We start from the raw sequence: 57,671 nt of genomic DNA, 5'->3' as shown, positions 1-57,671 counted from the left end.
TTGGGTTTACGAAGAAGAATTAAGTTGTAGAGACGGTTTTAGATGGAGTCCTGACGGTGAAAACATCGCGTATTGGCAATCTGACACGAAAGAAGTTGGTACGTTTTATATGATTAACAACTTAGATTCAATTTACTCAAAACCAATTCCTTTACCTTATCCTAAAGTAGGAACAGAGCTTTCTGCAGTTAAAGTTGGTGTCGTACCTTCAAAAGGAGGAGAGACAAAATGGTTCGATATTCCTGGAGATCCAAAAAACAATTATTTGGCACGTATGGATTTTATTCCTAATTCTCAGGAAGTGATGGTTCAACAACTTAATCGTCGTCAAAACACAAATAAAATTTGGATAGGAGACATTAATTCAATGGCTCTTGATAATATTCTAGTTGAAACAGATGATGCTTTTTTAGATGTTCATGATGATATTCGTTGGTTAGAAAATGAAAAATATTTTACATGGTCTAGCGAGCGCGATGGTTGGTTCCATTTATTTAAAGTGTCTAGAGATGGTAAAGCGGTAACACCTATTACAAAAGGAGAGTTTGATGTGGTTCATATTAACTGTATCGATCCTAAAGGTGGTTATGTATATTATATTGCTTCGCCAGATAATTTTACACAACGTTACTTATATAGAAGCCGTATTGATGGAAAAGGAGATGCCGAGCGCATTACACCTGTTTCTAACTCGGGACAAAATAGCTATCAAATTTCTGCAGATGCTAAATGGGGAATTCAAACGTCTCAGAATGCAACAACACCTACACGATATGACCTTGTAAGTCTTCCAAAGCACAAACAAATACGCGTTTTAGAAGATAATCATATCTTACAAAAGCAATATGACGATTTAGGCCTTAATCCGAAAGAATTTGTAAAAGTTGATATTGGAGAAGACGTTTTAGACGCGTGGATGATTAAACCAATTGATTTCGATCCGAATAAAAAATATCCATTATTATTTTATGTATATGGAGAACCAGCAGGTTCTACTGTGCAAGATAGTTGGGGAGGTGGTAGTTTATGGGACCAATATATGGCGCAACAAGGCTATATTGTTATGAGTGTAGATAATAGAGGTACAAAAACACCAAGAGGAAATAAATGGCGTAAATCTATTTATGGACAAATTGGTATACTCGCTGTTGAAGATCAAAGTAAAGCCGCTTTAAAAATTATAGATACATACAAATTTATCGACTCGGAGCGTGTTGGTATCTGGGGATGGAGTGGCGGAGGCCAAATGACATTAGGTTGTATGTTTAAGCATCCAGAAATTTATAAATCAGGTTTAGCTGTATCTTTTGTGTCAGATCAAAGATTGTACGATGCAACGTATCAAGAACGTTACATGGGACTTTTAGAAGATAATGCCAAAGGATATCACGATGGTTCTCCTATTAATTTCGCACAGAACCTAGAAGGTAATTTAATGATTATTCATGGAACGGCAGATGATAATGTACATTATCAGAGTTATGAAATGCTTGTAGATAGACTTATAAAACATAACAAAATGTTTAATATGATGTCTTATCCAATGCGTGCACATGCTATTTACGAGAGAGAAAATACATCTTATCATTTAAGAGAAACGATGGAAGTGTATTGGAAAAAGAACCTACCAGCAGGAGGTAAATAAAAAAGTAAAAAATTAAATATGTTTCCAAAGGAAGAATATATAAAACGAAGAGAACAACTAAGAAAATTGATGACCAATGGTTTGATTGTTTTTTTAGGGAATGAAGAAAGTAGTATTAATTTTAAAGATAATTGGTACCAATTTAGACAAGATAGTACGTTTTCGTATTTCTTTGGTTTAAACGAGCCAGACTTGAAAGCTACTATCGATTTAGATACTAATGAAGATATCGTATTTGGAGATAATCTTTCTATAGATGATATTGTATTTACCGGTCCAGTAGAATCTATTGAAGAACAGGTTCAAAAAGTGGGGGTAAGTAATGTAAAGCCTGCAGCGGCAATTAGTGCTTATGTGCAAGATGCTATAGCGAAAGGGAAACAGGTTCATTTTATTGCGGCTTATCGTCCAGAACATCTTTTGGAATTGTCTAATATTCTTAATATACAACCTTCAGAAGTCAAAGGAAAAGAATCTCTAGAGCTTATAAAATCTATTGTAAAATTAAGATCTATTAAGTCTGAGTTAGAGATTGAAGACATTGAAAAAGCAGTAAACACTACGGTGGAAATGCATTATAAAGCAATGGAAATGGCTGAAGAAGGTCTTAAAGAATCCGATCTTTATGGTGCTGTTAAAGAAATTGCTTTAGCAAATGGTAACAACACTTCTTTTCCAACAATCATGACTATTAACGGTCAGATACTACATAACCACTATCGCGGGAATACGCTTAAAAAAGGGGATATGGTATTATGTGATTGTGGTGCAGAAAATTATTCTAACTACGCAGGGGATTTAACACGTACGTTTCCTGTAGATACAAAATTCACAAAAGAACAAAAAGAAATATACGATATTGTATACGATTCTTATAGTACGGCAGCAGACCTTTTAAAACCAGGACAGTTATTTTTAGATGTTCATTTAGCAGCGTGTAAAAAAATTGTCGAAGGCTTACAAGGCTTAGGTATTATGAAAGGTGATGCCGACAAGGCTGTAAAAGCTGGAGCGCACACGATGTTTTTTCAATGTGGTTTAGGTCATATGATGGGGCTAGATGTGCATGACATGGAAAACTTAGGCGAGCAATATGTAGGCTATACTGAAGAGATGAAAAAGAGTACGGAATTCGGATTTAAATCACTTCGTTTAGGGCGTGCTTTAGAAGAAGGTATGGTACTTACTGTAGAACCGGGTATTTACTTTATTCCAGAACTTATGGCGCTCAGAAAAAAGGAAAATAAATACTTTGAGTTTATTAATTACGACAAGTTAGAAACTTATAAGAATTTTGGAGGAATCCGTATCGAAGACGATTTTTTAATTACTAAAAATGGTTCTCGAAAATTAGGAAACAGACTACCGTCTACCTCAGATGAAATAGAGGCATTTAGAAACAATAAGACCAGACTTTAAAACAGATATAGAAAAATTTAAATTTATAGAAATGAAAAGAAGACATTTTATTAGAAATACAGCTTTAGCAAGTTTATTAATGCAATTACCTACCTCTGCAATGAGTTTAGGTTTTGGAGATGGTAAACGATTAAGAACTGCTCACGTTGGAGTTGGTGGAATGGGAGGTGCAGATTTAGAAGCGATATCATCTCACGAATTAGTAGATGTGGTTGCCTTGTGTGACGTAGATACAAATGCTTTAGATGCTGCTAAAAAACTTCATCCTAATGCTAAGTTATATTCTGATTATAGAGTGCTTCTTAAAGAAATGGGTGACGATGTAGATGCTGTTATTGTTTCTACTCCGGATCATACTCATGCTCCAGTTTCTATGATGGCTATGGAAATGGGGAAACCTGTTTATTGTCAAAAACCATTAACGCATCATGTGTCTGAAGCTAGAGCGATGCAAAAATTAGCAGAAGATAAAAACTTAGTGACTCAAATGGGGATCCAAGTGCATTCTTTTTACGACTATAAATTAGCGACTTTATTAATTCAAGCTGGAATAATAGGAAAGGTTAAAACAGTACATGCTTGGTCTCCAAAAAACTGGGGTTACGATGGTCCTGAACCAAAAGGAAGTGATCCAGTGCCAAAAAATTTAGATTGGAACTTATGGTTAGGTACTGCTGCTAAAAGACCTTATAAAGATGGGTATTACCATCCTGGAGACTGGAGAAAACTTTTAGATTACGGTTGCGGAACTTTAGGAGATATGGGAGTTCATATTTTCGATACACCTTATAACGCATTACAATTAAAAGTGCCTACTACAATTGTGAATAATTGTAGAAAACCTAACGGATATGGTTTCCCTGAAAAGAATACTGTAACGTATATGTTCCCTGGTACCAAGTATACAGATAAAACATTAAAGTGGGTATGGTATGATGGTGAAGGAGCTCCAGCAGCTCACGAAGATTTAAAATTACCAAACGGCGATAAATTACCAAGTCAAGGGGCCATGTTTATTGGTGAGAAAGGGAGATTGTTATTACCTCACTTTATGAAATTACCTCAATTAATTGTCGATGGTAAATACGAAGATTTAGATATGTCTTTAGTTCCTGATCAAGGACCTCCTGTAAGAGATTATGGTGCTGAAGGTAAAAAACATTATCATCAATTTGTGGATGCATGTTTAGGAACAGACGAGTGTAGTGCTCCTTTTTCTTACTCTTCAAATCTAACTGAAACTATTCTATTAGGAGTTATCGCTAGTAGATTCCCTAACAAAACATTGCATTGGGACGATGCTACCGCACAATTTAGTGAAGCAGAAGCGAATGTCTTTCTTGGTGGTGAGTATAGAGATTTTTAATCCGCAGTATTAATAGCTTAGCATAATAATTTAAAAACTTTCAAGAATCGTATTTCTTGAAAGTTTTTTTAAAGTAAAAAACATGGTCTTAGATTGTTAGTAACATATAAGGCCTTAAATAGTTTAAAAAACCATAATGAAAAAAATACTTTTTTTATCCTTAACTCTTACTATCGCAATGAGCTCTTATGGGCAATCGAATTCTAAAATATATAAAGATGCTTCGGTATCTATAGAAAAAAGAATTGATGCGTTATTACCGCTAATGTCGTTGGAAGAGAAAGTAGCACAGATGCGAATCTTTCACGCTAATATTGGTATTGGAGCGGATAAAGATGGTCATTTAAAACTTTCAGATAATGTTGTCGAAAAATTAAAATTAGGAATAGCTGGTATTAAAAATCCTGGTGAAAGTCTTAGTCCGCTTGAATCAGCAAAACTAAACAACGAACTTCAAAAATATATTATTGAACATAACCGTTGGGGAATTCCTGCACTTTTTGTTACAGAATCTTATAATGGTGTAGATGCCGAAGGAAATACCGTTTTTGGTAGACCTATAACTTCTGCAGCCTCGTTCGATCCTAGTTTGGTAAATCGTTTATGGGACGTGGTTGGACGAGAAGCACGTTTAAGAGGGATGCATATGTGTCATTCTCCTGAAGCAGATATTGTTCGCGATCCACGTTTTGGAAGAATGAGTGAAGCTTTTGGTGAAGATACGTACTTAACAACGCAAATGGTTACTAGCGCTATAAAAGGTGTGCAAGGTAATTATGATGGGCTTGGTAATGGAACACATATCGGAGCAGTAGTAAAACATTTTGCTGGCTACGGTCAAGTTTTAGGAGGTACTAATTTTGCAGCTGTCGAAATTTCTCCAAGAACACTTATCGATGAGATTTATCCGCCTTTCGAGGCTGCTGTAAAAGAAGCAAGAACCTTAGGTGTTATGGCGTCACATGCCGATATTAACGGAGTGGCAAGTCATGGTAATCCCGCTCTTATAAATGGAGTTTTAAAGAATCAATGGGGTTTTAATGGTTATGTGGTATCAGACGCAAACGATATTGCGCGTTTGTATTCATTTATGAAAGTTGCAGAATCTAAAGAAGCTGCCGCAATAATGGGACTTACTGCCGGTATGGATGTCGATTTGTATTCTGAAGATGCATACGGACTTTTACCAGAAATAGTGAAAACACATCCAGAGATTGTGCCCATGATCGATGAAGCTACGCGACGTGTGTTACGTACTAAATTTATCTTAGGACTTTTTGATAATCCTTATATTGATATCGATACTGTCGAAAAAAGTGTAAGAAGTAAATCGTCTTTAGCATTGGCTCAAGAAGCCGACTTAGGGTCGATAATTTTATTAAAAAACGAAAATAATACACTTCCTTTAGCTAAAGGAAGCAAGAAAAAAATAGCGCTTTTAGGACCAAGAGTTACTGAGAAAACAAAGGCGGCTTTCGAATCTATTTCTGGAAACAAAAATACATTTGTTGCAGAAACAGGTTTTAAATTAACGAATGAAAAAAGAGGAATTCCATCACTGAGTACAGATAATGAAGCTGGAATTGACAAATTAATAGAAATTGCAAATACATCGGATGTTGTTGTGCTTTTCTTAGGTGGAGATGGTTTTACCTCTAAAGAAGCCTTCTTTGGTAGTGCTTTAGGAGATAGAGCAACAATAGACCCAGTTGGTCCTCAGGATGAGTTAATGACAAAAATTAAAGCCTTAGGAAAACCAACAATAGTGGTTTTGCAACACAGAAGAACGTTATCTATTAACACCATTTCGGAACAAGCAGATGCGATTTTAGACGGTTGGGATTTAAGTGAGTTTGGCGATAATTCTATGGCAAAAGTAATTTTTGGCGAAGTGTCTCCTTCAGGAAAATCTCCAGTAACCATCCCGAGATCTATCGGTCAATTACCATTTCACTATAGCGGTAAAGAAATAAACAATAAAAAAGAATATTTATTTATGGAGAAAGGGCCGTTATATCCATTCGGATATGGTTTAAGCTATTCATCATTTAAGTATGCTAATTTAAAATTATCTAATCCTACAATGTCATCAAAAACGAATATTGATGTTAGTGTAGAGGTTACTAATACAGGTACTTTAAAAGCAAAAGAAGTTGTTCAGTTGTACATTAAAGATCAAGTTGGTTCTGTATTAAGACCTGATAAAGAATTAAAAGGTTTCGATAAAATTGAATTAAACCCAGGAGAAACGAAAACAGTTACATTTTCTATTACTCCTAAAATGTTAGAATTTACTGGAATTTCAATGGATAAGATTTTAGAATCTGGAAATTATACAGTCATGATAGGGACATCGTCTAACGAAGGTCTTAAAGGTGAATTCAGACTTAATAAATAAGATTAAAATACGAACAAACGACTTGCCAAATTATGGTAAGAACTTTAAAAAATATTAACGCTCTAAAACCCCGTAAAAAAGCATGTCTAATGTAGCAGAAACAGTAACCAATAAAAATTCAAATAAAATTGCCATTGCAATTATTGCAGCACTTTTTTTCATTTTTGGGTTTGTAACTTGGATTAACGGTGCACTTATCCCGTTCATGAAAACGATTAACGAACTTACAGATGCTCAGTCTTATTTAGTAGCATCGGCATCGTATATTTCATTTGTAGTAATGGCGCTTCCTGCGTCTTATATTCTAGATAAAATAGGATATAAAAAAGGTATGTCTTTAGGTTTATTTGTTATGGCTATTGGAGCCTTAATTTTTATTCCTGCAGCAGAAGCAAGAACATACTGGTTGTTTTTAACAGGTATATTTGTTCAGGGTATGGGAATGACGTTATTACAAACAGCTTCTAATCCTTATATCACCATTCTTGGTCCAATAGATAGTGCGGCTAAACGTATTGCTATTATGGGAATCGCAAATAAAGTTGCAGGTGCTTTAGGATCTATAATTTTTGGAGCCATTTTACTTTCCGGAATTGATGAAGTAAAAGATAAATTAGCTACAGTTTCTTTAATTGAAAAGGATCAATTGCTAAATACTATGGCAGACAGTGTGGTGACACCATATATTGTTATGGCCATCGTGTTAGCTGTATTGGGAGTTTTAATTAGAAAGGCACCACTTCCAGATATTGAAGTGCCAGAAGATGATGCAACTGTAGATGTTAAAGATCAAAAAACAAGTGTGTTTCAATTTCCTCATTTATGGCTAGGGGTAATTACATTATTCTTTTATGTAGGTGCAGAAGTTATCGCAGGAGATACTATTATTTCTTACGGGATTTCATTAGGATTTTCTTCGGAGGAAGCAAAATCTTTTACAGCATATACGTTATTAGCAATGGTGTTAACGTATGCTTTAGGTGTGGTCTTAATACCTAAATATTTAAAACAGAAAACAGCATTAATTATTAGTGCTGTATTAGGAATCGTTTTTAGCTGTTGTATACTTTCAACTTCGGGATTAGTGTCTGTCTTATTTGTTGCAGCATTAGGAATCTCGAATGCTTTAGTATGGCCTGCAGTTTGGCCATTAACATTAGAGGGCTTAGGTAAATTTACTAAAACGGCTTCAGCTTTACTTGTTATGGCGATATCTGGGGGGGCAATTATTCCGCCTTTATACGGTAAGCTGGTAGATATTAATAAAGCAGATTTAATATTGAATGGTATGGGCGAATCGGAAGCATTATCTCAAGCCGCTACGAGTAGTTATTGGATTTTAATTCCATGTTATGCCTTTATTTTGTTTTTTGCATTATGGGGACATAAATACAAAAGTTGGACTAGAAAAAGTTAATATTTTTATCATTTCTAGTTAAACTAAGAAAGAGAATTTTACTGTTATTTCACATTTAATTCATTTTAAATGATGGATTCATCAACAGAAATAAAACAACCTATTACACCAAATGAAAATTAGATTATTATCTAATAGTAAAAATTAAATAAAATATTATGCTAAACAGTAAGATTGACAAAGCAACAGGTTTTGAAAAAAGATTTGAAAATATTGGAACTGTAGTTTATGAAAATTCTACTTCAGGTTCTAAGGCTGTTGCTAAGGAAATTGCCGATTTAATTAAGGTTAAACAATCTCAGAAACAGCCATGTATTTTAGGCCTTGCTACAGGGTCTTCTCCAAAAGGTTTGTATTCAGAATTAGTTAGATTACACAAAGAGGAAGGATTAAGTTTTAAAAATGTAATTTCTTTTAACCTTGATGAATATTATCCAATGCAACCAGATTCTGTAAATAGCTACGTGCGATTTATGAATGAATTGTTGTTTAATCATGTCGATATTTTACCTGAGAATTGTCACGTACCAGACGGGACATTATCTAAAAAAGAAATCGCTAATTACTGTACTGCTTACGAAGCAAAAATTGAAGCATTAGGTGGTATCGATTTGCAAATTTTAGGTATTGGAGGAAATGGTCATATTGGTTTTAACGAATCCGGATCATTACAAAACTCGAAAACGCGATTAGTTGCTTTAGATCATATTACAAGAGTTGCTGCAAGTAGTGATTTCTTAGGATTAAACAACACACCAAGAACCGCAATTACCTTAGGTGTAAAAGTGATTATGGAAGCCCAACGCGTTATTTTAATGGCTTGGGGAGAAGGTAAATCTAATATTATAAAGCAGTCTGTAGAAGGTCAGGTTACAAACTTAGTGCCTGCGTCTTTTTTACAAGAACATGGTAATGTCACTTTTGTTTTAGATAAAGAAGCATCGTCTAAATTAACGCGTGTTAATACACCTTGGTTAGTCGAAAAAATTGAGTGGACAGATAAATTAATAAGAAAGGCTGTTTTAGGTTTAGCTCAACATTTAAAGAAACCAATTTTAATGCTTACAGATGCTGATTATATTGAAAACGGTATGAGTGATTTGTTAGCAGATTCTGGACCAGCATACGATATTAATATTAAAATATTCAACAGGCTACAGAATACAATTACAGGTTGGCCGGGAGGAAAACCAAATGCAGACGATTCTAAACGTCCTGAACGTGCAGAACCTTCAAAAAAACGTGTGCTTATTTTTAGTCCGCATCCTGATGATGATGTGATTAGTATGGGAGGCACATTTAAGCGTTTACAAGAGCAAGGTCATGACGTTCATATTGGATATCAAACTTCTGGAAATATTGCAGTTTCAGATGCTGAAGCCTTACGATTTGCGGCATTCGTTTGCGATTATAACGACAAATTTGGAATTAAAAATGTAGAGGCTGAAAATATATTTAAGAAAGCTCTAGATTTTCTTCATAACAAAAAAGGAAGTGAAATAGATATCTCTGAAGTGAGACATATTAAAGGCTTAATAAGAAAAGGAGAGGCGCAAGCAGCATCTCATTTTATAGGTCTTGAAGATACTCATATTCATTTTATGGAATTACCATTTTATGAAACAGGTGCCATAGAAAAAATGCCTTTAGGAGACGAGGATATTAAGATAACAATGGATCTTATCGATAAGATCAAGCCACATCAGATTTATGCTGCAGGAGATTTAGCAGATCCACATGGTACGCATAAAGTATGTTTAGATGCTATTTTTAGAGCAGTAAAAGAACTGAAATCTAAAAAGTATATGGAAGACTGTTGGGTATGGTTATACCGCGGTGCATGGCAAGAATGGGGTGTCGATGAAATCGAGATGGCAGTACCAATGAGTCCTGACCAAGTTCTAGATAAACGACATGGTATTTTTAAACACCAATCGCAAAAAGATGGCGTTGTGTTTTTAGGAACAGATAGCAGAGAGTTTTGGCAACGTGCAGAGGATAGAAACAAAGAAACTGCCGAGGTTTATCATCAGTTAGGATTGGCGCATTATGCGGCAATGGAAGCTTTTGTAAGATGGCATTTTTAAAATAATTTAAATTTAAAAAAGGGTAATTAAATCATATTTAATTACCCTTTTTTTATATAGTGAAAATTGAATTTTAGCGATATGTTTAAAAATTATTTTAACTATGATGAGTTATTAAACCTATGGATATTGGTATTGCTCCTAAATATAAAATTCTGAAGTTTGCTTTATATCCTTTAAAACAAACGTGCTGTTTAAAACACCTATGTTTTCAATTTTAGATAGTTTGTATTTTACAAAATTGTGATAATCTTCTAATCCTTTCGTGTTTATTTTTAATATAAAATCAACTTCACCGGCCATGTGGTAGCATTCCTGCACCTCTTCAAGATTTTGAATTTGTTCTTCAAAATTTTCAATAAAGGCTTCATTATGATAGCGCATCGACACTTGACAAATTGTGGTAACAGACCTGTCGATTAGTTTTTTGTCTAAAATTGCGACATACTTTTTTATAAAACCTTGCTTCTCTAAGCGTCGTATGCGTTCGTATACAGGAGAGGCGGTAATGTTTAATTTATTCGCTATTTCTTTCGCTGTTTTTTTAGAATCCTTTTGTAAAATTCTTAAAATAGTGGTGTCAATCTCATCTAATGGTTCCATGATTTAAACTAAAAATTACTGTTATTTTATTTTTTAACGGTCTGTAAAAGTAAAATTAGTTTAATTTGTTCTTTTGGTAGTAATTATTACTTAATATTTATGATTATTTCTTTAAAAACATCACAAATTATAACTTTGTAAGTAAATTGAGCTTACGCTTATGAATATTTATGATATGGATACAGTTGTTTTAGTTATTGGTGCAAACGGTCAATTAGGTTCTGTTTTGGTGCAAACTTTACAAGAAAAATTTGGGATCGATAATGTTATTGCTTCAGATTTAAGAACAAAAGATGGATACACTGGTATCTTTGAAATTATCGATGCTACTAATCTTGAACGTATTCAAGACGTTGTTACGACATATAAAGTGACTCAGATTTATCACTTAGCGGCAATACTGTCTGCAAAAGGAGAAGAAAACCCATTGCAAACATGGGATATAAATATGAAAACAATGTTTAATGTTTTCGAAGTTGCTAGATTAAATAATATTGAAAAAGTATTTTACCCTAGTTCTATTGCTGTGTTTGGAGATGGTGCCGATAAAGAGTCTACACCAAACGATGCGTATTTAGATCCTGCTACGGTTTACGGTATAAGTAAAGCTTCAGGAGAAAACTGGGCACAATATTATTTCTTAAGATATGGTTTAGATGTGCGTTCTATTCGTTATCCTGGGGTTATTGGGTATCAGTCATTACCAGGAGGAGGAACTACAGATTACGCCGTAGATATTTATCATAAAGCAGTTTTAGGAGAAACTTACGATTGTTTTTTAAAGGAAGATAGTACGTTGCCTATGATTTTTATGGAAGATGTTATTCGTGCTACTATAGAGCTAATGGATGCGCCTAAAGAAGCCATAAAAACAAGAACGTCTTATAATATTGCGGGTGTTAGTTTTTCTCCATCAGAAGTTACAGCAGAAATTTTGAAAACGTATCCAGATTTTAAAGTAAATTACACACCAGATTTCAGACAAAAGATTGCTGATAAATGGCCAAAATCTATCGACGATTCATTTGCTAAAACAGAGTGGGGATGGAAACCAAAATACGATTTAGAAGCGATGACTAAAACCATGATTCAAGAATTAAAGATATATTATAGCCAAGTAGAAGCATAATCATTACAAAAACAAAAACTATGTATTCAAATATAAAACAAGATTTACAAACGGAATTACAAACTTTAAAAGAAGAAGGTTTATATAAAAGTGAGCGTATAATTACGACACCACAACGTGCGGAGATTTCGACAACAGAGGTTAGTAATGTTATCAATTTTTGTGCAAACAATTATTTAGGATTATCATCGCATCCAGATGTTTTAGAGGCCAGTAAAAAAACAATAGATTCTCATGGTTTTGGAATGTCTTCAGTACGTTTTATTTGTGGAACTCAGGATATTCATAAAGTATTAGAAGAAAAAACGGCTAGCTTTTTGGGGATGGAAGACTGTATATTATATGCAGCTGCCTTCGATGCTAACGGTGGGATTTTCGAGCCTCTTTTAACTGCAGAAGATGCTATTATTTCAGATGCTTTAAATCATGCTTCAATTATTGATGGGATTCGTTTATGTAAAGCTAAACGCTTTAGATATGCGCATAACGAAATGCAAGATTTAGAAAAACAATTACAAGATGCAGAAGGATCTAGACGTAAATTAATTGTAACAGATGGTTCTTTTTCTATGGATGGAACGATTGCTCAATTAGATAAAATTTGTGATTTAGCCGATAAGTATGATGCATTAGTCATGATAGATGAATGTCACTCTACAGGTTTTTTAGGTAAAACAGGACGTGGTACTCACGAATATCATAATGTTATGGATCGTGTAGATATTATTACAGGAACATATGGGAAAGCTTTAGGTGGCGCTTCAGGTGGATTTACAGCAGCAAGAAAAGAAATTGTAGATATTTTACGTCAGAAGTCAAGACCTTACTTGTTTTCAAATACTGTTGCACCTTCTATTGTTGGCGCTTCAATTAAAGTATTAGATATTTTAACAACATCGACAGAATTAAGAGATACGTTAGAAGAAAATACATTGTATTTCAGAAAAAAAATGACTGAAGCAGGATTTAATATTCTGCCAGGCGATCACCCTATTGTCCCTGTTATGTTGGAAGAAGCACCATTGGCTCAAGAATTCGCAGCAAAACTTTTAGACGAAGGTATTTATGTAATTGGATTCTTTTACCCTGTAGTACCTAAAGGAAAAGCAAGAATTCGTGTGCAATTATCTGCGGGACATAAACGTCACCATTTAGATAAAGCGATCGAAGCCTTTATTAAAGTTGGAAAATCTTTAAATGTGATTTCTTAATTTTAAAATATAAAGCAATCTAATTTCTATTTATAAACGTCCCTTTTTCGAGGTTCTTTAATTAGAAAACAAAGATTCAAATTCATTTTAAAACCCTTCTATACTTTAGAAAATGTATTAATTTTTTAAATATATAGGAGGGTTTTGTATGTTATGTTGTTAAAATCTTAAAATGAAGTTCGTTAATACTCAATACCTTAAAATTCTGTATTTTTATAGCTTGATTAAAAATAAATAAAACATACAAAACATGAAGAACATTGGACTTTTAATTATTGCTTTTATTCTGTCTTTGCCCTCTGCAATGGCGAATGAAGGGATGTGGTTTTTAATGCATATTGAGCGCTTAAATTATCGCGATATGCAAAAAATGGGATTGCAGCTAACACCTGAAGAAATTTACAGTATTAACAATCAGAGTTTAAAAGATGCTATCGTGCAGTTTAATGGTGGTTGTACAGCAAGTATTGTGTCGGATAGCGGATTGGTTTTAACAAATCACCACTGTGGTTATAGTGCTATTGCAGAATTATCGACAGCAGAACAGAATCATTTAAAAAATGGATTTTGGGCAGATTCTCAAGAAGCAGAATTGAAACCAGAAAGCTTGTATGTACGCTTTTTTGTAAGAATGGACGATGTCTCTAAACGTATTTTATCATTGGTTAATGATACGATGAGCGAAAAAGAACGTGAGGCTATTATTAACAAAGAGATTGCTAAAATTGAAGCAGAGAATAATGAAGGTGGTAAATACACCGTTTCTGTGCGTCCGTTTTACCAAGGTAACGAATATTACTACTTTGTTTACGAAGATTATAACGATGTGCGTTTAGTAGGAACGCCTCCAGAAAGTGTTGGTAAATTTGGTGGAGATACAGATAACTGGGAATGGCCAAGACATACTGGCGATTTTTCTTTATTTAGAGTTTATGCAAATGAAGCGGGAGAACCTGCAGAATATTCAAAAGCCAATGTGCCTTTAAAAGCAAAATATCATTTACCTGTAAATATCGATGGTGTAAAAGAAAATGATTTTGCAATGATTTTAGGATATCCTGGTCGTACCAACCGTTGGATGCCAGCTTCGGGAGTAGAGCAAAATGTAAAATATGCGTATCCTGCTTGGGTTGAAAGCTCTAAATTAAGCATGGATGTGTTTAAAAAATACATGGATCAAAGTGAAGAGGTTAATCTAATTTATGCGTCCAAATATGCTGGAATTGCGAACTACTGGAAGAACAGACAAGGGATGATTGATGCCTTAACAGCACACGGAACTGTTGAAACCAAACGTAAAACAGAGAAGAAATTCGCAAAGTGGGCCAATAAGAAAAAAAATAGAGATACTTACGGCGATGTTATTGAAAATATAAATAATTACTACGACTTAACGAATGAAAAATCAAAACAAGGTAATTACTTATTCGGTATGTTGCGTTCAAGTAAATTATCGAGTTTGCCTTATAGTTTAGGAAAAGGATTAGAGTATTACGCGAGTCAGAATGAAGCGAAGCAAGCCGAATTATTACCTAAACTAGAAGAATCTATTGCTGGTGGTTATAAAGATTTCTACTTGCCTTTAGAAAAAGAAGTATATGCTAAGCAATTGGGTTTATATGCTTCGAAATCTAATTATCCGCTTCCTGAAATTGTTTCAGAAATAGGAAAACAAAATAATAACGATTTTACTGCTTATATCGATGCTAGTTTTGAGACTAGTATTTTTACTTCAAAAGAAAAAGTAGAAGCATTCCTTAAAAATCCAGATATTACGGTGTTAAATAACGACCCTTTATACATTTTATCTGGTCAGTTATTAGAGAAGTACAGAGAGAATCCAGAGAGCTTAGTGCAACCTGAAAACGATTTTCAAGCGTCGTATAGATTATTGGTAGCAGGTTTGCGTGAGTCTGGTTTAAGTGAAATACAATATCCAGATGCCAATTCTACACTACGTTTAAGTTACGGAAAAGTGAGAGCTTTACCAGCAGATTCTAGAAACGATGCTAACGAAAATAATTATACGACGTTTAAGGGTATGATTAATAAATACAAGCCTAACGACCCTGAATTCGATTTAGAGCAAAGTATGTTGGATATCTACGAAAAGAAGGATTACGGACGTTATGCGAATGAATATGGCCAACTTCCTGTAAACTTTTTAACCGATAATGATATTACAGGAGGAAATTCAGGATCTCCAGTTATAAACGGAAAAGGAGAATTAATTGGTTTAGCATTCGATGGAAATATTGAAGCTATGGCGGGAGATGTTATTTTCGATTCAGACTTACAACGTACCATTAATGTGGATATTAGATATGTACTTTGGTTGATCGATAAATACTCTAATGCAAAACATATTGTAGATGAGTTAACTATTATTGATAACTAATTTATCTTTAAATCTTATTAGATATATAAAAAGCGACCTGAATTTCAGGTCGCTTTTTTTTGTTAAAAAGTCTCATGTCTCGAAATCGTGACGTATTAAATCTTGGTGTAATATATATATGCTTGATTCTAGATATACTCCAAAGAGTTTTTTTGTAATTTAAAATTGGACCTCAACGATTTATACTCATGATTATTTAGCGAATTTATTTAAATGTTCCTTAGTTTTTTTAATCATGTCTTTGGCCATTTCTCCTTTAACAACAAGTGATGCTTCTTCCCTATAATATTTACTTTGTTCGTCACGAACAGCAGAGAACCAATTAAATGAACCTTCAATAATTATATCGTTGTTAATAATTATTGTTTTATTATGAATACCATTTATAAGTTTTAATTGAGCTCCACTTTGTGTAATTAGTTCTCGACCTTTTTTTGAGTTTGGTTTTAATAGATTATTCTTCATGTCGAGTGTCGAATCGGTATAAACAGAAAGTTTAACTCCTCGGTTAATAGCACTTTTTAGTTTACTTTCTATGGCATTTATTTTAGTTGTATTTAATGTGTTTTTATCTCCATTTTTAGAAAAGATTATCGTCTCACATTCTATGGCATTCGAAGATATAAAAGGCGAAATAATGATTAACTCCGTTTCTGCTATGTCAAAAGCTCTTTCTAGAATGTCAATATGTTTTTTAAGTGTATGTATTCGTGTCACACCATTTGGAGTTTCACTATTCTCTGCTTCAAAAATAAATTTATTTGATAACTCACAATCAGGATCTTCCTGAAGCCATTTCTTTAAATTCCCTAAAGGTGTGTTTTTAGTTGCATCGAATGTATTTAAATTCCCAAAAACAAGAAAACTCGATTTTGCTCTGGATACAGCTACATTAAGCATATTGATGTTATCTGCGTATAAGGTGCTATTGCCAGGAGATAGAACAGAAGAAAAAATCACGATATCAATTTCAGAGCCTTGTAAAGCATGTACAGTCCCTGAGGTTATCTTGCTATATGCGGCTTTATTAATTTTATTTAATTCGTTTTTTATTAACGAAGCCTGGGACTTGTATGGTGTTACTATGGCTAGAATCTTATGAATAGCTTTACCATTGTATGCTTTTATTAATTCTTCTCTTTTACTTTCTATCCATTTAGAAATAATTTTGGCATCTTGAATATTACGTCTGCTATTTCCAATTTTACTGCTTTCACTATCAATATGCATGAAACCTTTCAAGGGAAGTCCCGTGTTTACCTTTCTGTGGTTTCCTTTTGTTAAGATTAGCTTATTTTGATAGACATAATCGTCTGAAAAAGATATTATTTTATCCGGACAGCGTCTGTGCTCTTTTAGAAGTGTACCTCCAATAGCTTCATCTTTAATAAAACAAGATTGTTGTGCGATTTGCATAAGATTACCTGAAGCGCATAAGAGTCCCGACTTTTTAAGCGTATTAAAATCATTATTGGAAAAATCAGCTTTAAGAATTGTATTCATTTTAAGATTTATAATATCAAGTTTTTCTTCTACAGACCATACGGGCTCAATTTGAAAAACATCTCCAACAACAATTGCTTTCTTCGCTAACGAAAAAGTTGGTAGGGAAACACCTGGAGCAACTTGACCGGCTTCGTCTACAATAAGTAAATCATATAAATCGAAATATGCTTTTGCTCCATCAGCTTTATCAAAAAATGTACTGTATTTTGGAATAGAATGGAAGGTTGAAATAAAAATAGGAGTTATGGCTGCATAGCGTTGTAATTTTTCTCGATAACTTTTTTTACCACGTTCCTTATCTACCTTTTGCTTCCTCTTTTCGAGTTTTATTAAGTATTCAGCTTCTCTAAAATGTATGGCATACCAAAAGGCTTCATAGCGATATGAAATGTCCATTTTAACCTGCATATCTTCAAGAGGAGATAAGCCGACGTATTCTTTGCCAGTTGATGCTTCTAAACTTTCAATAGTACTTCCGTAATTGGAATTAAATTTAGCAATACACGCTTTGTAATTCGACGTATAATCTTCAATGTTTTGAAGTAATTCTTTTAAGGAGTGTAATTCATTTTTAAGTTGAGTTCGCGTTTTTGTTTTTGCGATGAGGAGTTCGTTCAGTATATGAACTAAAGCATTATAATTACTGTAATCTGTTGCGCTATCTAAATTTAAATTGAGCAATGTTCTTTCAAATAAAGATGCTCTTCTTGCTTTGTGTTTTGGGAGAAAATGGAATAATCTCTGTAAAAATGGTTGTTTTTTGTTAGCAGAATTTAATTGTTTTTCGGAAGTAGATATGTGGTTGATTTTCTTCTCACTATCAATTATTTTACTGTTATACGTTTTTATATCTTCTTTTAAATGATCTAAACTTGAATAACCTTTATTTTTTAATAGCAGTACTGTGTTTTCATACCTTTCGGCAATATCGATATGCTCCGAAATAGCACTAACCTTTGAGTTTACTATAGTATAGAGTGCTTTTTTACAATCCTCGACATTCGTTTTGTTTTCAATATTCTGCTTAAATTCTCGTAAAAAGAAATCTTGTTTATTTTTTAAATTTGAATTTTCATAATCTTCAAAAAATCCGTTGCCATATTCGGAGGTACATGTCTGATATTTTTTAGTTTCACTAGAGGATAGGTATAGTCCGAGCGAGGTTAAATCAGGCAACCATCGCTTAGTTAAATTATCGTCTGAGTCGAGTGCAAAACTATCAAGAATGTTGGTTATGGCCTGATTATTTGTTGAACATGCAATAATAAGTTCGGGCTCTTGTTTATAAATAACGGTAGAAACAACACTATTAGCTATTACAGACTGTAAGAACGTAGTTTTACCTGTCCCAGGAGGGCCATTAACGGCCAAAATATTATTTTTTTCGAGAAGATTAAAAGACATAATACTTTCTCTTTGTGAAACAGATAACGGAAACTCACTACTCATCTGTCCCAAATGCATTTTGTTTCGAATAACAGCAGATTTATTGGGAATAGAAATATGTTTTATTTTATCTTGAGACAAAATAGTGTTTAATAACTTGTTGTTGGGAGGTGTTTTTTCTAATCTATTATATAGTAATCGAATATTTGTTGTTAAGCCACGTAATTCACCTAATTGGATAAATAAGTATCTGTTGTCTTTAATATTATATGTCTCAAAATTTTTAGCTGTAACCATAGAAAAAAAGGATTCACAAAGACCCCAATAAGATGCCCAAGAGTCATTCTTAAATTCAATTTTTTGTAAAGCGCTGTCAACCTCTTTAATCGTTGAAATCTGATAGGTATCATTAGAATTAGGACCTAAATATTCTCTTATAAAAAAGGGTTTAGATATGTTTTTGCCTGATTCTTGAGGAGCAAGTGTTCCATCCTTATACATAATAGCAGGTATCCAAAAGGGATAATATATGTCTTCTTTTACTTTCTTAGATTTTCCATGTTCAAATTTGGTTTGTAGGGAGCAGGGGCAAATGTCTACATTTATAAACTTGGTGTCTTTTTTTGCTTGCGAAATGTTCCATAAATAGTTTAGATGTTTTTCTGGGACTTTATCAATATAATAGGTGTCAATTGGAAGAGGAGAGGTTGTAATATCAATTCTTTTTCTGTCTGTATCTATTAATGTTTTCTTCCAGTAACTTAGCCAAGATTTTATATCCGAATTTTTAACCACTTTTTTTATAAGATTAATTACAGTACCAATATACTAATAGTTAATTTGTAGGATTTAGCATTATTGTAAATAATAAAAAAAATAGATTAATTAGATTATTTCTCAAAACTAAAAAATCCCCGTAATATTTATATTACGAGGATTTTTCTTTTAAATCTCAAATGAGATGGAGGACTTATTTCTAAATAAACCCAATTGTTTTTATATAAAAAGTAACTGTGTCAAAATGTATATAGGTAATAAAACAATCAATGAAAATTTAAACATATAACCGAAGAAACTTGGCATTTTAATACCGTGATCTTCAGCAATAGATTTTACCATAAAGTTTGGCCCATTTCCAATATATGTTAATGCACCAAAGAACACCGCACTAGTTGCAATGGCTTTTAAAATGTGCTCTGCCACGTTAGCTACGACCGCTACATTGTCTGCAATTGGAATACTAGACGCTACACTATGAAAAGCTACTGCAGTTGGTGTATTATCTAAGAATGCACTAAGAAATCCTGTTGAATAATAAAACTGCCATGCTTCTGTAAGTCCCATTCCTGGAGCATGTTGTTTTAAATAGATTAAGGTTGGTGTCATGGTTATAAATATACCAATGAATACAACGGCAACCTCAATAATAGGTCCCCATGAAAATTTGTTTTTTTCACGTGTCGTATTGGGTGTCGTAAAATAAGCGATTGCTGTTAAGGCTACAAGAATTATTTCTCGTAAATGCTTAAGCCAAAATGGAGCATCTTCTTTAGCCATATCAGGAATAACGTCGTGGTTTATAAAAGCAACAGATAATATTACACCTAATAAATAAATGAAATTCATGGCACCTGTAAGACGTATTGGTTCAATCTCTCTAGCATCTGCTTCTAAGTTTTCTTTAGGCTCTTTTTTGTAATATTTAGAGTCTACTATATAGTAAATAATAAGTAGTAATGCTCCTGTAAAGGCCCATTCTGGAATAAGGTTAAAAAACCATGTAAAACTTGCACCTCTTAAGTATAACATAAGCAATGGTGGGTCTCCAAGCGGTGTTAAAAGTCCACCACAATTGGCTACAGCGGCAATAAAGAATAAAATAGTATGTATGGTATATTTTCTTTCTTGGTTAATAGAAATTACTGGTCGTATAAGTAGCATGGCCGCACCTGTTGTTCCCATAAATGAAGCCAAAAGGTAACCCAAACCTAAAAATAACGTATTTACCCAAGGCTTTGCTTTTATATCTCCACTAAGATGTACGCCTCCAGTAATTACAAATAAGGACGTTAATAAGACAATAAAAGGGATGTAATCTCCTAAAATTTGATGTTCCAAATGTTGGGTGAGTCCCATGCTTACCAAATAATAAATTGTAGGAATACTTAAAACAGCCGAAACTAATAGTTTGTTCCGATTATTTTCCCACCACTCTTCTGCAATTAGAGGTCCTACGGCTATGGCCAATAAAATAATAAAGAAAGGTATTGATGGCCAAAGGGGGATTTGTTGTGCTAAGTCCGTACTAGCATGTATTAACAACATAATTTAAATTTTAGGGGTGTATTTTATTAGCACTAATTTATGAAAAATATCAACTATAGCGCATCTAAATTGTGTTGTTTAATGTTTAATTTTTTTGTAGATATATAGAAATAATATTAATATTTATGAGCTTTGTTATGAAATAAAATATAAATTATAATTATGATCTATCTTTTTAAGAATATTCGCGTATTTACGCGTATCACATATATTAAGGTTTTATTGAAGATATTCGATATATAATGCAAAATTGAGAATTAAAAAAAATCTATTTTGTACCGTGTTTTTATCTACACAGACGATTTGTTTTTATTTTTTTTGGAAGAAATATTTCAAATAAAATGTAGTATTAATAGAAGCTTTGTTAATTTTTAAATTCAAAAGAGAAATTTTAATATATATTTTCGGGTGCGGACACGAATTTTTTATGGTAAAGAAGCAAATGTTGCGATAAGTATTAAAATTTTTTGCTAAAAATTAAACAATTTTTATACAAGATTAAAACTAAACTGCTGTCCTGTGCGTTTTTGAGAAAGCATGGCGATACTAGAATGCTTTAATTGTAAAACTCTAGGATAGCCACCTGTCACTTGGCAATCTTTCATTAATACAATAAGTTTTCCCGAAGGCGTTAATTGTACTGTTCCAGGTAAAACAGGTGAGGTAATTATAGCTTTTAAAGCGTTCTCCAAAGGCTCTTCTAACAGATAGGCCATTCGGTTATTGGTATTTGAAATAGTAAAGGCAGATGAAACTAATTTTTGTTGCTGTAGCTCTGAAAGTAAATCGAATTCTGGGCCTTTAAAAACAGTGAGTTCCGATTGATCGAAATACTCTAAATTTACTTTTAGTATAGCGTTTAGATTTAAAGCGCTATTGTTATGCGTTTGAATGGGTAATTCGTCGTTTTTCTGCAAGCAGTAGCTTTTTGTTATGCGCGAATACATACTACGGCTGTTCATGGCTAAATCGCTCTTAATTCCGCCTTTTACCGCTAAATATGTTCGGAACCCTTTTTTTACTGCTCCAAAGCTTAATTTATCATGTGTTTTTATCTGTAATGCTTTATATGTAGGAACGGCTTTATTGTTTATTTTGGGTTGCATATCTGCTCCCGAAATACAAATTAATGTGTCGCATTGAAATTGTAACGACATTCCAATCATGGTCATTTCAATAACAGCATCATTTTCATGATTCCCAAGAAGCGTATTCGCTGTTTTCAAGGCGTATTCATCCATTGCTCCAGAATAAGGGACTCCATAATCCTGAAAACCATACCGACCTAAATCTTGAATGCTAGCGTATAAACCTGGTTTTAAAACTTTAATCATGGCGATCCTCACTTTCTATTTGGTAACTGTCTGTATCAACTAATAGTTTAATGTCTTTAAACTCTTTTAGGCTCACTGGGTAAAATTGAATATAATCACTGGGTTTTGCAAAGCAGGGTGTTTTAGTATTCGGATTGAAAAAGTTGACAGGTGTTTTTCCTATAATGCTCCATCCGCCAGGGCTATCACTAGGATAAATGCCGGTTTGGTGGCCGCCAATAGCAACAGATCCTTTTTCTATACGTGGTCTTGGTGTCGATTTTCTTGGCGTTATTAAGGCGTCGTCCAAACCACCTAAATATAGAAATCCAGGTAGAAAACCAATAAAGTAAACGGTATATATTACTTCAGAGTGTCTCTTAATAATATCTGCTTTCGGCATGTTTTTAGAAGCCGACATGGTTTCTAAATCTAAGCCAAATGCATCATCATAACACACGGGGATTTTCCAAAGTTTCGATTTTTTATAAGATGATATCGTTTTAGAACTATAAATGTTTTTTAATAAGTCGACTTCCTTTTCAAATAATATCACTGAATTATAAACGACTAAAATCGACTGATATGCCGAACGTATTTCACGGATATGTTCAATTTCTGAACTTTTTATTTTGTTCTTAAATTGGGTTAAGTCTTCTAAAATAGGTGCCGATATGTGATTGGGCCATTCAATTAAAATAGCATGCTCTCCAAAGGGTTTATACGAGGGGTCTAGATTCATTTTATTAACGAATTTGAATGCCCTTAGACGCTAGACGATTTGATAATTCAGAAATTAACAAATAGGCTTCAGGATTATCACCATGAATACAAAATGTTTCTGCTTTTATGGTCACTAATTCTCCTGTTATCGTTTTTACGTTTTCATTCGAAACCATATTATAAACATGCTCAAACATCGTATTCGAATCATGAATCATCGCATGTGATTCTGTTCTGGAAACTAAAGTTAAATCAGCATTATAATTTCTATCGGCAAAAGCTTCGTATATAATCGGAATTTGATGTTCAAGAGCTAGTTTAGCGATAACCGAGTTGTAAGGGACGTATAATTTTACGCGTAGCATTAAACATTTTAAGACTTCAATAATCACACTTGCAATTTTTTCATCTACAGCAGCCAAATTGTACAGAGCACCGTGTGGTTTAATATGGTGGAGGTGCAAGTGCTCGGCATCTAAAACATGAATTAAATCTTTTAGTTGTTTTTTAATAGAGATATATAAGGCTATGCTAGAGATATCCATAGGGTGTCTTCCAAAATTTTCTTTATCAGGAAAGGAGGGATGTGCACCTATTTTTACACCGTGTTTTTTTGCTAATAACGATACAGATTTCATCGTTTCAACATCGCCTGCATGTCCGCCACAAGCAATATTGCACGAAGAGATAAGAGGCATAAGATCAGACTCGTTACCAATGCCTTCGCCTACATCGGCGTTAATATCTATGTGAGTTTGCATGTTTAAAGTAGGTTTAGTTGGAACACCTTGTTTAAGGTCGCTATCGATAACAAGATACTGATAATTAAAATAATACCACCGAAAATATTTTGCTTCATACTGTTTTTATGAATTCCTAAAACCGATTTTTTGTTCATAATCCAAATTAAAAAACCAGCAATAACAGGTAGTAAAATACCGTTTGTGACTTGTGCAAATTTGATAATTTCGATGGGTTTAATTCCTAATGAAGAACATAGAACTCCTAAAATGATAATGCTTCCCCAGACACTTTTAAATTTAAAAGTATGCATGTCGTCTTTCCATCCCAAACACCCACTCATTACAAATGCGGCCGCTAATGGTGCAGTGATTGCACTTGTAATGCCCGCTGCAAATAAACCAATTGCCAGAAAATATTTTGCAAAACTTCCAAACAAAGGTTCTAGCCCTTTTGCTAAATCTACAGCATTGTGTACTTCTGAAGTCTGTATAGATGCGGCAGAAATCATGATACACATAGAGACCATACCTCCTAGAATAACAGCTATAATCGTATCTTTTCTAGCGTATTTTAAATCGGTTGGTGTTTTCCATTTTTCTTTCACTAAAGAGGCATGTAAAAATAAATTATAAGGGACAACCGTGGTTCCTATTAAAGCGATTACGGTTAGTAAATTTTCTTTTGATAGTTGCGGGGTAAAAGCCCCTTTAAAAATATCTGAAAGATTTGGTTTGGTTATAATAGCTGTAAATAGAAAGGCTAAACTCATTAAGGTTACTAATGCAACCAATACACGTTCTAGGATTTTATAATTTCCGGTATACAATAACGAGAAAGCAATCGCTCCAATTAGTACGCTAAATATATTTAAAGAAAACCCGGAAATATTTAAATTATATTCTCCTACAATAGCTTCTAAGCCTAAAACACCACCACTAATATTTCCAGCTTCGTAAGCGGCGTTTCCAATAACGATGGCAGAGAGTATTAAGGTTAAGGCTAAAACTTTTAAAACAGGATGTTTAATTTCTGTTCTAATAATTTCTGATAAGCCTTTTTGAGAAATAATACCCAATCTTGCCGACATTTCTTGTAAAACTACGGTCGCGATTATAGACAACACCATAGCCCAAAGTAAAGAAAACCCAAAGGCTACTCCGGATAAGGTACAAACGGTTACTGTTCCTGGGCCTATAAAAGCAGCTGCTACTAATGGTCCTGGACCAATATTTTTAAACCAATTTTTCAAATGTTATAATGCGATTAAACGTCTTTTTTTTTGTTGATTTTTAAATACTATATTCAACTTATAAATTTAAAAATTCAGAAGCTTTTCAGAAATCGTTTTCACTAAGGATGCTTTGTTTTTTTAAGTTGAATGACAACTAACCATTATAATGACTAAAAGAGCAAGGTGAAATTTCTCATAGGTCCTTATGTGATGGTTTAGTGTTCTAAAGTATAAAAAGGAGTTTTAAAGCAACAGTAGATATTTAGTTATTTTTTATTTCTAAAGTAAAAGGAAATATTGAATGTCATTTTTTGTAAAACGTCAATATTAGTTCTTGTTTTTAAGAATTTAATTGATGATTAGAATGCTTGTCTGTTATTAACAGTCGTGTTTTATTCTAATTTAATAGTAAAGAAAATAACAGAATTTAATTTCTGAGATCAATAAGCGATGCACTTTCTTTTAGTGTTAAGTTTTTACGCAAAAGCGTATCTATGGGGATTTTAAAATAATCTGAGACTGTAATTAAAAAATCTAAAGTAGGAGCAGAACGCCCTTCTTCGTAGGAGCTAATGCGAGACCTTGTAACATGTAAATCTTCAGCAAGAACTTCTTGAGTCAGTTTTTTTAAATGTCTAAGATGTTTTAGATTTTTAGCAATCATAGTCATAGCACGTTCAATAGCGTTTTTAGTATTTGTTTAGACGTTAAAATTTGTGTTTGCTACAAATACGAGCAATACTTGATTGCAAATGTAACTAATTTTGTGGTATGAATAAAAATATACTACATCTAGATTTGGATACCTTTTTTGTGTCTTGTGAGCGCTTAATAGATAGTCGTTTGCAGAAACGTCCATTGCTTGTTGGGGGGACGGGAGATCGCGGTGTAGTGGCAGCGTGTAGTTACGAAACGCGTCGGTTTGGAGTGCATTCGGGTATGTCTATGAAAGTAGCACGGCGCTTATGTCCTGAAGCTGTAGTAATTCGTGGCAATGCATCTATTTATTCTAAATACTCACATCAGGTTACCGATATTGTTAAGGAGCATGTGCCCATTTTTGAAAAAGCAAGTATCGACGAATTTTATGCCGATTTAACAGGTATGGATACGTTTTTTGGGTGCTATAAATATGCTTCAGAATTACGAGCTAAGATTATAAAAGAATCTGGATTACCGATTTCGTTTGGACTGTCTGCTAATAAAATTGTGTCTAAAGTCGCAACAGGAGAAGCAAAGCCTAACAATCAGTTACAAATTGATCACGGTTACGAAAAATCGTTTTTAGCACCTTTGTCTATTCGAAAAATTCCATCGGTAGGCGATAAAACCTATCAGACTTTACGCAATTTAGGCATCGATAAAATTAGCGTCATTCAGAATATGCCTGTCGAAATGCTAACGAGCGTATTAGGCGCTAACGGCAGAACCATTTGGAAACGTGCTTTGGGCATAGATAATCCGCCACTTATTCCGTTTCACGAGCGTAAATCCATTTCTATAGAACGCACGTTTACAAAAGACACCATAGATATGGAGATGCTAAGGACCACCATTTTTGCGATGGCAGAAAGTTTAGCTTATCAGTTAAGGCGTGGTAATAAACTCTCGGCTTGTATAAGTGTTAAGATTAGATACTCCGATTTTAATACCTATTCTAAGCAAATTAAGATTCCATATTCTAGTGCAGATCATGTTATAATTCCTCAAGTTTTAGAGCTTTTTGAAACCTTGTATCAAAGACGCTTGTTAATCCGGTTGGTTGGTGTTAAGCTGAGTCATTTGGTGACAGGGAATTATCAAATTAATTTGTTTGATGATACCGAACAAATGCTAAACCTGTACAATGCGCTGGACAAGATTCGTAATCGTTTTGGAGAGCTTAGTGTGCAGAAAGCATCTTCTATGGGCGCCAAAACCATAGGCCGATTCGATAACCCATTTAACGGCGAGCCACCTGTAATTTTAGCACATAGAAAACAGTAATGTATTTAAATTGTCATACCTATTATTCATTAAGATTCGGAACATTTTCCGAAGTAGAATTACTTGCCTTAGCAAAAGAGCATGGTGTGGAATGTCTTGTGTTAACCGATATAAATAACACCTCTGCTTGTCTTAATTTTATTCGGAAGGCTTCAACGTTTAATATTAAACCAGTCGTTGGGATTGATTTTAGAAATGGAGCACATCAACAATTTGTTGGAATTGCTAAGAATAATGCGGGTTTTTTAGAACTAAATAGTTATTTGTCGGATTTTAGTCACTCCAAGAAAGCCATACCCAATGAAGCTTTAGAATTTAAAAACGCATTTATTATTTATCCGTTTGAAGCAGTCTTAGAACAAAATAAAACAACATTTAAAACCAATGAGTATATTGGTGTCTCTGCTGATGAACTTCGGAAATTACCGTTTTCAAAATATATAGTTTTCAAAGATAAATTAGTCATTCAGCAACAGGTAACGGTGCGTAATAAACGTGATTTTAATGCGCACAGATTGTTGCGAGCGATTGATAATAATATGCTACTCAGTAAACTTCAAAAAACGGAAGAATGTAGAGAACAGGATAAAATGCTGCCGGTTGAGGTGCTCGAGGATGATTTTAAACAATTCCCCTTTATCATCGAAAATACCAAGAAATTATTAGCGCAATGTGAGATTCAATTTAACTTTGGTGAACATCGCATATCTCAAAATCAGCAAACGTACTTAGCGTCTAAAGATGCGGACTACCAGTATTTAGAGCAACTTTGTAAAGATCATATTTCAAAACGCTATAGTCATATTTCCGAAAAAGTAAAAGAGCGTCTTCGAATAGAATTAAAAACCATCCGAGAGCTAGACTTTGTATCGTACTTTTTAATTAATTACGACATTATAACGTATTCAAAAAGTCAGGGATATATTCATGTAGGCCGAGGAAGTGGAGCGAATAGTATCGTGGCATATATTATCGGAATTACCGATGTAGACCCCATCGAGCTAGATTTGTATTTCGAGCGTTTTATTAATCCTTTTCGGGCATCACCGCCAGATTTCGATATCGATTTTTCGTGGAAAGACCGAGAAGATATCACGCAATATATTTTTAAACGATTTAAAAATGTAGCCTTATTAGCGACCTATAATACGTTTAAATATCGTGCTGTAGTGCGAGAGTTAGGAAAAGTATTTGGCTTACCAAAAGAAGAAATAGATAAACTCGCAGGAGGTAAAAGCCATGCGTTGGAGGGAGACGAAATGGCTGCTTTGGTACTAAAATACGGTGCGCTTATAGAAGGGTTTCCTAATCATTTAAGTGTGCATTCTTGCGGTATTCTTATTTTAGAACAGCCTATTCATTATTATTCGGCAACCGATTTACCGCCAAAAGGATTTCCAACGGTACAATTCGATATGATTATTGCTGAAGATACAGGCATTTTTAAATTCGATATTTTAGGGCAACGGGGTTTGGCAAAGATTAAAGAGGCTATCGAAATTATTGCGTATAACAGACCCGAAGTGCCCCCAATAGACATCACTCAGGTAGAATGCTTTAAAAGAGACCCGAAGATTAATACACTTCTTAAAAGTGGAAAAGCAATAGGGGCGTATTATGTCGAATCTCCAGCCATGCGTGGCTTGATGCAGAAATTACAAACGCAAGATTATATCGGACTCGTTGCTGCAAGTTCTATTATTAGACCCGGAGTATCTGGTTCTGGGATGAAAACGGAGTTTATAAGACGCCAACGAAAACCAGAAACAAGGCGAGAAGGGAATGCGAAGTTATTAGAGATTATGCCCGAAACTTATGGGATAATGGTCTATCAGGAAGATGTACTTAAGGTTGCTAATCAGTTTGCAGGTTTAACTTTAGGGGAAGCCGATGTCTTGCGGCGGGGAATGAGTGGGAAGTTTCGCTCGCGAACAGAATTTGTAGCTGTAGAAGAAAAGTTTATTGCCAATTGTAAAGCACGCGGTTATCCGGATGCTTTAACGTTAGAGGTTTGGAATCAGATTAAAAGTTTTGCGGGCTATGCGTTTGCAAAAGGGCATTCTGCATCGTATGCCGTCGAGAGTTATCAGAGTTTGTACTTAAAATGCTATTACCCGCTAGAGTTTATGGTGGCGGTATTAAATAATGGTGGCGGATTTTACAGTGCAGAACATTATATACACGAGGCTAAAATGTGTGGGGGAGATGTGCAACCACCGTGTATTAATAAAAGTGATCATCCTAATGTTATTAACGGCACTACTATTTATTTAGGATTCGGATACCTTAGAAGTTTAGAGCATCTCGTTATAAAACGCCTGCTTACAGAGCGTCAGTTTAATGGCGTATTTCAATCTCTAGACGATTTTATCGATCGTGTCCTTATTAGTATAGAACAACTAACTATTTTAATTCGAATAGATGCTTTTCGGTTTACAGGACAACCTAAAACGGAATTATTATGGCAAGCTATTTTTAAGTGTCAAGCGAACAAATCAAAATCGATACAATCAAAACTGTTTAAACCGGCTCAGAAACATTTTAATTTACCGAGTTTAAATACCTCGTTTGTAGAAGATGCTTACGACCAAATGGAATTGTTAAGCTTTCCGTTATGTTCCTATTTTAAATTGATAAACGAGAATTTACAACCTCATATTAAAGCAAAGGATATGAATAAGCATGTTAATCAGAACGTATTATTATACGGTATTTTGGTGAATACCCGATTTCATAACACTTCGCAAGGGAAGCGTATTCGGTTTTGTACGTTTACAGATCAAGAGGGGCATTATTTCGATACGGTACATTTTTCTAAAGTGGTTGATCAATATCCGGTTCATGGAATAGGTGTATATGCGTGTTATGGTAAAGTGACATCCGATTTCGATTTTTGTAGTATAGATATTCTTTGGAGTAGGAAATTGTCTGTTATTCCCGATCCTAGAGGAGATTAATAGTTTTAGTCGATCGAGCTTCTGCTTTTATATGCGTCTTAATATAAAATTAAAGTTCTAGTAAGTGTAATCTCTTTTTAGTAATTTAATAGTTTGTATAGCATTGCTTACCAGAGCAAATACAAACAAACTAATTAAAAAGAAATAGTATGGAGTGGTTTAAAAAAATAAAACACATTACGCATTTAATGAAGCAAGTCGACTTTAACGAATTGAGTCAGATTTCAGAAAAAATAGATTTACCAAAAATCATGAAATCTGTTGGCGAGTTGGACGATGATCAGCTAAAAGGATTAACTAAGCTACTTACAGAAAAGGCTAAAAAAGGACAACATAAATTACCGCCTATCGATGGTGATTTTTATGAATATGATTTAAAACTCACTTTTGAAGAACGGGCCATTCAAATGAAAGTTCGGAACTTCATGGAAACAGAAGTAGAACCTATTGCAAACGAGTGTTGGAAACGCGCAGAGTTTCCGATGGAAATTATACCAAAATTAGCCAAACTTAATATTAGTGGTGTGGCTTACGAAGGGTATGGTTGTCCAAATTTATCTTTTGTTATGGAAGGTGTTATTGCAGAAGAAATTGCTCGTGTAGATGTGTCAATTTCTACCTTTTTCGGAGTTCATAGTGGCTTAGCAATGGGGTCTATTTATCTCTGTGGTAGTGACGAGCAAAAGCAAGAGTGGTTGCCAAAAATGCAAGAAATGAAAACTATTGGTGCTTTCGCATTAACAGAACCTAATGTTGGAAGTGGTGTCGCTGGAGGTATGGAAACCACTTGTAAAAAGGTTGGAGACGCGTGGATTTTAAACGGACAAAAAAAATGGATTGGGAATGCAACATTTGCCGATGTTATTATAATTTGGGCAAGAGATGTCGATAGTAATCAGGTTAAAGGTTTCCTAGTAAGAAAAGGAAACCCGGGCTATGTTGCAGAAAAAATAGAAGATAAAATGGCATTAAGAACGGTTCAAAATGCCTTAATTACAATTACAGATTGCATAGTCCCAGAGTCGGATCGATTACAAAAAGCCAATTCGTTTAGAGATACGGCTAAAGTTTTACGCATGACGCGGGCAGGAGTGGCTTGGCAAGCTTTAGGTTGTGGTAGAGGTGCTTACGAGAGTGCGTTAAAGTATACTAAAAAACGTGAGCAATTTGGAAAACCCATTGCGAAATTTCAGCTGATTCAAAATCATTTAGTAGAAATGCTAGCAAACCTAACGGCAATGAAAGCTATGGTATATCGTTTGTCAGAATTGCAAGACCAAGGCTTATTAACCGATGAGCAAGCGTCTCTAGCAAAAGTATTTTGTTCTATGCGAACGAGAGATGTGGTAAGTCGTGCGCGTGAAGTTATGGGAGGGAATGGCATATTGCTAGAATATGATGTGGCTCGCTTTGTCGCAGATGCCGAAGCTATATATTCTTACGAAGGGACTAAGGAGATAAACACATTAATTGTTGGAAGAGCTATAACAGGATATAGCGCTTTTGCGTAGTGTGTTCAGCACTGGAAAATTATAATCTACTTGTTATCATTCACCTATTAAAGAAGAGCACATGGGTAAGGTGTTAATCAAAAACATATTATCGTAAGGCGTTTTTGCTAACATATGATTTTATAAAATAACGTAAAAACATATTCGGTTTTTGCAGTATCACTATTCTTTGGAGTCAAAAACTGTCTGTAATTCCAGATCCTCGAGGAACCTAATTTTGGGCGCTTTTATATTACGAAGTTTAGTGTATGTGTTTATTTATGAAGGTGATATGGTGTTTTTTGTTTGATGTGAGATTATCACTGCTTAAAAGTGTATAAATATATAATGTATCTAAAATTCAAATAATCAAGAGGTTGAAAATTAAGGACTTAATTGTTTAGAAATTCATGTTCTGATTATAAGAATTAAATTGCGTTATGAACGTAAGTTCATTATATTTGTATTGAATTTATAATAAGGCTTTAAAAAATAGGACAGTCTATTGCATTGATGATGGCTTGTTCATATCTCTTAAAAAATAGGTTTTAATGGCATAAATGTTAAGTGATCGAAATCTGAATGAGGAGATTACCTGCCTTATAAAACAGATGGATTAATATCATAAAATAAATAGGTATGCCAAATTTTAATCATACGGGTCCAGAAGGATTAGGACCTAAAACAGGAATGAAGTTGGGAACATGTAAGATGTCAGCTTCAGATGCAAATACGTTTACAGATAAAAGGCCTTTTTGTAACGGGCGCCGAAAAAAAACAAATGAAGATAAAATAGAACGCTTAAATTTAAAACAAATGAGAAAAATAGCCATTCCAATAACAAGAGAAAATCAAATTGAAAATCATTTTGGACGTAGTAAGTATTACGAAATCTATTTGTGTTCTAGTAACGATGAAATTTTAGATGTTCAATTGTTAGAGACCAATCATAAACGCGCGTGTAAATCAAATATTTTTAATGAACTAGCAAATTCAGGAGTAAGCTATTTGTTGTCGGGGAGTATGGGTGATAATGCGTATCATAAATTAAACGACGCAGGAATTAGTGTGGTTCGTGGTTGTTCTGGTAATTCTTCAGATGTTATTTTAAAATTTATGGCAAACGAAATTTTAGATAATGATGAAGGCTGTTCTGCTCATAATACAAAACACAATCATAATCACTCTTGTCATAATTAATACAATGTAATTAAGCTTAGGTGGTAATGCTTAGAAACAACACCTAAGCGATGAGTTCTTGAATATATAAAGTGAAAAAATTAATGTATACTAAGACTACGAGTATTATACAAGGAGAATGCGTTAAACTGCCTACTAAATATGGTCACTTTATGCTGGTTCCTTTCCAAGAGAAAAAAACAGGTGAAGAACATATTGTATTGATCAAGGGAGCTGTCGAAACAGAGCATGCACCTCTGGTTAGAATACATTCAGCTTGTGCCACAGGTGATTTATTTGGATCTTTAAAATGTGATTGTGGTGAGCAATTAGCTCAATCTATGAGAATGATTGAAAGTAAAGGGAGCGGAGTAATCGTGTATTTACAGCAAGAGGGCAGAGGTATTGGCCTTATGAATAAGATAAAAACTTATAAATTACAAGAAGAAGGTTTCGATACGATTGAAGCAAATGTGAAATTAGGTTTTGCTCCAGATGAAAGAGATTATTATGTTGCCGCAGAAATTCTGAATATGCTTGGCATAACGGCATTAAAATTAGTGACGAATAATCCTGATAAAATTACGGGATTGGAATCTTATGGCATTCAAGTGGTAGAACGTGTGCCTATAATAATACATTCCAATCCATTTAATAAACACTACCTAGACACTAAGGAACACCATATGGGACATTTGCTTAGTGAAGAAAAACCTGTAAATCTTTGCCATGATCACTGATGTATTTGAACTGAGACCGCGTTATGGTGAAGTTGATCAAATGGGATATGTATATCATGCAAATTATGTGACCTATTGCCACCAAGCGCGAAATGAATTATTACGGAAATTAGGAGTGGATGAGATTGAACTTGAAAACAATCAAATTATACTGCCTGTGATTTCGTTCGAAATAAATTACATGAAACCTGCCCATTTTGATGAACTCATATCAATAAAAACGATAATAAAAGAGCTTCCTAAAGTTAGATTTGCTTTCGAATTTGAGGTGAGTAATGCACAAAATATCATGTTATGTAAAGCAAAATCTACAGTTGTTTTTGTTAATAATCAATCCCGTTTGCCAAAGGCGATTCCTGACGATGTTAAAAAAATACTTGAAGCTAAATTTAAAACGCAAATAGATACTGAAATACATCTTGTTAATCCACGAACATGAAAAGGGTAGGCTTAGTTTAAGTGATTACCATGGGGTCGGATAATTAATTGAATTAATAATGGTAAATTTTGCAAAATCAAAAGAATGTATTATTAATCTTTAGTTTATGCTATATCAAGATCTATTTGTTCTTTTCTGGCAACAAGTAAAAGAGAGTGCCCAAGAAAGTCGCTTTGCCAAATTAACTATAGCAAAGACCATTGAAAAATCTAATTTGAAAAATGTATTTGTTAGACTAGTATATTTTGATGATGATTTTAAAGTCTTTTAAGCGTTTTAAATTTGTCTTAAGATATACTTTTTTAAGCAACGTTAATTGATCTCTTTTATTTTTCAAATAAATGGATTAAGCTATTTTATAAATGATTTTCTATCGCTTTCATTTATAAAAAGTATAAACGCTTTTAAAGCCAATCTAACAAAGAAAGTTCAAATTCCCTGTTCTCATTAAATGTAATGTTATGCCTGTTTATTTGGTGTGTAGAGGAGGTCTATATAGTGCTCGCGGATAATCCGACATCCGTATGCCTTCTTTTTGCAGTTCGGTTAGTGCATTTTTTGCAATCCATTTTGCAGATTTACTATCGTATTTCAAGATATCGTTAGCGACTTGTATTGCTTTTTTGTTGAGGTCTATATTTCGTTTTCCAATGTTCCGTAAGGCCCAATTAACGGCTTTCTTTACATATAATCTGTCGTCGTTTGCTTCGCGTTTTAATATTGGAAAGAAGTGTTCGAATAATTCGTTGTCCGAAGTTTTATCTGCCATGCAATAAGAGGCTATAATTGTAAACCCAGCTCTCTTTTCGAATTCAGGCGCTCTTTCTGTCCATTCTAATATTTTGGTAGTTGCAAAACGGCTTTTAGAAAAAAGTCCCATACTAAAGCTGTCACAAATCTCCCAGTTTTCAAAGCTTTTAACCCATTTTTCCATTAAAGGTTCGGTTATATCTTTTGGATTGAAAATTTTACTACATAAAATGCGACCTTCGTAAATGCCACTGTCAAATAGTTGAAGCGCAAGCTTATTATCTTGTCCGATGTTTTTAGCAATCCCTTTTAAATCTTTATGATAAATGCCTAAAGAGTTATTTGATTTTATACCAAATTTTTTCTCTTTAAAAATGACCTTTTCTTCATCTTTTAAGTCATATAGCGCATCAATAATTTCTGAATAAGTCACCTTTTAAAGTCTTTAAGCGTTTTAAATTTGTCTTAAGATATACTTTTTTAAGCAACGTTAATTGATCTCTATTTATTTTTCCGATAAATGGATTAAGCTATTTTTTAATGATTTTTTATCGCTTTCATTTATAAAAAGTATAAACGCTTTTAAAGCCAATCTAACAAAGAATGTTCGTCTTGTTGCTGTTGCTCACGGAATTTTTTCTCGTACTCATCGCGTTGTATTTTGTAATCATCTTTAAGCTTACGATACGTGTTTATTGGCCAATTTTTAAATGTCGTTTTCTCAAGATCACACGCGATTGAAATATGGAATAAATGATGCGTAGATTCATGAACAAATAGAGAGAACGGAATCTCGTTATCTTCGTTTAAAAACGTAGACGAAAGTTTCGCATCTTGTGTGTCATCATCTAAATTAAATTCTAAACTCCCTTCAAAAAGAGTTTGGTTTTTATCGGTTATATGTGTCTCTTCTAATTTTGTTTTTTTAGCATCTACAGAAGGTTTTATATGTTTGCATAGTTTACCAACCTTAAAATTAATTTGGACAGATTCCTCTGCATCGGTATATATTTGATAGCTTAAAAAAACTTTTTTAGGTGTGTAACCTGTAGGTATTTTAATTTTATGCATGGTTAAAATGTCGGGTCTAGAGTCGCTATCAACTCTATGGCTCAAATCATTTTTTTGCTGTTCAATAATTGGTCTGCAATGTTTTAAAGAAAGGGTAATGTGCTTTTGTGCAGGAAGTAGATATTTCATGTGAGTAGAATTCATAGGTTCTCCTAGATGTTCAGGAATTAATAAATCTAATTTTCCTTTTTTTAGGTTCTCATATATTCTATTCACTTTTGTACCGTCTTTAAAAGTAGATTTCAGAGAAGATTTTAATGAGGAAGAACTAAGGGTGTCGGAGTGTTGGGGATTAGAATCTCTCATAATATTTATGTTTAAATAGTTTGGTGAATTATCTACTCCTAAATTTAATTATAAATTTCCATATAGTGTTTGTAAATCAGGCATTTAACTTTATTTTTAGTATTATTTTTTTTTGTTGACATAAAACATGAATCAGCCTGTGAAAATCTATTTCTGGTTAAATTTCAAAACAGGTATTATGCTAGTGAAACCGGTTAATTTTTAAAGCATACCAGTTAATGTATTGTATTCTTAATATCTAATTTTAAATGATGGAATATAAAGAATATGATGTTTTTGTAATTGGTAGCGGAGTTGCAGGTCGCTATGTCGCTAGAACTTGTGCGAGCGCGGGTTTAAGCGTTGCTATCGCAGATAATCGTGAATTTGGTGGGACTTGTGCAAATAGAGGTTGTGATCCTAAAAAAATCATATTAGGACCTACAGAGGTCTTCGACCTTGCCGATAACTTAAGCCAAAAAGGAATCTCATCCTTACCTGAATTAAATTGGGAGGCTAATCAGAAATTTAAAAAGAAGTTTACGGACAAAATACCAGCTGGGACCGAGAATCAATTAAAAGAATTAGGGGTTACTTTATATCACCAATCGCCTAAATTCTTAGATAAGCATACGCTTTCTGTAGAAGGGAAGACTATTACTGCGAAAAACATAGTAATTGCAACAGGGCAAATTCCTCGGACATTAACTATGGAAGGTGCTCATTTTCTTAAAACAAGTGCAGATTTCCTCAAACTATCTAAACTTCCTAAAAGCATGGTGTTCATAGGAGCAGGATATATCGGTCTAGAATTTGCACACATGGCTACAAGATACGGTTGCCAAGTAACACTTATCGAACAAGGTCCGAGTGCATTAAATGCTTTCGATTCGGATCTCGTATCCGAACTTATTTCTGTTTCTGAAAAATTAGGTATTCGATTTATTTTTAATGCTGAAATTTCAAGTATAGAAAAGCTAAATAAAAATTGCCGTGTAAATTATAAACATGAAGGGAAAAATGAATCTATAAAAGCACGTATGGTGCTTAATACAGCCGGAAGAGTTCCTGCTATTACAGAGCTGTCTTTAGAAAAAGGAGGAGTCTCATTTTCTAAAAAAGGAGTTGAGGTTAATAAATTTTTACAAAACACCACTAATAATAAGGTGTATGCTTGTGGCGATGTTTCCGACCATAGTGTGCCATTAACACCACTGTCTGGAATAGAAGCAAAAATAGTTGCAGAAAATATTATTCATGGCAATAAAACAGAAATTAACGTTCCGAATGTGCCTTCTACGGTATTCACTTTGCCAAATTTAGCCTCAGTAGGCCTATCTGAAGATGAAGCTAAAAAAAGATATAATAATGTTATTGTAAAGCATGAGTTTGTTTCTGATTGGTTTAATGTAAAACGGAGTAACGAAAAAGCTTACGGATATAAAATCTTGATTAACGAGCGTACAGATGAAATTGTAGGAGCTCACATTTTAGGACCATATGCCTCCGAAACTATTAATCTGTTTACCATGGCAATAAATTTAAAACTGACTACCGAAGCTGTGAAAAATATGATTTTTACTTACCCGTCTTGGGCGAACGATATTAAATCCATGCTTTAAAATAGTCTTCTTTTTAAATTTCTGAAACTGGAACTAAATATTTCGACTGAGAAACGCATTGAAACTAATGTTTTTACTAAAAAAATGATGAGGTAATTTCTATAATGATAGATCCTGTCGCTGTAAATTGATCTTTTTATAATTGATTTACAGCGACAGTTTTGTTGGGTTACGTTAGTTCTATTAAGAGATCGTTATAATCTAAAATAGCTATCAAAATAGTGTGTTATATGGAGCGATAAATCGTTAAAATTTAGAGAATTCTATAATATTTTTTATTTGTAATTAATGTTACCCAACATTAACAATTAGCTTCGTATTTTTAAGGTCTAAATGACCTGATATGGAAGACATGCTCTTTTACGATAGGATGCAATTTGCATTTACTATTACTTTTCATTATTTATTTCCACAACTCACCATGGGGTTGTCCTTATTAATTGTTTATTTTAAGTGGAAATTCCTGCGTACTAAAATTTACACTTATAATGATGCTTCAAAATTTTGGATGAAAATTTTCGCTCTAAATTTTGCTATGGGAGTAGTCACCGGAATACCAATGGAATTTCAATTTGGTACCAATTGGGCGAAATTTTCAGAACTCACAGGCGGTATTATTGGTCAGACCTTAGCCATGGAAGGAATGTTCTCCTTCTTTTTAGAATCGTCCTTTTTGGGCCTATTTTTGTTTGGAGAAAAACGTCTTGGTCATAAACTCCATTTCCTTACCGGTTTTCTGGTGTTTTTAGGCTCTTGGGCTAGTGGTTATTTAATTATTGCGACACATTCTTGGATGCAATATCCTGTAGGTTACGAGATTTTAGAAAACGGAAAATTTGTCTTAACTAATTTCGGAGCTTTATTTTCTAATCCATGGTTGTTACCTTCTTATTTACATAATCAAGCAGGGTCCATGGTTACCTCTTCTTTTGTGGTTGCTGGAATTGGGGCATTTTATCTGCTAAATAATAAGCACCATGAATTCGGTAAATTATTTGTAAAAACCGGTGTGATTTTCGGATTAATTTCAAGCCTTCTAGTGGCATTTCCAACGGGGGATTTAATAGCTAAAAATGTAGCCAAGCACCAACCCGTAACTTTTGCAGCTATGGAAGGGATTTTTAAAACTGAAGAAGGCGGGTCTGAAATTGTATTGATTGGACAGCCAAATATGTTAGAGAAAAAACTAGATAATAAAATAGCGGTACCCAATGTATTAAGTTTCTTAACGTATCAAGATTGGAATGCAGAAATAAAGGGACTAGATCAATTCGATCCCTCAGTCTATCCTACAAATATCCCTGGCTTGTATTATGCCTATCACATTATGGTAGGATTAGGAACCATATTTATAGGATTGATGCTTTTGGCAGCCGTACAATTATTCAGAAAAAAACTATACCATACCAAATGGATTTTATGGGCCATTATGTTTATGTTGCCTTTTCCATATATAGCAAATACTACAGGTTGGTATACCGCAGAATTAGGGAGACAACCTTGGTTAGTATACGATTTGTTACGAACAGCAGATGGAGCATCGCCAACCGTGTCTTCTGGTAATACCTTATTTACACTACTTGGGTTTATCGGTTTATATCTCCTTTTAGGGCTACTGTTTTTAATGTTAGCAGGGAAAATTATTAATAAAGGACCACAACTAAATCAACACTAATTATGGAATTATTTTGGTATATCGTATTAATGACAATGTTAGCGGGCTATGTGATTTTAGATGGTTACGATTTTGGAGCAGGTATTATTCATTTGTTTTTCGCTAAAACAGAAAAAGATAAAAAAGCTATTACCAATGCCATTGGTCCGTTTTGGGATGCGAACGAAGTGTGGTTAATTGCTTCTGGAGGTGTATTGTTTTTCGCTTTTCCTACATTATATGCTTCTGCTTTTAGTGGATTTTATTTACCATTAATGATGATTCTATGGTTGCTTATTTTTAGAGCGATAGGATTAGAATTAAGAGGACAGGTTAAGAACCCGATGTGGGAAGCTATTTGGGATAAAGCCTTTGGGATTTCGAGTTTATTATTGGCTCTCTTTTTTGGTGTCGCTCTAGGAAACGTAGTTAGAGGTGTAAATTTAGGGCATGTTGTAAATGGCGTGTCTACGCACGAAGCGCATTATTTCTTTTTGCCACTTTGGAACCCGTCGTTTAGTCCGAATGCCGTAGAATTAGGTGTTATCGACTGGTTTACATTATTGCTAGGGATTATTAGCGTGGTTACACTAGCAATCCATGGTGCGAATTGGATCATCTTTAAAACCAATTCCGACTTAAATGAGAAATTAAAGCAAGTGGTGTTTGTTCTAACCGCTGTACTTGTTGGACTTGTTATTGTTTCTATCGCGATTTGGCATATTATTGAACCTAACCCGTTTCATAATTTTATAGATAAACCTCTATTATGGATTTTTCCAATTATCATGCTAACCGGACTTTTCGGATTATTTAAAGTGAAAACGTATAAAAAACATGGCGCAGGGTTTTTGTGTTCTTCACTGTTTTTATTTGGCGGATTAACATCTACCGTAGCTTCTATTTTTCCAAAAGTATTGCCTTCAACAAATAATATAAACCCAGATCTAACCTTGTATAGTGTTGCTGCAGATGAGTACGGATTAACCGTAGGAGTCTATTGGTTTGCCATTGCAGCTGTATTAGTGGCTGTATATATGTACATACAATATAAAGTGTTTAATGGGAAAATGGACGATGTTGGTTATGGCGAACATTAATTATAAATGAGAATAATATGACAGGTACTTTAATATCATTAATTAGTATTTTCATAGGAATTATCGCTGCAAATGTATTTGGAGTTTTAAAACAAAACTATTCTTTTGGGTTTACGGGGAATACCTTAATTGGTGTTTTTGGGAGTATTTTTCTAATTAAATCTTTTGGTAGGTTAGGTTTCGATCCGTGGTCTATCATGGAAAACGGAATCTTTCATCTTTCATTTTTTATACTTAATTGTATTGTATCTGCTTTAGGAGGAGTTCTTGGATTGATTGTAGTAAAACGGATAGTGAAGGCCTTAAATACAGATAAAAATAAAAGTTGAGTTTTTTGCGTGATTTATACTGGAATCATGCAAAAACTCAACTTTTAAAAGCATATTTCTGAAAATATAAATTAAGAAAAATATTTAATTCTCTTTTACTTTTTTACTAATTAAGTGGTCTATGGCAAATGAGTTATCTTGTATGTGATGTATTAGGTATGCGAAGAATGCCACATGAATTAATTGTGCTGTTATGGCTCCCCAACTTTCGATTAAAGTAGATCCGAAAATAAGTGAAACTAAAACGGCTGAAAGTACGATTGCTGACTGTTTTGTGAATAGTCCGATGGTTATAAGCAAACCAAAAGTAAATTCTAAAATCGGTAAGACATAACTAAACGGAAGTGTTATCATCTCAGGAAGCATGGAGTTTTCGAAACTTTTAATCATGCCTTGACTAAACAATTCTAACTTGGGCAAACGAACTAATCCGTGACCAAACATACTTACTCCAATAGCTAATCTTATAATTAAATAGGATGTTTTATTCTGCATTTTCTTTATCGTATTTAGGGTTAATTTAAAAACTTACTTTGCTAATCTCAAGGCATCAGCAAATTTATTGTCAAAAGCACTCGCTTCAATGGCTTTTGCTGCTTTTTCGATATCGTATGTGGCTCTTTTAAAAGAAACTTTAATTGCTTCTGGATTAGAAGGAGATGTCGATTGGTCTAGTTCTAAAATAGCATAACAAATTCTAGAATCACCATCTTTGGGTTTTCCTACAGATCCAATATTTACCACATGTTTAAAATTGTTGTCGTCCTGAATTACACGATGAAAAGGTTTGTGTGTATGTCCGCATAATAAGACATCTGCTTGCTCTGTTTGCATCATCTTTAGCACGTCTTGTTCCGGATAATCTACCACCATATAATCGTTAATTGCTTTCATGCTGGCATGTGTCATTAATAAATTAAAAGGGATGTTATTAGTCGCAAAAGATACTTTTAGATGTCTAGGAAGGTTAGTAAGATAGGCTCTGTTTTCTTTGGAGACCATAGTTCTTGTTAATCCTTTATTTGACGGGATGTCTTCTTTGATTATCGGTTTTAGGAGTGCCTCGTCATGATTGCCCATAATAGTAGGAATGCATCTTTTTCTTATAGCATTTACAACTTCATTAGGCCAAACATTGTACCCGACTAAATCTCCCAAACAATATATAGCATCTACCTGTTCTGCATCTACATCTTTAAAGAAGGACTCTAGAGCAGGTAAATTGGCATGTATATCAGAAAAGAAAGCTATTTTCATTTTAAATAAAATTTAGGTGTAATTTAAGTCATTTAGAAAAAACAGTTGTTATATGTATATCCAAATATAAATACAACAATAATGTTGAACTGCTAAAGTTGTAAAAATTGGTTTTTTTTTAACGATTCTTGATTAATAGTCATGAATAAGTAATTGTAGCATATAGAAATCAAATATAATGTCCTTAAGAATTAGCAATGTGTCTAATTCATGAACGTATTGTAAAATTTTTGATAAATATTATTAATCAGGATGTTAAGTGTTATTATTTTAGTCGGATTTATGAAAACTTCTACTTAAAAGCGAACTATTGACAAGACTTAGTATTATCTTTGGCGAAAATTTGTTAGATAAATATATTTAACTAAAAGAAAGAAATACAATTATGAACGCAATATTCACAGATGCTAGTTTTCAGAATATGGTTAACGTTGCAAATCGTTATGGAATTAGCAGCAATGCGGTTACCGATTTAACGCATGCACTTATGTTAAATAATGGAACAATGGCACAGTTTAACATCTCCGAATTAGGTGGTGGAGGTCAGTGGATGCAAGGAGGAATGACAATGGTGGGCGATATGTTTAACAACAATCTTAAAGCCCTTGTAGACGGAATTTGTGTGGACTTATCAAATTTAATTAATCAAGGTGCGATTCAGTATAAGCCGTTACCTAGAATACAAAATCAGAATGGTTTTCAATCTAATTCAGGTAATTGGTGGGGAGATTTAGGTTCGCCAAATTCTACAGGAAGTCAGAATGGTATGAGCTATGCGATTTTTTCTAATATTCACCGTTTAGCGATTCAGCAAAACGGAAAAGTAACTGTTTTCGATACTTTAGATCATAATATTGGAGGTGTCGGTCAGCAGCAAGGCGGGAATTACTCTGTCACTTTTACAAGTCAGTATGGAACTGTAAATTTAGATTCTTTACCTATTGTTTCGGGAAATGGAAATACGCAGAATAAACCTCAAGAAGTAATTCATAACAATACTTCGGTTCCAACACAGCCGCAATATGTTCAAGAACCAATGGCAGTAGAGCCTGTACAAGAGGTTTCTCATACAGCAAACGGATTGGAAGAAGATGTTTTTGGTAAAATTGAAAAACTTGCTGGTCTTAAAGGCAAAGGGATTCTAACTGAAAATGAGTTTGAAACCAAAAAAGCAGAATTGTTAAGTCGTTTGTAATAACAAATTAGGTTTTAGTAAAAAGAGGTTAATCGGCTAAATACAAAAGTGTTTAGTTAATTAAGCTCTTTTTTTATTGATAAAATTTCTGGTTTTTAATGAAAGGAAAGTTCTAAAAAAGCCACTTAGTAGTACAATAGGCTTAAATGAAAATACGATTCACACTGATAATTAACAGGAGTTGGATTAAGAATTATTATCTTTAAATTATGAGGAATACACTGCTACAAGAAACGGAAACTTTTGTTAGTCACTTATTAGAAAGTCAGCTTTCTCCTAAAAATTTCTATCACAATATAGATCATACCAAAAGTGTTCTAGAATCTGTTACGCAATTTGCTGAAAAGGAAGGTTGTACAGCAGAAGACACCATATTACTGCAATTAGCAACTTGGTTTCATGACACAGGATATATTAAAGCAGATGTCGGGCACGAAGAGGAAAGTGTGATTATTGCAAATCAATTTCTTGAGCATGCGGGATGGTCTCAAGAAGAAATAGGTAAAGTCGGACAATTAATTTTGGCGACTAAAGCAGATGTTGTTCCTACTACACTTCTTGAAAAGATAATGAAAGATGCCGATTGTGCGCATGTGGCTTCCGATAATTTCTTCGAGAGTTCCGAGCGTTTACGTCAAGAATTGAAATATAAAAACGAACAAACTATTTCCGAGTTAGATTGGCTTATTCAGAATAAAGAATTTATGTCTAATCATAAGTTTTATACCAATTTTGGTCAGGTTAAACTGCAACCAAAAAAAGAAATGAATTTGTATAATCTTCAGCAAAAAATAAAAAAAAATAAAACCAAAAAATCAAAAAAATCCAAGAATCAAAAAACAGGAAGAGGAGTAGAAACTATGTTTCGAGTTACAATGAAAAGTCACATAGAATTAAGTGCTATTGCAGATACCAAGGCTAATATTCTATTGTCTGTAAATGCCATAATTATTTCGGTAGCTTTATCTGGGTTAGTGCCTAAGTTGGATAATGCCTCTAACGGATTTTTAGTGTATCCAACCTTAGTGCTTCTTATTTTTAGCGTATCATCTATCGTGCTTTCTGTGCTTTCTACACGTCCTAATGTGTCTAATGTTACTGTGACTAGAGAGATGATTAAAAGCAATTCGACTAACATTTTATTTTTCGGTAACTTTTATAAAATGAATTTGAAAGATTTCGAGTGGGGTATCGACTATTTAATGCAAAACGAAGACACCTTATACAATTCGCTAACCAAAGATCTATATTTTTTAGGTCTGGTGTTAGAACGAAAATATAGGTTGTTAAGATTAACATATACCGTGTTTATGATAGGTATAGTCGTTTCGGCTTTATCATTTATTTTAAGCTATCATTTTTTTGCAAACGTTACATAAAAAACAAACATGGATCAGTTAATTACAGGACCATTTCAACCTATAATATCATTTAAATTTTTAAAATTAAAATTTGAAGAGCTATTAACTTCGGAGAATCCAATGGATCAGCTCCAAGCAAAACATCTCATGTCTATTTTAGACCGTAATCCAGAATTGGTTTCAGGGATTCGTTCTTTAGATGTTTTCAATTCTTATAAAAAAGAAGTCGAACAAATTATGTCTTTTTTGTTTCCTTCAGCTTTGAAGGATAACGAAATTAAAGCTGCTTTGTTTCCGTATTCTAATCAGTATTTTTATCTGTCTAATCGTCTTAAAAATATAATTAAAGAAACAACTTCCGATGTTAATTCTGTTTTGCGTAAGCTTTATAAGGACAACGACGATTCTATAGATTTAAATCCTTACGCGATTATTTTAAATCAATATTACGGGTTTAATGTCGATTTCGATAGACCAAAGCAAATCAAGTTAGATGATGCTTCAGGACAAACCAGAACATATAGAATTACTTTTAATGCCGATTTTATAAACATCTATCCCAATGAAAATGCTGTAGAAATTACTTCTGAGATTTTAGACGAATTACTAGAGCATGCTCAAGACGAACGAGTGTGGAGACGTTATTTTCCAGATAATTCGTGGACCATTGAGGGCTTCGGACTTTTAAGCATGATTGATACCACTTTAGATGGTAAAATAGATGAATTTAAAACACATTTAATTCAAGCAAGTGCGAAAAATTCGAATATGATTTTGGAAGATGTTCGAAAGATTTTTAATATAGATGATCTTGAAGTTGGAAATTATCTTGTAGATGGAGACGCTTTAATTCGTCCTTTTGGCGAAGATCTGGGAGCGTTAACGTTACGAAGAGGAGAATCTATTTCTTGCAAATCGTATGCTTGTAAATATGTTTACAATCAATTGTTCGAAAAGCATCTTCCTGTTGTATTGTCTAATGTGCCTAATTACGTAAAGCACTCTCATGGCGATGTGTTAAGTGAAATGTTATTAGAAAAAGGGTTTAAAAGTGCTATTTTATTGCCTGTTGTAATCGATGGTGAACTTAAGTTTATTATAGAAATGGCTGCTTATAAAATTAACCAACTAAACGATATTAATAAAGTCAAGTTGGATACCATTATGCCTTTTGTCCTAAGTCATTCAAAACGATCTATTGCCGAGTACGAAAATGAAATCAGTGCTGTAATCCAAAATCAATGCACATCCATTCACTCTGCTGTAGAATGGCGATTTGTAGAAGAAGCGCATCATTTTATTCAAGATAGAAATAATGGGAAATCTCCTAATTTTAAGGAAATTACTTTCGAAAATGTGTTGCCTCTTTATGGTCAGATAGATATTGTGGGGTCTTCTATGGCGCGAAATCATGCCATTCAGGAAGATTTAAATATGGCGCTAACACAAACCAAAAGTATATTACAAGGCTTGTTGGTCGAAAAAAATATGCCATTTTACGAACAACTTATTTATAAAATAGACAAAAAAATTTACGAGCTTGATGCTTATTTTAATAACAATACAGAGCAAGAAATTCATTTGTTTTTCGAAAAAGATATTTACCCTTTATTTAAGCATTTAAAAGCTTCTGGTGTTGACAATGATGGAATTGATGATTTCTTGAAACGTTCGGTAGAAGAAAAACAACTCTTTTATGTGGCAAGAAAGCAGTACGATCAAACCATAAATATTATCAATAAAAACCTATCTAGTTTTTTAGATAAACAACAAATTAAGGCGCAAGAAATTTTTCCACATTATTTCGAGAAATTTAAAACAGATGGTATCGAGCATAATATGTACGTCGGACAATCTATAGCAGAACATCAGGATTATCACGAATCTGTAGTGTATAATTTAAGATTGTGGCAACTTCAGGTGATGTGTAAAATGGAATCTTTATACTATACCAGTCAGGAAAATTTCCCAGTAAAATTAGATGTAGCTTCGCTTATTTTGGTTTACGATGTGCCATTAACCATTAGATACCGTATAGACGAAAAACAATTCGATGTCGATGGAGCATATAATGTGAGATACGAAATGATCAAAAAACGTATCGATAAAGCTGTTATAAAAGGAACTACCGAGCGTATAACGCAACCACATAAATTGTGTGTGGTGTTTTCTACAAATGTTATAGAGCGTGAATATTTAAGTTATTTCGAGTTTTTACAATCTAAAAACTACATTGGCGATCATATTGAAATTGTCGAGGTCGAAGAACTTCAAGGTGCTAGTGGTATTAAAGCTATTCGTGCAGATATTAATCCAAACCTTATGTTTAATGATACCGTGTTTTCTATAGAAGACATTGAAGCCACTTTATAAATAGAATTTTCAGTATATGAATAAAATTTTACTCTTTTTACTTTTTATAGGCCTTACCGGATGTGCGACTTTAGAGTCGAGTCATCTATCTGTAAATTCAGAGCCATTACAAGATATTAATACAGAAACATTAAACGTGTTTCTTGTTGGCGATGCTGGAAAGCCAGAGAATGGAAAGGCGCCTAAAGCACTTCTAGAGATGCAAAAACAGTTTGCTTTGGCAGACAAGGAAGACTTATTGTTTTTTTTAGGCGATAATATCTATCCAAAAGGATTTCCTGCAGAAGACGAAAAAGGTCATGACGATGCCAAATTGGCTATGGACTTACAGTTGGATGTTGCTAAAAAATTCCCTGGATCTGTATATGTTATTCCTGGAAATCACGATTGGTATAGCGGATTAAAAGGGCTTAAACGTCAAGAGAAATTAGTAGAAGATGCATTAGGAAAAAATACATTTCAACCCGAAGACGGTTGTGGTATCGAGCGCATTAATATTAGCGACGACTTGGTTTTAATTCTAGTAGATTCTCAATGGTACATTACCAATTGGAATAAACAACCTACGATAAACGATGATTGTGATATTAAAACGCGTGATCAGTTTTTAGAAGAATTTAAAAGTGAAATTAAAAAGGCGAGAGGTAAAACAACTTTAGTTGCTATTCACCACCCGATGTTTAGTAATGGTCCGCATAACGGGCAGTACACGTTTGCAGATCATATGAAACCTTTGCCCGTTTTAGGTACGGTTAAAAATATACTACGCACAACAACTGGAATTTCTAATGCCGACATGTCTAATTGGTTTTATAACGATTTACGTAAAAACCTAATTGCATCGGCACAGCAGAATGATAATGTTATTTTTATTTCAGGACACGAGCATAGTTTACAGTTTATTAAATCGGATAATCTAACACAGATCATTAGTGGTTCAGGGTCTAAAACAACGGGTGTAAGAACGCAAACTAAAGATCAGTTTGGGTTAGGAGCAAACGGATATGCAGTATTAAATATTCATAAAAATAAAGCATCAGATGTACAGTTTGTCGCTGCAGAGACGAATACCGTTGTATTTGCTTCAGAAATAAATAAACCTGAAGTTAAAAATATTACAAATTACCCAAAACAGTTTCCAGACTCTATTTCATCTACAGTTTTTACCAAAGCAGAAACAACAAAATCTTCATTTTATAAATTTCTTTGGGGCGAACGTTTTCGGGATTATTACAGTACCGATGTCAAAGCACAAACCGTAAATATAGATACGCTTAAAGGCGGATTAACTCCTGTGCGTAAAGGAGGAGGGACACAGTCACGTTCTTTACGTTTAGAAGATAAAGACGGCACACAATATGTAATGCGTGCGCTTAAAAAGAGTGCGACGCAATACATTCAAGCGTCAATGTTTCGAGATCAATATGTAGAAGGGCAGTTTGACGATACAGAAACAGAAGCCTTAGTTGCCGATGTGTTTACAGGAGCTCATCCGTATGCACCACTAACTATTGGGGTTTTATCGGATGCTATTGGGGTATATCATTTAAATCCGAAATTGTATTATATGCCCAAACAAAACGGGTTAATGGATTATAATGACGAATTTGGAAATGAACTATATTTTTTCGAAGAGCATGCGTCCGAAGGTCATATGAATCTAGCCGACGGTAATTTTACAGGAGAAATTATTAGTACGATGGATTTGTTTGAGGAGCTTCATTCAGATGAAGATGTTAGTCTTGATCAAGTTAATTTTATAAAATCGCGTTTGTTCGATATGCTTATTGGCGACTGGGATCGGCATTACGACCAGTGGCGCTGGTTAGAGTTTAAAGAAGATGGTAAAACGGTTTACAAAGCATTGCCACGAGATCGAGATCAGGCATTTTCTAAAATGTCCGAAGGTTTAATGTTAAGTGCAGGTGTGGCATTAATTCCAGCAGCTCGAGTACTGAGAAGTTACGATGAAGATTTAAGAGATGTAAAAGGTGTAAATGCAGAACCTTACCCGTTAGATGTCGCCTTTTTAACCGATATAGACAAATCGGTTTGGGATGCACAAGTGGCCTACATTCAGGAGCATGTTACTGATGAAGTTATTAATAAGGCCTTTTTAGAATTTCCTAAAGAAGTTCAGGATGCATCTGTTTCAGAGATAAAAGCCTTGGTTAAAAAACGTCGCGAAAATCTAAAAGATATTTCGGATCGTTATTTTAAATTGGTGAATAAATTTGCTGTAGTTACCGGAACGAATAAAGACGATTATGTTTCAGTTAAAGGATTGGACGATGGTAAAGTAGAAGTGTCTGTCCTTAGAAAAAAAGATGATACGATTAAAGATCGATTTCATCATAAAATTTACGATCCAAAGAATACCAAAGAGATTTGGGTGTATGGCTTAGATGACGATGATACGTTTAATGTTTCAGGGAAAAGTAAACGCATTAAAATCCGATTAATTGGTGGACAAAATAATGATGATTATAAGGTTGAAAACGGTAAGAATATTGTGATTTACGATTATAAATCGAAGAAAAACACAACGCTAAACGCCAAGTCTGCAAAAATAAAACTAACAGACGATTACGAAACACAGGTTTACAATTATAAGAAATTCAAGAGTAATACTAATCAATTAGTGCCTTTATTGGGGGCTAATCCTGACGACGGATTGAAATTAGGGGTGTCAAATACATATACAAGGTATGGCTTTGAGCGTAATCCATTCACGAGTCAACATAAATTTAAAGCAGCGTATTACTTCGCTACAAATGGTTATGAAGTATCGTATAGTGGAGAATTTGCACATGTTGTAGGTGGTTTAAATCTGAAAATTCAAGCCGATTTTCAAAGTCCGAATTATACATTGAATTTTTTCGGTTACGGAAATGAGACATCAAATTTCGATGATGATTTTGGAATTGATTACAATCGCGTTAAAGTAAGGAGTTTTGGCATTGCACCGTCTTTAGTTTGGAATTCACTTCGTGGTAGTATTATAGATTTTGGGATACATTACGAAACTTCAGAAGTACACGATGCTTCAGATAGATATGTAGAAGATAACGGTGGTACTTTACCGCATTATATTTTTGACGAAGTACAATTTGCCGGTATACACGGGGCATATCATTTTGCGAATTACGATAATAAAGCATACCCAACAGTTGGGCTTTTATTTGATCTAGAAACAGGCTATAGTCAGAATTTAGATATTCACGGACGCGGATATGGGTATGTGATTCCTAAATTAGCATTGGCACATCGATTAAATTATTCTGGGCGTTTGGTTTTAGCGAGTACACTAAAAGCACATCTTAATATTGGGAATGAATTTGAGTTTTATCAGGCAGCAGCGATAGGAGGAGAGGACGGTTTACGCGGATTTAGAAATCAGCGATTTACAGGGAAACGTGCTTTTTATCAGAATACAGATATTAGGTATAGTTTAACCAATTTAAAAACGCCTATACTACCAGTTAAATTAGGTGTTTATGGTAGCTTCGATTATGGTCGTGTATGGTTGTCTCAAGATGAAACTAATAAGTGGCATAACTCGTATGGAGGTGGATTGTTTGTTAACGGCGCAGAACTTTTAACGGCTAATTTGGGCGTGTTTAACTCGGTAGATGGAATACGTGTCTCCTTTGGTTTAGGCTTTGGGTTTTAAAAGAAAAGGCATGATTCTAATAAAAGATTCATGCCTTATTGAGTATATTCTTAATGGTTAAAAACCTTTAATTTAATTTTTCGAATTCAAAAGCTATTTCCATATCACTTCCAGAGACCAAAGCATGTAACGTGTATTCATCTATCCAATATTTAATACGATTTGGAAATTCGATTTCAGTATTTTCACAAACAAAAGAATTTGCATTGTGGTTTATGCCGTTAAAGGTTGTCCAATGCTCTTCTCCAGGCGCTTTCACATTTAAATTCCAAACGTCATCTACTTTTATAAGTCTAATTTTTTCTTGACTAATAGTATCTCCATCTTGCAACGTAAAACCGATTCCAGAATATTCGGAAGAATTAATTTTCTCCCAATTTTCAAAAGTATCTTGGCCCACTTCTTCATCTAAACGTTTCCATTGCCCGAGCAACCAATCAAAATCTTCAGAGTGTTTTTTCGAAACAGTACTAGACGTTTCAACCGTCTGTTGCTTTTTTTTACCTTGATTGCAAGCGCATAACAATACGGCCAAACAAATTAGTAGCAGGTTCTTCATGTACGTAAATTTATTATCTGTAATTTATATTAAAAATATGTGATTCTCCGGGTTTTAAAGTGATTTTAAGACTATCATTTTTATTTACTATAATTGTTGTTGCTTTGTCTCCTAATAATCTGACGTGTAATCTATCCTCTTTTTCAGACAGATACAAATCGGTTTCTACAGAGGTTTCTACCGTGATACCTTTTAGACTCATCTCCTTAATTCCGAAAGCAAAACAGGCCCCGTTAACGGCAAGTAATGTGGTGTCGTCTCCATGTGTTCCCCACGGGAAAGTAAGGACCCTCCAGTTTTTTAAAGTGATTTCTTTTAGGGTATTATCAATACCATTATTGTAGCCTTTATACGGCAAAATAACCGTTAAGAAGTCAAAATTTTGTTGTTTTTCCTTTGTAATTACTGTCCAATTTTTACCATTAGCTCCAGATGTTTCAGCAGTATCTGTTGAATTAAGTTGAAAAATATCGCTACCAACCGCGTCCGGGAATGAAGCACGAATCAAGTCCGAACCCAATTCTGAAGTGTAATGACCTTGCCACACTTGTTTGTAATCGTGAGTGGCATCTGATTGAAAGTTGTCTTTTACAATCCAAAATTCATCTTTCACATAAATCACCTGGCGCGAATAGTTCACGCCTATATTTTTGAAACCATCGTGTGTTCCTACAAAAAGATCATACTCGTCATTCGTATTCCAAGCAATGGTTTTAGGCGTTGGTAAATTCTTAAACTTTCCAAAACCACTTCCGCCTTTGTTCGATGTCCACGCTTTTCCTAGTAATTCATCATCTACCAGAGCCACATTCTTTACCATCGAATTTTTAAATAAATCAAAATCCTTAAGCGAATATCTCACTTGGTAATTGGGTAGAATCACTTGTCCGTTTGCCATGGCTTGGATTCCTAAAATATCGCCATGTTGGTGGTCTGGCTTCTCGGCATCTACACCAGCACTAATAATCATCATGTCGTCATTAGCGTCCCAACCTTGTCTCATAATGTAATACTCGGTATCTTTAAAGGCTAGTGAACCATATTCAGGACGTTTCTTTTCAATGTTATTTAATTGTTCAACCTGTTTGTTGGTTAAAAACCAATACATGCTTTGCTCGACTTTATTGGTCGCGAAATATCCAAAACTCGGGTCGTCGTACAATAAATAACCAAGCGTTAATGCCCCAGAAATATCATTAAATTCTGCCCAAGGTTCTCTCGTATCGTCTTGCAAAACTGGCGCACTTTTGTCTGGATATGCAATTTTTGGAAGCGTGGTAAACAACGATTTTAATTTGTCTTCCCAAGCTTGGTCTACTTTTATATTATTGATTTTAGTTAATTGATAGGTGTAAAAGTAGTTGTTAATATCTGCCATATGGTAATGCACAGAACGCTCGAATTGGAAACCATCTGGATTAATTTCTTTTTCTAAATGTTCGCTTAATCGCAACATCGCTCTGTCGTACCAAGCATCGGTACCTTGAAAATCACGTAGTAAAATAGATAACGCAGCTAAAGCCGACATCCCTTTAGTTTGATGGTTACCTGAACGAAATTGGGTGTTGTTCTCGTAAAGGTCCTGTCCGTGCTGGAGCAAGGTGGCGATGGTCTGTATTTGGTCGGCATCGGTATAGGTCTTGTCGCTTAAAAACATATTATGAATCCACAGCCAATTGGTAACCCTGTAACCTGCGCGGTACACCTCGTAAACTCCATTTCCGTCTTCAATAGTTTCAAAATTTTCGGATTCAAGCGCATAGTTTAGCGAACGCATCTGTTCAACAAAATACCTAATATATTTAGGGTCTTTACCGTCGTTAAAATATAACATGGCAATATCTACCATTTTATGCTGTCTCGCCAAATGTCTCAGTGCATAGGCGTCTACAGGGCCTCCTTTTAGATAGTTAAATGGCAGTTCCCAATCGGCAAAATCGGGGAATTTGTTGTAGTGGTCTAATGCGCGTTCTTTATGATACGCTTCGTTATTGTAAAGGGCGTTATAAGTTTTAAAACGCGCATCGAAGGTTTTGTAATCGTAATAAAAACGTTCAGAAAATTTAGCTCTAAAATATTCGGCTAATCGCGCTTCATTAATGGCTCCATTGACGTCTAATGTCGTGCGGACTTCAGGTTTTAAAACACTAGAAAGTTCTTCAATATTTAAAAGTCTATTGCTTGGAATCGTTTGCGCTTCAATCTTAAGCGAACATAAGATTAAAAACACTAGAAGTACGTAAGATTTGTTAAGTTGATTTGTAATTTGAAAAGGTGAAATATTCATGCTATTAATCATAGAAGTGACGGTATTGAAACCTAAAAAAGATTTTGTTTAAACGCGTTTTTGGGAATTATAATTGAATGCATAAAGATACTAAAGTTAGGCTGAATTTTAGAAGGTAATAGAGCGTAGAATAGGTTTGGTTTTGGAAGGTTTTAATTTTACATTATAGACAAGGAGAATAATTAAGTCAGTATATTGTCGAATATATTTTTGAACGCATTGAAATGAGACATGTATAATATTCATATAGAAGATAGTAATGGCATTTTAAGTACCTTTTCTTTTACACCCAATACCACCGAAAATCTTATGACTTTTATTGCCGATAATTTAGCTGAAGATATTGGCGATTGTAAAGGTAGAGCATGGTGCGGAACATGCATGGTTCAACAATTAAACGGGGTTTATGAAGATGCCATAATTGCCGATGAACAGCTGCTTTTAAATGGTTTTCCAGACATCCCAAACAGGCGTTTAGCGTGTCAGATTTTTCTAAATTCAAATTTAGATGGTACCACATGGAAGGTTCTAGATTCTAGGCAATTTATGTAGCGAAGTTTTTCACTACTTTTGCAAAAATATTTTTCTAAATGTCCATCACACTTTTATCATCGCCTTTACAAGGATTTACCGATTTTCGTTTCCGTAATGCATTTCATCAATCCTTTGGTGGCATTGATACATTTTATGCGCCTTACATTAAGATGAATGGTAAAATGGTCATCAAGAATAATTATCAGCGCGATCTAAATCCAGAGCATAATACCGTTCCGCACTTGATTCCACAAGTCATGACGAACGACCCGGACGAGTTTCTTTTCGTGATTAAATACATCGAATCTTTAGGATACAAAGAATTAAACTGGAATTTAGGGTGTCCATATCCAATGGTTACAAAGCAAGGCATGGGTTCCGGATTGATTTGCAATCCAGCTAAAATCGATGCCGTTTTACACAAAGCACATAGCGAAAGTGATATTACTATTTCTATGAAAATGCGCTTGGGTTACGACGAGCCTTCCGAAATTTTAGGAGTTTTTCCTATTCTAGAGAAATACCCGATTAAGAATGTGGCGATTCATGCGCGTTTAGGAAAGCAGTTATATAAAGGTGGAACAGATTTAGAGGCGTTTCAAAAATGTGTAGATCAGAGTCCACATAAATTATATTACAACGGAGATGTTACAAGCGTACAAGCCTTTCGAGATTTGCAAGAACGTTTTCCAAGTATAGATCATTGGATGATAGGGCGAGGCTTAATCGCAGATCCATTCTTGCCACAAATGATTAAAAATAACACTACCGAGTACCCCGAAAACAGATGGCAAATTTTTAAGGAGTTCCACAATACCATTTATCGACAATATGATGAAGCCTTGTCGGGGCCGATGCCTATAAAAATGAAAATGTTAGGATTTTGGGAGTACTTTTCTCAATCTTTTAACGATCCGAAGAAGGTATATAAAGCGATCAAAAAAAATGGAAGTCCTAGAAATTATGTTGCTACTGTAGATGAAATTTTTGCTAAACAGCAATAAATATTAAACAGCTTTTTTAGACAAAAGTTGCCGTTATTTCCAAATTTGCACACTCAATTAGAAAAGTTGTCAAATACATTCGGTTAGATATTTGCAGTTTTGTACCATGAAACAAATCTCAAACTTTGGCATATTTACATTATTATTAGTAAGCAGTTTAACCATTATGGTTGGGACTGTAATCGCTCCTGCATTATCCGGAATTGTAGAACACTTAAATTTTAAATATTCACCAGGATTATTAATAACACTACCATCGTTAGGTGTTGTTGTTTTTGCATCTTTTATTGGACGGCTTTTAAATAAAATCGGTTCTTTTAAGCTATTGTGTTTGGGACTTATTCCTTATGCCATTTTAGGTGTAATCGGTGCATTTATAACAAATGATTATCTACTCATGTTCGACCGGTTTTTACTCGGAGGAGCAACCGTAGCTGTTCAGGTGTCGGTAACGTCTTTTATTGCCGATTTTTTTAAAGGAACAGACCGAATGAAACTTATTGCATGGCAAGGCATGGCTATAGAATTAGGAGGCGTTGTCTTCCTTTCTATAGGAGGTGTTCTGGGAGAGTGGCATTGGCAGTATCCATTTTATATATATTTAATAGCGATACTTTGTTTATTTCTGGTGATGAAAAATCTCTCACAACTAAAAAAAATTGAAGGGTTAAAAGATGCTACTGAAATTCCTGCAAAAGAGCATAAGCGTAAAGTGAAACTTGTTTTTTATGCCTCTATGTCGGCGATGGTTTTATTCTTTGTGGGCTTTGTAACTTTACCCATTTATTTGCCAAAAGTTTTAAGTTTTAGTGAATCTACTACAGGATACTATATGGCATTTATCTCATTAATAGCTATAATCACAGCTAGCCAAATGCCAAAAGCAGTCGGAAAATTTGGAGATGCTAAAACAGTTTGTTTGGGCTTTATATTCTTTATGTTTGGGTATAGCTGTTTAGCGAGTTCTGGGAGTATTACTGTTTTAATGATTTCGGCAATTTTTATAGGAATCGGATTTGGATTTACTATCCCGTTGTTAAATCATATGATGATTGAAGCGAGTTCGAATCAAAACTTAGGAAAGAACTTAGGTTTGTATTCTATGGGTGTATTTGGCGGACAATTTTTAGCGACATTTATAGAGTATATTTCACATGATTATGCCGTTATTTATGGTTGTGGTGCAGTATTGGCTTTAGTAATTGGTGTGATTCTATTTTATGCGTTTAAAAGAGTCGAAGTAGATTAGAATCAGATAATTTATAATTACATTTAAAAAAAATAGATGGGATTATAAATGAATTATGTGACTTGGGAGGATAAAATCAAGATTGTTGAGGGTGCTAATGAAATCAATGAATTGCTTTCTGGAAATGCGTTCGGAATTTATTTTAATTTCGTTAATAGCGAGTCTGTGGTTGTTAGTTTTAAGCCTTTAAACGATGTATTTCCCGATGGTGTTTTTGGATTAAATGAAGGGGTGTTATTTAATTTTGAACGTGAATTAATTGAAGAAGATGATATCGAATATGCGCTAGATATTATGTCCCTTTTCAATAATTCGAAACAATTTACGATTACAGAAGGCAAAAAAACGTCTCAGATTAGGATTGTAATTGGTATGATTACTGAAGAATATCGGAGTAAAACGGCGTCCTTTATTATGCTAAAAACAATGCTTAAAGTATTGCTATTGCAACTTATTCGTTTTCAGAACACAACATTTAGTAATCAAGATTTAAATCAGAAGCGTGTTTTTGAATTTCTGAAACTGATGGAAACATCGTTTTTAAAAGAGACCAAAACAGAATACTATGCCATTGAGTTAGGAATTAGTGAAAAACGGTTAAATCAGATTTTAAAAGAAAAACTAGAAGTTACGGCAAAACAAATTATACAACAACGCCAAATTACTGAAGCAAAACGTAGGCTCGTAAAAAGTGAAATCACAATTAAAGAATTAGCGTTTGTTTTAGGCTTCGATTCTATGAGTAGTTTTTCTAGATTCTTTAAGAAATTTACGGCTGTTAATCCTTCAACATATAGATTAAATCATAGGTAATACTAATATTCGATATTTTTAAAATAATAGTATAGGTGAAAAAATCACATAAAAAAACCACCTGTTTTAAAGGTGGTTTTTTAGTGAAAATATATTTTGATTAATAGTTTACGTGATCAATAATTTCTAATCCGTAACCAATCATTCCTACTCGTTTTGTGTGTTCACTATTCGAGATTAATCGTAATTTATGAATACCTATATCGTGTAATATTTGAGCGCCAATTCCGAAGTCTTTATTATCCATCGCAACACTAGGCGCTTTAGCTACACTATTCGGTTTTTGTTCATCTTTTAAAGCAGATAAGCGGTTCAATATATTCATTGCTTTAGGCTCTTGATTTATAAAGAGAATAGCACCACTATCTGCTTCATTTACCACTTTAAACATACTGTCTAACTTGGCATCTGCATTATTGGTAAGTGTTCCTAAAATATCGTTGTTAACTAAAGTTGAGTTTATACGCGTTAGCACAGGAGCATCAGATTTCCAAGTGCCTTTAGTTAAGGCTATATGCACCTGATTATTTGTGGTTTGTTTGTAAGCTCTTAAACGGAACTTTCCAAAACGCGTTTCAATATCAAAATCTTCTTTCTTTTCGATTAAAGAATCATGTTGCATTCTATATGCTACTAAATCTTCAATAGAAATAATCTTTAAGTCAAACTTCTCGGCAACTTTTCTAAGCTGAGGTAAGCGTGCCATAGTTCCATCTTCATTCATGATTTCAACAATCATTCCTGCAGGTTCTAAACCAGCTAATCTTGCTAAGTCTATAGCAGCTTCGGTATGTCCAGTACGCCTTAAAACACCACCGTCTTTAGCTACTAGAGGGAAAATATGTCCTGGTCTAGATAAATCG

The 57,671-nt window shown here is 34.1% G+C and carries 42 protein-coding genes (2 of these 42 cut by a window edge); 27 read left to right on the top strand and 15 right to left on the bottom strand.

Annotated elements, in window-relative coordinates:
- The 6 genes from ACFFVB_RS17030 to nagB form a co-directional block, all read left to right on the top strand.
- Nucleotides 1–1,645: the 3' portion of a S9 family peptidase gene (locus ACFFVB_RS17030; RefSeq protein WP_382384434.1), read on the top strand. The gene continues 593 nt to the left of window position 1, outside the view; the window shows 1,645 of its 2,238 coding nt (coding positions 594–2,238); its start codon lies off the left edge, out of view; it ends in the stop codon at nucleotides 1,643–1,645.
- 18 nt (nucleotides 1,646–1,663) lie between these two features.
- A complete protein-coding gene (locus ACFFVB_RS17025; protein WP_382384433.1) occupies nucleotides 1,664–3,064 on the top strand; it encodes an aminopeptidase P family protein in 1,401 nt (466 codons plus the stop codon).
- 31 nt (nucleotides 3,065–3,095) lie between these two features.
- Nucleotides 3,096–4,430: a Gfo/Idh/MocA family protein gene (locus tag ACFFVB_RS17020; RefSeq protein ID WP_382384432.1), complete on the top strand. Its 1,335-nt coding sequence runs from the start codon at nucleotides 3,096–3,098 to the stop codon at nucleotides 4,428–4,430.
- Between the two features lie 136 nt (nucleotides 4,431–4,566).
- The gene (locus tag ACFFVB_RS17015) at nucleotides 4,567–6,828 is read left to right on the top strand and encodes a glycoside hydrolase family 3 N-terminal domain-containing protein (protein WP_382384431.1); all 2,262 of its coding nucleotides are present in this window, start codon (nucleotides 4,567–4,569) and stop codon (nucleotides 6,826–6,828) included.
- A gap of 82 nt (nucleotides 6,829–6,910) precedes the next feature.
- Nucleotides 6,911–8,245 (top strand): sugar MFS transporter, encoded by a 1,335-nt coding sequence (locus ACFFVB_RS17010; RefSeq protein ID WP_382384430.1) that lies wholly within the window; start codon nucleotides 6,911–6,913, stop codon nucleotides 8,243–8,245.
- Nucleotides 8,246–8,403: 158 nt separating this feature from the next.
- On the top strand, nucleotides 8,404–10,332 hold the full coding sequence (nagB, locus tag ACFFVB_RS17005) for a glucosamine-6-phosphate deaminase (RefSeq protein WP_382384429.1): 1,929 nt from the start codon (nucleotides 8,404–8,406) through the stop codon (nucleotides 10,330–10,332).
- 141 nt (nucleotides 10,333–10,473) lie between these two features.
- On the opposite strand, the gene ACFFVB_RS17000 is transcribed toward nagB, so the two are convergent.
- A complete protein-coding gene (locus ACFFVB_RS17000) occupies nucleotides 10,474–10,935 on the bottom strand; it encodes an Lrp/AsnC family transcriptional regulator (RefSeq protein ID WP_382384428.1) in 462 nt (153 codons plus the stop codon).
- Nucleotides 10,936–11,110: 175 nt separating this feature from the next.
- Between ACFFVB_RS17000 and ACFFVB_RS16995 the strand changes: the two genes are divergently transcribed.
- The 3 genes from ACFFVB_RS16995 (at nucleotide 11,111) to ACFFVB_RS16985 (ending at nucleotide 15,673) form a co-directional block, all read left to right on the top strand.
- Entirely contained in the window at nucleotides 11,111–12,064 is a 954-nt protein-coding gene (locus ACFFVB_RS16995; RefSeq protein WP_382384427.1) for an NAD-dependent epimerase/dehydratase family protein, read from the top strand.
- Between the two features lie 20 nt (nucleotides 12,065–12,084).
- Nucleotides 12,085–13,275, top strand: a complete 1,191-nt coding sequence (gene kbl, locus ACFFVB_RS16990; RefSeq protein ID WP_382384426.1) for a glycine C-acetyltransferase — start codon at nucleotides 12,085–12,087, stop codon at nucleotides 13,273–13,275.
- 250 nt (nucleotides 13,276–13,525) lie between these two features.
- Nucleotides 13,526–15,673: a S46 family peptidase gene (locus tag ACFFVB_RS16985; protein WP_382384425.1), complete on the top strand. Its 2,148-nt coding sequence runs from the start codon at nucleotides 13,526–13,528 to the stop codon at nucleotides 15,671–15,673.
- 192 nt (nucleotides 15,674–15,865) lie between these two features.
- On the opposite strand, the gene ACFFVB_RS16980 is transcribed toward ACFFVB_RS16985, so the two are convergent.
- The 7 genes from ACFFVB_RS16980 to ACFFVB_RS16950 form a co-directional block, all read right to left on the bottom strand.
- Nucleotides 15,866–19,360, bottom strand: coding sequence for an AAA domain-containing protein (locus ACFFVB_RS16980; RefSeq protein WP_382384424.1), 3,495 nt, complete (start codon nucleotides 19,358–19,360; stop codon nucleotides 15,866–15,868).
- Between the two features lie 201 nt (nucleotides 19,361–19,561).
- Complete coding sequence (locus ACFFVB_RS16975; RefSeq protein WP_382384423.1) at nucleotides 19,562–20,890, bottom strand: sodium:proton antiporter; 1,329 nt, start codon at nucleotides 20,888–20,890, stop codon at nucleotides 19,562–19,564.
- Nucleotides 20,891–21,378: 488 nt separating this feature from the next.
- Nucleotides 21,379–22,224: a 5-oxoprolinase subunit C family protein gene (locus ACFFVB_RS16970; protein WP_382384422.1), complete on the bottom strand. Its 846-nt coding sequence runs from the start codon at nucleotides 22,222–22,224 to the stop codon at nucleotides 21,379–21,381.
- Entirely contained in the window at nucleotides 22,217–22,945 is a 729-nt protein-coding gene (gene pxpB / locus ACFFVB_RS16965) for a 5-oxoprolinase subunit PxpB (protein WP_382384421.1), read from the bottom strand. The genes ACFFVB_RS16970 and pxpB overlap by 8 nt, the downstream gene beginning before the upstream one ends.
- Nucleotides 22,946–22,949: 4 nt before the next feature.
- A complete protein-coding gene (gene pxpA / locus ACFFVB_RS16960; RefSeq protein ID WP_382384420.1) occupies nucleotides 22,950–23,687 on the bottom strand; it encodes a 5-oxoprolinase subunit PxpA in 738 nt (245 codons plus the stop codon).
- Nucleotides 23,688–23,689: 2 nt separating this feature from the next.
- Nucleotides 23,690–24,919: an Nramp family divalent metal transporter gene (locus ACFFVB_RS16955; protein WP_382384419.1), complete on the bottom strand. Its 1,230-nt coding sequence runs from the start codon at nucleotides 24,917–24,919 to the stop codon at nucleotides 23,690–23,692.
- Between the two features lie 409 nt (nucleotides 24,920–25,328).
- Nucleotides 25,329–25,565, bottom strand: a complete 237-nt coding sequence (locus ACFFVB_RS16950) for a helix-turn-helix domain-containing protein (protein ID WP_382384418.1) — start codon at nucleotides 25,563–25,565, stop codon at nucleotides 25,329–25,331.
- 107 nt (nucleotides 25,566–25,672) lie between these two features.
- Between ACFFVB_RS16950 and dinB the strand changes: the two genes are divergently transcribed.
- The 6 genes from dinB to ACFFVB_RS16920 all read left to right on the top strand — a co-directional run bounded on the left by dinB (nucleotide 25,673) and on the right by ACFFVB_RS16920 (nucleotide 33,692).
- Nucleotides 25,673–26,887 (top strand): DNA polymerase IV, encoded by a 1,215-nt coding sequence (gene dinB / locus ACFFVB_RS16945; RefSeq protein WP_382384417.1) that lies wholly within the window; start codon nucleotides 25,673–25,675, stop codon nucleotides 26,885–26,887.
- Nucleotides 26,887–29,844 (top strand): DNA polymerase III subunit alpha, encoded by a 2,958-nt coding sequence (locus tag ACFFVB_RS16940; protein ID WP_382384416.1) that lies wholly within the window; start codon nucleotides 26,887–26,889, stop codon nucleotides 29,842–29,844. The genes dinB and ACFFVB_RS16940 overlap by 1 nt, the downstream gene beginning before the upstream one ends.
- A 149-nt stretch (nucleotides 29,845–29,993) precedes the next feature.
- Entirely contained in the window at nucleotides 29,994–31,355 is a 1,362-nt protein-coding gene (locus tag ACFFVB_RS16935) for an acyl-CoA dehydrogenase family protein (protein ID WP_382384415.1), read from the top strand.
- Nucleotides 31,356–31,973: 618 nt separating this feature from the next.
- Complete coding sequence (locus ACFFVB_RS16930) at nucleotides 31,974–32,534, top strand: NifB/NifX family molybdenum-iron cluster-binding protein (protein ID WP_382384414.1); 561 nt, start codon at nucleotides 31,974–31,976, stop codon at nucleotides 32,532–32,534.
- Between the two features lie 83 nt (nucleotides 32,535–32,617).
- Nucleotides 32,618–33,253: a GTP cyclohydrolase II gene (ribA, locus tag ACFFVB_RS16925; RefSeq protein ID WP_382384413.1), complete on the top strand. Its 636-nt coding sequence runs from the start codon at nucleotides 32,618–32,620 to the stop codon at nucleotides 33,251–33,253.
- Entirely contained in the window at nucleotides 33,243–33,692 is a 450-nt protein-coding gene (locus tag ACFFVB_RS16920; RefSeq protein WP_382384412.1) for an acyl-CoA thioesterase, read from the top strand. Before ribA ends, ACFFVB_RS16920 begins: the two co-directional genes overlap by 11 nt.
- A gap of 469 nt (nucleotides 33,693–34,161) precedes the next feature.
- On the opposite strand, the gene ACFFVB_RS16915 is transcribed toward ACFFVB_RS16920, so the two are convergent.
- Nucleotides 34,162–34,875 (bottom strand): DNA alkylation repair protein, encoded by a 714-nt coding sequence (locus ACFFVB_RS16915; RefSeq protein ID WP_382384411.1) that lies wholly within the window; start codon nucleotides 34,873–34,875, stop codon nucleotides 34,162–34,164.
- Nucleotides 34,876–35,024: 149 nt separating this feature from the next.
- Entirely contained in the window at nucleotides 35,025–35,819 is a 795-nt protein-coding gene (locus tag ACFFVB_RS16910) for a hypothetical protein (protein ID WP_382384410.1), read from the bottom strand.
- Nucleotides 35,820–36,067: 248 nt separating this feature from the next.
- On the opposite strand from ACFFVB_RS16910, the gene ACFFVB_RS16905 reads away from it, so the two are divergent.
- The 4 genes from ACFFVB_RS16905 (at nucleotide 36,068) to ACFFVB_RS16890 (ending at nucleotide 40,503) form a co-directional block, all read left to right on the top strand.
- Nucleotides 36,068–37,420 carry a dihydrolipoyl dehydrogenase family protein gene (locus ACFFVB_RS16905; RefSeq protein WP_382384409.1) on the top strand — a complete coding sequence of 451 codons (1,353 nt, stop codon included), beginning with the start codon at nucleotides 36,068–36,070 and terminating at the stop codon, nucleotides 37,418–37,420.
- 343 nt (nucleotides 37,421–37,763) lie between these two features.
- On the top strand, nucleotides 37,764–39,095 hold the full coding sequence (locus tag ACFFVB_RS16900) for a cytochrome ubiquinol oxidase subunit I (RefSeq protein WP_382384408.1): 1,332 nt from the start codon (nucleotides 37,764–37,766) through the stop codon (nucleotides 39,093–39,095).
- Between the two features lie 2 nt (nucleotides 39,096–39,097).
- The gene (cydB, locus tag ACFFVB_RS16895; protein ID WP_382384407.1) at nucleotides 39,098–40,174 is read left to right on the top strand and encodes a cytochrome d ubiquinol oxidase subunit II; all 1,077 of its coding nucleotides are present in this window, start codon (nucleotides 39,098–39,100) and stop codon (nucleotides 40,172–40,174) included.
- A gap of 17 nt (nucleotides 40,175–40,191) precedes the next feature.
- Nucleotides 40,192–40,503 carry a hypothetical protein gene (locus ACFFVB_RS16890; protein ID WP_382384406.1) on the top strand — a complete coding sequence of 104 codons (312 nt, stop codon included), beginning with the start codon at nucleotides 40,192–40,194 and terminating at the stop codon, nucleotides 40,501–40,503.
- Between the two features lie 84 nt (nucleotides 40,504–40,587).
- Here the strand turns inward: ACFFVB_RS16890 and ACFFVB_RS16885 are convergent, their stop codons facing one another.
- The gene (locus ACFFVB_RS16885; RefSeq protein ID WP_382384405.1) at nucleotides 40,588–40,998 is read right to left on the bottom strand and encodes a DoxX family protein; all 411 of its coding nucleotides are present in this window, start codon (nucleotides 40,996–40,998) and stop codon (nucleotides 40,588–40,590) included.
- A 33-nt stretch (nucleotides 40,999–41,031) separates the two neighbouring features.
- The gene (locus ACFFVB_RS16880; protein ID WP_382384404.1) at nucleotides 41,032–41,760 is read right to left on the bottom strand and encodes a metallophosphoesterase family protein; all 729 of its coding nucleotides are present in this window, start codon (nucleotides 41,758–41,760) and stop codon (nucleotides 41,032–41,034) included.
- 385 nt (nucleotides 41,761–42,145) lie between these two features.
- Between ACFFVB_RS16880 and ACFFVB_RS16875 the strand changes: the two genes are divergently transcribed.
- The 4 genes from ACFFVB_RS16875 to ACFFVB_RS16860 all read left to right on the top strand — a co-directional run bounded on the left by ACFFVB_RS16875 (nucleotide 42,146) and on the right by ACFFVB_RS16860 (nucleotide 50,362).
- Nucleotides 42,146–42,955 carry an SHOCT domain-containing protein gene (locus tag ACFFVB_RS16875; protein WP_382384403.1) on the top strand — a complete coding sequence of 270 codons (810 nt, stop codon included), beginning with the start codon at nucleotides 42,146–42,148 and terminating at the stop codon, nucleotides 42,953–42,955.
- 209 nt (nucleotides 42,956–43,164) lie between these two features.
- Nucleotides 43,165–44,334, top strand: coding sequence for a Pycsar system effector family protein (locus tag ACFFVB_RS16870; protein WP_382384402.1), 1,170 nt, complete (start codon nucleotides 43,165–43,167; stop codon nucleotides 44,332–44,334).
- A 9-nt stretch (nucleotides 44,335–44,343) separates the two neighbouring features.
- Nucleotides 44,344–46,689 (top strand): hypothetical protein, encoded by a 2,346-nt coding sequence (locus tag ACFFVB_RS16865; RefSeq protein ID WP_382384401.1) that lies wholly within the window; start codon nucleotides 44,344–44,346, stop codon nucleotides 46,687–46,689.
- A 16-nt stretch (nucleotides 46,690–46,705) separates the two neighbouring features.
- Entirely contained in the window at nucleotides 46,706–50,362 is a 3,657-nt protein-coding gene (locus tag ACFFVB_RS16860; protein ID WP_382384400.1) for a metallophosphoesterase, read from the top strand.
- Nucleotides 50,363–50,429: 67 nt separating this feature from the next.
- On the opposite strand, the gene ACFFVB_RS16855 is transcribed toward ACFFVB_RS16860, so the two are convergent.
- Nucleotides 50,430–50,921 carry a DUF6265 family protein gene (locus ACFFVB_RS16855; RefSeq protein ID WP_382384399.1) on the bottom strand — a complete coding sequence of 164 codons (492 nt, stop codon included), beginning with the start codon at nucleotides 50,919–50,921 and terminating at the stop codon, nucleotides 50,430–50,432.
- A gap of 13 nt (nucleotides 50,922–50,934) precedes the next feature.
- Complete coding sequence (locus ACFFVB_RS16850; protein WP_382384398.1) at nucleotides 50,935–53,208, bottom strand: heparinase II/III family protein; 2,274 nt, start codon at nucleotides 53,206–53,208, stop codon at nucleotides 50,935–50,937.
- A gap of 231 nt (nucleotides 53,209–53,439) precedes the next feature.
- Between ACFFVB_RS16850 and ACFFVB_RS16845 the strand changes: the two genes are divergently transcribed.
- The 4 genes from ACFFVB_RS16845 to ACFFVB_RS16830 all read left to right on the top strand — a co-directional run bounded on the left by ACFFVB_RS16845 (nucleotide 53,440) and on the right by ACFFVB_RS16830 (nucleotide 56,808).
- Entirely contained in the window at nucleotides 53,440–53,760 is a 321-nt protein-coding gene (locus tag ACFFVB_RS16845; RefSeq protein ID WP_382384397.1) for a 2Fe-2S iron-sulfur cluster-binding protein, read from the top strand.
- A gap of 38 nt (nucleotides 53,761–53,798) precedes the next feature.
- Nucleotides 53,799–54,746 (top strand): tRNA dihydrouridine synthase, encoded by a 948-nt coding sequence (locus ACFFVB_RS16840; RefSeq protein ID WP_382384396.1) that lies wholly within the window; start codon nucleotides 53,799–53,801, stop codon nucleotides 54,744–54,746.
- Between the two features lie 106 nt (nucleotides 54,747–54,852).
- Entirely contained in the window at nucleotides 54,853–55,995 is a 1,143-nt protein-coding gene (locus ACFFVB_RS16835; RefSeq protein ID WP_382384395.1) for an MFS transporter, read from the top strand.
- 48 nt (nucleotides 55,996–56,043) lie between these two features.
- Nucleotides 56,044–56,808: a helix-turn-helix domain-containing protein gene (locus ACFFVB_RS16830; RefSeq protein WP_382384394.1), complete on the top strand. Its 765-nt coding sequence runs from the start codon at nucleotides 56,044–56,046 to the stop codon at nucleotides 56,806–56,808.
- 100 nt (nucleotides 56,809–56,908) lie between these two features.
- Here the strand turns inward: ACFFVB_RS16830 and ribB are convergent, their stop codons facing one another.
- On the bottom strand, nucleotides 56,909–57,671 hold the 3' portion of the coding sequence (gene ribB, locus ACFFVB_RS16825) for a 3,4-dihydroxy-2-butanone-4-phosphate synthase (protein ID WP_382384393.1). 395 nt of this gene lie beyond the right edge of the window; the window shows 763 of its 1,158 coding nt (coding positions 396–1,158); its start codon lies off the right edge, out of view; it ends in the stop codon at nucleotides 56,909–56,911.

Source organism: Formosa undariae, from assembly GCF_042427615.1.
GTDB lineage: Bacteria > Bacteroidota > Bacteroidia > Flavobacteriales > Flavobacteriaceae > Formosa > Formosa undariae.
Note: the sequence above shows the minus strand (reverse complement) of the source record. Positions and strands in the feature narration are given on the sequence as shown.

Bases quoted from the DNA above. Each gene is read 5' to 3' on its own strand.
- ACFFVB_RS16900 (WP_382384408.1), top strand. From the start codon at position 37,764: ATGGAAGACATGCTCTTTTACGATAGGATGCAATTTGCATTTACTATT.
- ACFFVB_RS16855 (WP_382384399.1), bottom strand. From the start codon at position 50,921: ATGAAGAACCTGCTACTAATTTGTTTGGCCGTATTGTTATGCGCTTGC.
- ACFFVB_RS16865 (WP_382384401.1), top strand. From the start codon at position 44,344: ATGGATCAGTTAATTACAGGACCATTTCAACCTATAATATCATTTAAA.
- ACFFVB_RS16995 (WP_382384427.1), top strand. From the start codon at position 11,111: ATGGATACAGTTGTTTTAGTTATTGGTGCAAACGGTCAATTAGGTTCT.
- ACFFVB_RS16830 (WP_382384394.1), top strand. From the start codon at position 56,044: ATGAATTATGTGACTTGGGAGGATAAAATCAAGATTGTTGAGGGTGCT.
- kbl (WP_382384426.1), top strand. From the start codon at position 12,085: ATGTATTCAAATATAAAACAAGATTTACAAACGGAATTACAAACTTTA.
- ACFFVB_RS16950 (WP_382384418.1), bottom strand. From the start codon at position 25,565: ATGATTGCTAAAAATCTAAAACATCTTAGACATTTAAAAAAACTGACT.
- dinB (WP_382384417.1), top strand. From the start codon at position 25,673: ATGAATAAAAATATACTACATCTAGATTTGGATACCTTTTTTGTGTCT.
- ACFFVB_RS16845 (WP_382384397.1), top strand. From the start codon at position 53,440: ATGTATAATATTCATATAGAAGATAGTAATGGCATTTTAAGTACCTTT.
- ACFFVB_RS16935 (WP_382384415.1), top strand. From the start codon at position 29,994: ATGGAGTGGTTTAAAAAAATAAAACACATTACGCATTTAATGAAGCAA.
- ACFFVB_RS16875 (WP_382384403.1), top strand. From the start codon at position 42,146: ATGAACGCAATATTCACAGATGCTAGTTTTCAGAATATGGTTAACGTT.
- ACFFVB_RS17000 (WP_382384428.1), bottom strand. From the start codon at position 10,935: ATGGAACCATTAGATGAGATTGACACCACTATTTTAAGAATTTTACAA.
- ACFFVB_RS17025 (WP_382384433.1), top strand. From the start codon at position 1,664: ATGTTTCCAAAGGAAGAATATATAAAACGAAGAGAACAACTAAGAAAA.
- ACFFVB_RS16920 (WP_382384412.1), top strand. From the start codon at position 33,243: ATGATCACTGATGTATTTGAACTGAGACCGCGTTATGGTGAAGTTGAT.
- ACFFVB_RS16970 (WP_382384422.1), bottom strand. From the start codon at position 22,224: ATGATTAAAGTTTTAAAACCAGGTTTATACGCTAGCATTCAAGATTTA.
- pxpB (WP_382384421.1), bottom strand. From the start codon at position 22,945: ATGAATCTAGACCCCTCGTATAAACCCTTTGGAGAGCATGCTATTTTA.
- ACFFVB_RS16975 (WP_382384423.1), bottom strand. From the start codon at position 20,890: ATGTTGTTAATACATGCTAGTACGGACTTAGCACAACAAATCCCCCTT.
- ACFFVB_RS16835 (WP_382384395.1), top strand. From the start codon at position 54,853: ATGAAACAAATCTCAAACTTTGGCATATTTACATTATTATTAGTAAGC.
- ACFFVB_RS16850 (WP_382384398.1), bottom strand. From the start codon at position 53,208: ATGAATATTTCACCTTTTCAAATTACAAATCAACTTAACAAATCTTAC.
- ACFFVB_RS16840 (WP_382384396.1), top strand. From the start codon at position 53,799: ATGTCCATCACACTTTTATCATCGCCTTTACAAGGATTTACCGATTTT.
- ACFFVB_RS16985 (WP_382384425.1), top strand. From the start codon at position 13,526: ATGAAGAACATTGGACTTTTAATTATTGCTTTTATTCTGTCTTTGCCC.
- pxpA (WP_382384420.1), bottom strand. From the start codon at position 23,687: ATGCAAACTCACATAGATATTAACGCCGATGTAGGCGAAGGCATTGGT.
- ACFFVB_RS16870 (WP_382384402.1), top strand. From the start codon at position 43,165: ATGAGGAATACACTGCTACAAGAAACGGAAACTTTTGTTAGTCACTTA.
- ACFFVB_RS17015 (WP_382384431.1), top strand. From the start codon at position 4,567: ATGAAAAAAATACTTTTTTTATCCTTAACTCTTACTATCGCAATGAGC.
- ACFFVB_RS16880 (WP_382384404.1), bottom strand. From the start codon at position 41,760: ATGAAAATAGCTTTCTTTTCTGATATACATGCCAATTTACCTGCTCTA.
- ribA (WP_382384413.1), top strand. From the start codon at position 32,618: ATGTATACTAAGACTACGAGTATTATACAAGGAGAATGCGTTAAACTG.
- ACFFVB_RS16940 (WP_382384416.1), top strand. From the start codon at position 26,887: ATGTATTTAAATTGTCATACCTATTATTCATTAAGATTCGGAACATTT.
- ACFFVB_RS17020 (WP_382384432.1), top strand. From the start codon at position 3,096: ATGAAAAGAAGACATTTTATTAGAAATACAGCTTTAGCAAGTTTATTA.
- ACFFVB_RS16890 (WP_382384406.1), top strand. From the start codon at position 40,192: ATGACAGGTACTTTAATATCATTAATTAGTATTTTCATAGGAATTATC.
- ACFFVB_RS16860 (WP_382384400.1), top strand. From the start codon at position 46,706: ATGAATAAAATTTTACTCTTTTTACTTTTTATAGGCCTTACCGGATGT.
- ACFFVB_RS16905 (WP_382384409.1), top strand. From the start codon at position 36,068: ATGATGGAATATAAAGAATATGATGTTTTTGTAATTGGTAGCGGAGTT.
- ACFFVB_RS16885 (WP_382384405.1), bottom strand. From the start codon at position 40,998: ATGCAGAATAAAACATCCTATTTAATTATAAGATTAGCTATTGGAGTA.
- nagB (WP_382384429.1), top strand. From the start codon at position 8,404: ATGCTAAACAGTAAGATTGACAAAGCAACAGGTTTTGAAAAAAGATTT.
- ACFFVB_RS16910 (WP_382384410.1), bottom strand. From the start codon at position 35,819: ATGAGAGATTCTAATCCCCAACACTCCGACACCCTTAGTTCTTCCTCA.
- ACFFVB_RS17010 (WP_382384430.1), top strand. From the start codon at position 6,911: ATGTCTAATGTAGCAGAAACAGTAACCAATAAAAATTCAAATAAAATT.
- ACFFVB_RS16930 (WP_382384414.1), top strand. From the start codon at position 31,974: ATGCCAAATTTTAATCATACGGGTCCAGAAGGATTAGGACCTAAAACA.
- cydB (WP_382384407.1), top strand. From the start codon at position 39,098: ATGGAATTATTTTGGTATATCGTATTAATGACAATGTTAGCGGGCTAT.